The organism is Microbacterium schleiferi, assembly GCF_015565955.1.
GTDB classification, from domain to species: Bacteria; Actinomycetota; Actinomycetes; order Actinomycetales; family Microbacteriaceae; genus Microbacterium; species Microbacterium schleiferi_A.
In genome coordinates this window covers 2,404,316-2,459,593 of record NZ_CP064760.1, presented here as the reverse complement: position 1 = coordinate 2,459,593, position 55,278 = coordinate 2,404,316, and the positions used below count along the sequence as shown (strand labels likewise).

The following is a 55,278-nucleotide window of genomic DNA, read 5'->3' as shown; positions in this document are numbered from 1 at the left end:
GAGGGTCGTCGCCGCATCCGCCCGCAGCTCTGGCCCGACCCGAGCTTCGCCGATGTCGGCATCCGGGGTGATGCCAGCGAACTCGCGACGCTCGCCGTTCTGGACGCACCCGCAACGCGGGAGATCACGTTCGTGGATGCCGTCGCCGAGGTGATGGCGCGCCGGATGGAGACCGATGAGCGCATCGTGGTGCTCGGCGAGGACGTCCACCGGCTGAAGGGCGGCACGAACGGCGCGACCAAGGGTTTGGCCGATCGCTTCCCCGACCGGGTCGTGGGCACGCCCATCAGCGAGAACGGGTTCTTCGGGCTTGCCGGCGGGCTGGCTCTGGACGGGCGGTTCCGGCCGGTCGTCGAGTTCATGTATCCGGACTTCATGTGGGTAGCCGCCGACCAGGTGTTCAACCAGGTCGGGAAGGCCAGGCACATGTTCGGCGGCGACAATCCCGTGCCGCTCGTGCTGCGGACGAAGGTGGCCATGGGATCCGGCTACGGATCGCAGCACCTCATGGACCCCGCGGGTCTGTTCGCGACAGCCCCCGGATGGCGGATTGTCGCGCCATCGACGGCCGCCGACTACGTGGGGTTGATGAACGCAGCCCTCGCCCTGGACGACCCGGTGCTGGTCATCGAGCACGTCGACCTGTACAACACCACCTCGACCGTCCCCGAGGGCGAGCTCGACGGCATCCTTCCTCCGGGGCATGCGGCAGTGCGACGCGAGGGCTCGGAGGTCACGATCCTGAGCTACCTGTCGATGGTCGGACACACCCTGGATGCTGTCGAGCAGACCGGCATCGATGCGGAGGTCATCGATCTCCGCTGGCTCGATCGCGCATCCCTGGATTGGACGACCATCGAGGCGAGCGTGCGAAAGACCAATGCTGTCCTCATCGTCGAGCAGGGCGCACGCGGCACCTCATATGGCGGCTGGCTCGCCGATGAGATCCAGCGCCGCCTGTTCGACTGGCTCGATCAGCCCGTCGAACGCGTCACGGGAGGCGAAGCCAGCCCGAGTATCTCGAAGGTGCTCGAGCGCGCGGCGATCGCGCGGACCGAAGAGGTCGTCGCCGGCCTGGAACGGGTGCGCGCTGCCTGGGGAGGTCGATGATGGCCACGGTCATCCGCATGCCCGAGATCGCCGCAGGCACGGGCGTGGCAGCGATCCAGTCCTGGTTGGTTGCCGTCGGCGACGAGGTCGTCGCCGGGCAACCCATCGCCGAGATCGAGACCGAGAAGGCTGTCGTCGAGTACGAGGCCGAGGACTCGGGGGTGGTCGCTGCTCTCCTGGTCAGCGAGGGAGAAGCAACGGCCGTCGGGTCCACGATTGCCGTCCTGGGCGCGCCCGGCGAGTCCGCCGACGAAGCGATCGCTGCAGCAGGTGCCCCCGCTCCTGGCGCCGCGCCCGCTGACTCGCCCGCATCGGATGACCAGCCGCGGGAAGCAGCATCGAGCGCCGTTCCGACGGCGCAGGCATCCGGGGACCCCGAGGTTAGTGCGCCGACTGCCGCCGGAGATGACGACGAAACCCCGACGGCGAGGATCTTTGCGACACCGCTCGTCCGGCGGCTTGCGCGGGAGCGTGACCTTGACCTGACGAGCATCGTCGGCACCGGGCCCAACGGGCGGATCGTGCGGCGGGACATTGAGAACCTGCAGCCGACCCCGGCCGCGCCCGAACCGACCGCCGGTGCGACCGGCGGCGATCCGGCGTACACCGACATCCCGCACACCGGCATGCGTCGTGCGATCGCTCGCCGACTCACCGAGAGCAAGGCGACGGTGCCGCACTTCTACCTCGTCGCCCACTGCCGGGTCGATGCTCTGCTGGAGCTGCGGCGCCAGATCAACGCGAGCGACGCGGTGAAGGTGTCGGTCAACGACCTCGTCGTCAAAGCCGTCGGTGCCGCGCTGCGCGACGTTCCCGACGCGAACGCCATTTGGACCGATGACGCAACGCGGCGGTTCTCATCGGTGGACATCGCGGTGGCGGTCTCCGTCGACGGCGGACTGCTCACCCCCGTCGTCCGCGGTGTCGAGCGGATGGCGCTGGGTGACCTCAGTGCGACGATCCGTGACCTTGCCGAGCGGGCACGCGCGGGGCGGATCAAACAGCGGGAACTCGAGGGCGGGTCCTTCTCGGTGTCGAACCTCGGGATGTATGGAACCACCGAGTTCTCGGCGATCCTCAACCCGCCCCACGCGGGGATTCTCGCTGTCGGTGCCGCCCAGAAGCAGCCGGTTGTGGGTGCAGACGGGTCGATCGAGGTCGCGACCATGATGACGGTGACACTGTCGGCCGATCATCGCGTGCTCGATGGCGCGCTGGCCGCGCAGTGGCTGGCAGCGTTTCAGGGCAAGATCGAGAACCCGGTGACCATCCTGATCTAGGGTGCCGCTCACCCGGGCGGTCTCGCGGCGCACCAAGATAGAAGAGCGGTTGCCGCGCCTTGTTCGGCGCACGGCCCGCTCTGCACGCATCGAGGAAGGATCACCATGGCACGCATTGCCGTACTCGGAGGTACCGGCTACGCCGGCTCGCACATCGTGAAGGAGGCTGTCGAGCGCGGCCACACCGTGGTGTCCGTGGCCCGCTCGGTTCCGACGGAGCGCGTCCACGGCGCCACCTACATCGAGGGAAGCATCCTGGACGTTCCCGGCCTCGTCGCCGAGCTGGAGGGCGTCGATGTGATCGTCTCGACGATCCCTGGTCGCGGAGACATGCTCGGCAAGGTCCGCCCCGCGATCGACCAGCTCCTGTCGGTGCTTGCCGGCGATGTGCGCATCGGCATCATCGGGGGCGCGGGCGGGAGCCTCGTCGCGCCCGGCGGTCCGCGCGTGATCGACAGCGGATTCCCCGATGAGTTCAAGCCCGAAGCGCAGGAGGCGATCGGCGTTCTCGACGACCTGCAGGCTGACACCTCGGGACGCGACTGGTTCTTCGTCCACCCCGCCGGCGGGTTCGGTGCCTGGAACCCGGGTGAGCGTACCGGTACCTACCGCACGGGCGGTGACGTCATCGTGACGGATGCCGAGGGCGAGTCGTACATTTCGGGTGCCGACCTTGCCGTCGCTGTGCTCGACGAGATCGAGAACCCGCAGCACGTGCGGCAGCGCTTCACCGTCGGGTACTGATCCCCGCGCCGCTCAGACGAGGTCGCGCCAGTCCGTCGGTCCCGTCGAGGGGTTGCGCGGGAGCGGGACGGCATCGGTCACGATCGGGATCGCGAGTGTGTCGGTCGGCGGTCCCATGACCGTCGCCTCGTCGCGACGGAATCGCAGCACGTCGTCGATGTAGCTCGTGACGGCTTCGGCGACGGGAACCGACTGGCCCCGGGCCTGTGACATGTACCACCGGTGCTCGAGGAACTGGTGGTACACCTCGGCGGGTTCGAGCTTGGAGCGCAGGTCGAAGGGGATGGCGCGGATGACCGGCTCGAACACGCGGGTGAGCCACTCGTGCGCGCCCATTTCCTCGTCGTCTCCCGCGCGCGAGCCGCGCGCCTGAAATTCGTCGAGGTCGTTCAACAGCCGCCGCGCTTGGTTCTCTTCGACATCGAGCCCGGTCAGGCGGATGAGGCGCCGCTGGTGGTGCCCGGCATCCACGACCTTGGGCTGGATCGACACGCGCGTTCCGTCGCCGGTGGTCTGCATCGACATCTCCCCGATGTCGAAGCCGAGTTCATTGAGGCGTTCGACGCGCTCGGTGATGCGCCAGGCTTCTCGCGCCTCGAAGGTCTCGATCTCGGTGAGTTCACGCCACAGCGATCGGTAGGCGCTCATGATGCCGTCGGCGATCTCGACGGCATCCACACCCCCCTCCAGGCGGCCGCCGGCTTCGAGATCCATGATCTCTCCAGCGATGTTGGTGCGAGCCACGTCGAGGTCGTGCTCGCGCTGGCCCGGGGTCAGCCCGCTCTCGTGCAGCTCTCCGGTCTCGGCGTCCACGAGGTAGGCGGCGAACGCTCCCGCGTCCCGACGGAACAACGTGTTCGACAGCGAGACGTCGCCCCAGAAGAACCCGACGTTGTGCAGGCGGACCAGCAGCACCGCGAGAGCATCGACCAGGCGCGTCGCGGTCGTGGGGCGCAGTACCTGGGTGAACAGTGCCCGGTAGGGCAGCGAGAACTTCAGGTGCGCGGTGACGAGGGCGGCGGGAAGCGGCTCACCCTCGGCATCCCGGCGTCCGGCGATCACGGCCACCCGCTCGACACACGGCGCGTCCAGTCGATCGAGGTTGCCGAGCATGTCGTACTCGCGCCGCGCCATCTCTTCCGTCGTCTCTTTCACGGCGATGACCCGACCCGACAGACTCGCGAATCGCACCGTGTGGCGCGAGATGCCCTTGGGGAGGGAGACGATCGCCTCCGAGGGCCATTCGACCAGCGGCACCGACCACGGCAGGGTCAGCAGCCCAGGGTCGACGGTGCTCGCGGTGATCGAGAGTTGGGTGGACGACATCCGTTTCTCCGCATCCGGGGGCTTACGCGCGTGACGGCGCGGACGTCCAAGACATCCGCGCCGTCACGAACAGAGGATCAGGCAGCCGAGGCGACGGCCTTCTCCGAGAGACGCTCGCCCGACTCGACGTCGAACAGGTGCACGTGGTCCAGCAGCGGAGCCAGCACGACGGTCTCGCCCGCGTTCGGGTGGTTGCGGCCGTCGACGCGCGCAACGACATCCGTGCGCTTGCCCTTGATGTCGGCGTGACCGTACAGGTAACCGTCCGCGCCAAGCTCCTCGACGAGATCCACGACGACCGAGAGACCCTTTCCGTCGGCGGGGGCGACCTCGATGTCTTCGGGCCGCACACCGATGGTGACGTCGGTACCGCTGGCCTTGGACAGTTCGGCGCGCTCGACCGGAACGAGGTGCGTACCGAAGTTCACGCCGCCTTCAACGGTGTCGACGGTGAACAAGTTCATGGCGGGGGAGCCGATGAAGCCGGCGACGAAGATGTTCTTCGGGGACTCGTACAGGTCGCGGGGGGTGCCCACCTGCTGCAGGATGCCGTCCTTGAGCACCGCGATGCGGTCACCCATCGTCAGCGCCTCGGTCTGGTCGTGCGTGACGTAGACGGTCGTGACGCCCAGGCGCCGCTGAAGCGAAGCGATCTGGGTACGGGTCTGCACACGCAGCTTGGCGTCGAGGTTCGAGAGCGGCTCGTCCATGAGGAACACCTGCGGCTGACGCACGATGGCGCGACCCATCGCGACACGCTGACGCTGACCACCCGAGAGAGCCTTGGGCTTGCGGTCGAGGTAGGGCTCGAGGTCGAGAAGCTTGGCGGCCTCGAGAACGCGCGATGCGCGCTCATCCTTGTTGACACCGGCGATCTTCAGGGCGAAGCCCATGTTCTCGGCAACGGTCATGTGCGGGTACAGGGCGTAGTTCTGGAACACCATCGCGATGTCGCGATCCTTCGGCGGGACGTCGGTGACGTCGCGATCGCCGATACGGATGTGGCCCGAGTTGACCTCTTCGAGGCCGGCGAGCATACGCAGCGAGGTGGACTTTCCGCAGCCGGAGGGGCCGACCAGGACGAGGAACTCACCGTCGCCCACTTCGAGGTTCAGCTTGTCGACAGCGGGACGGGTTCCGCCCGGGTAGAGGCGGGTTGCGTTGTCAAAGGTGACGGACGCCATTTCTTCTTCTCCTTCACCGGCAGGTACGTGCCGGACGATCCGTTGTGAGGATGAGCGGGGGCTTGGCCCGCACGCCCGTCATCGGGCGCACCTTTCAGTATGCCACCCCCACCTGGGAGGATGCAGCGCGTCGGAGCGGCGCCGGGTTAGGCGTGATCGCGCCACGAGTGCTGGGGGGCATAGCCCAGCATCCGCGTGGCCTTCTCGATCGAGAGGAGAGTCTCGTTCGGCTCCACCTCGCGCGTGACCGCAACGTCGGGGAACACCTCCGCGAGCAGGTCGGCGCTGGGCCGGGACATCACCGTGTCGGCCGCGGCGATGATGTAAGGCTCGAAGCCGAGGGGAGCGACCTGCAGCGCGCGCTCCACGGCCTGAGCGCCGTCACGGGCGTCGATGTAGCCCCACAGATTCCACTTGCGGGCTCGCGCATCCTCGTCGAAGCCGGGGAAAGCTGCGTAGTCCTCGGGCACCATGACGTTCGAGAACCGCAGCGCCGTGATCGACAGATCGGGATGCCACCGCACGAGCTCGTGCGCCATCCTCTCCTCCATCGTCTTGACCAGGGAGTAGACGCTCTCGGGGCGCGGCGCGTATTCCTCGTCGACCGGGACGTAGGGCGGCGGAACGTCGAAGGGCAGACCCAGCACCGTCTCGCTGGAGGCGTAGACGAGGCGCCGGATGCCGAGCCTCACGCTCGCCCAGAACACGTTGAACGTCGCCGCCATGTTGTTGTGGAAGACGGCGACCTCGGAGCGGATGCCGGGAGCCGGGATCGCCGCCAGGTGGACGACGGCATCCAGCCCGCGGTCGTTTCGGTCGCCGAGGCCTGCCAGGGCGTCGATCACCTGCCCGTAGTCGGTGAGATCCACCTGTAGGAAGCCGGGCTGCGGACGGCCGGCGATGTCGAATCCGATCACCTCGTGCCCCGCTGCGCTCAGCTCACGAACGACGACACTGCCGAGCTTTCCGGTCGAGCCGGTCACCACAATTCTCATGGCTCCAGCCTCGCACGCTGCATCCGGGGGAGGGCAGACTCGATCGTCATCGGATGTTCATGCTGCCGTGGCGTCAGGTCTCGTGCGAAGAACGCCGGTAGGTGAGAATGCGAACACGGCGTACACGATCCAGACCGCGCCGGTGGAGGTTGTCATGCTCGAGAACGTGCCGAACGGAGACATGCGGACCTATATCGAGTACCTGCGCGAAAACGGCTACACCGTGCGCGATGGACACACGCCGGATCCTGATCTCATCGATCCCGAGGGCAACCCCGTCTACACCTGGCAAGAGGGGTACCCCTACGACGACCGGATGGGCCGCGATGAGTATGAGCTCGAGAAGTACCGGCTGCAGGTGGAGCTGCTGAAGTTCCAGTACTGGCTCGAAGACACCGGTGGCCGCGCCATCATCCTGTTCGAAGGTCGGGACGCCGCCGGTAAGGGCGGCACGATCAAGCGCTTCACCGAGCACCTCAACCCCCGGTCGGCGCGTGTCGTGGCGCTTGCCAAGCCCAGCGATCGCGAACAGGGCCAGTGGTACTACCAGCGCTACATCCAACACTTCCCGACCGCGGGTGAGATCGTCATGTTCGACCGCTCCTGGTACAACCGTGCCGGCGTCGAGCGGGTCATGGGGTTCTGCTCGGATGACGAATACGAAACCTTCATGGAGCAGACGCCGTCGTTCGAACGGATGCTGGTCGAGTCCGGCATCCATCTGACGAAGTTCTGGTTCTCGGTCTCGCGCACCGAACAGCGCACGCGGTTTGCGCTTCGTCAGCTCGACCCGGTGCGGCGCTGGAAGCTCTCGCCGATGGACATCGCGTCGCTGAACAAGTGGGCTGAGTACACGGTCGCGAAAGAAGAGATGTTCCGTCGCACCGACAAGAAGTACGCGCCGTGGACGATCGTCCGCTCCAACGACAAGAAGCGCGCTCGTGTCAACGCCATGAAGTTCTTCCTCGGGCAGTTCGACTACGACGGCAAAGACCTCGAGGTCGTGGGCACTCCCGACCCGCTGCTGGTGATGCGCGGCAAGCAGGAGGAAGCCGACGAGTAGCCGTGCGCGTCGAACGACGCCCGCTTCCGGCGAAAGTCACATCCGCGATAGCGCCATGTCTGGGCTTTTCCCAGGCTCTCTGGCTACCATCGTGGGCGGTGGCCGTTACCTGAGCGGTATGCCCGGCCGACGCTACGGCCCCCTGTCGGGTACAGCCCGACCCCCTGGTTTGTGAAGAGGTTTCATGTCGAGCGATCAGACGCCCAGCGGCGAGCAGCCCGCGGCGCCCGAGGCGCGCGACCGCCGCGAAGCGGTCCGCGAGAAGGCGCAGAAAGTTCACGCGAAGCAGACGCGCGCGCGTCGCATCCGTGCCGGGATCATCGGCGTGGGAATCGTCGCCGTCGTCGGTGTTGTCGCTGTGTGCGTCACGTGGGCGGTCATCTCGACGACCTCAACGCAGGCGCTGACCCCCGCCGCGGCCAAGGCCGACGGTTTTGCTGTGACAGATGTCGATGGTGTCGTCATCGCGCAGGAGGGTGTCAACGACAGCACCTCCACCGAGGCCGGAACCACGCCGACGGCGACCGCCGATCCGACGCCGGCGCCGACGGATGCTCCCGAGATCGAGATCCGGGTCTACGTCGACTACCTCTCCACCGGCTCCGCTGAGTTCCAGCTCGCCAACGCGCCGCAGCTGTCGACCTGGGTCGACGAGGGTGCGGTCAGCCTCACGTACTACCCGGTCGCGATGCTCACGGCCAAGTCCAACGGCACGAAGTACTCGCTGCGTGCTGCAGCGGCATCCGCCTGTGTCGCCACGCACGCCTCCGATGCGTTCTTCGCCTTCAACAACGCGCTGCTGAACCAGCAGCCGGATGTCGACGCCGACGGGTACTCCGACACCGAACTGGCCGATATCGCGCAGGCATCCGGGGTCTCGAACCCCAAGGTCGTGCGGGCCTGCATCGAAAACGGCGACTTCCTCTCGTGGGCCAAAAAGGCCACGGAGCGGGCGGTGGAAGATATCCCCGAGACTGACGGCGTGCAGCTCACCGGCACGCCCCTGGTCCTGGTCAACGGCTCCGTCTACGTGGGCGCACTCGACAACCCGAAGGAGTTCGCCCAGTTCGTGCTGACGATCGACTCCGACGCGTACTACCAGACCCCCAGCCCCACACCGACGCCCACTCCCTGACGCCGGGAGCACCTCGGCGCCCCGATAGACTGGGGGCTCTGCCGACGTGGCGCAATTGGTAGCGCACCCGACTTGTAATCGGGCGGTTACGGGTTCAAGTCCCGTCGTCGGCTCCAGAACACCCCATAGGTGCCGTAATTGGATGCCGACCTGACGTTGTCATCGGGCGGTTACGGGTTCACGTCCCGTCGTCGGCTCCAGAACACCCCATAGGTGCCGTAATTGGATGCCGACCTGACGTTGTCATCGGGCGGTTACGGGGTCACGTCCCGTCGTCGGCTCCATCTATCGGGCAGCTTCCCGACTACGGGCAGAATGAAACGGTGACCTCTGGCAGAGCAGCGACGGCCCTCGGGCTCATCGGTACTGCCACGGTGGGCGCGCTGACCGCACTGCAGGTGCGCGCCAACGGACAACTCGGTCACCGCATCGACGACAGCACTCTTGCCGCGGCGTTCTCTTTCGGGTCAGGCCTCGTGCTCATCGCCGTGATCGCCGCCCTCACCCCCGCTGGGCGGCGCGGACTCCGCGCACTCCGCCAGGGCCTCCGCGGTGGCGGCATCCGGTGGTGGATGCTGGCCGGTGGCCTCGCGGGAGCGTTCACGGTCTCGAGTCAGAGCATCACCGCCGGCATCATCGGTGTGTCGCTGTTCACCGTCGGATTCGTCGCGGGCCAGATTGTCTTCGGCATCGTGATCGATCGGATCGGCTACGGACCGTCAGGCGTGGTGCCGGTGACGATCCGACGCGTGGTCGGAGGCGCCGTCGCGCTGGTGGCCGTGGCCATCTCGGTGACAGGTGGGAATCTCACCGGCGTGCCGTGGTGGATGCTGCTCCTGCCGCTTCTCGCGGGGGTGGTGTTGCCTGGCAGCAGGCCACCAACGGCCGCCTCCGCGGCGCGACGGGCTCGGCGATCGCGGCAACCGCGGTCAACTTCCTCGGGGGGCGATCGCGCTTGTGCTGATCGCCGCCGTTCACGTCGCGATCGTGGGAATGCCCGAGAGCTGGCCGAGCGATCCGTGGCCCTACACCGGTGGCGTGCTCGGGGTCGGCTACATCCTGTTGTCGGCCGCCCTCGTGCGCCGGACCGGCGTACTCCTGCTGGTGCTCGGGTCTGTCGTCGGACAGCTCGCGACGGCCCTCGTTCTGGATGCGGTCTGGCCGGCCCCCGCCAGTCCTGGGCTCGCGCACGAAGTGCTGGTCGCGCTCATCGCTGTGGCATCCGTGGCCATCGTCGTCGTGCCGTGGCCCCGTACGCGCCCGGGAGCGCGCGCGTGAGGATGGGGCGGGTCAGGACTCTTCGGGTGTGAAGCTCAGCGCGATCGAGTTCATGCAGTAGCGGTCGCCCGTCGGTGTCCCGAACCCGTCGGGAAAGACGTGTCCGAGGTGGGAGCCGCACTGCGCGCACCGCACCTCGGTCCGCACCATGCCGTGGGTACGGTCCTCGATGAGCTCGACAGCCTCGGGGCGAACAGACTCGTAGAAGCTCGGCCATCCGCAGTGCGAATCGAACTTCGTGCCGCTCTTGAACAACTCGTTGCCGCAGGCGGCGCAGGTGTAGAAGCCGGCGCGGCTCTCGTCGAGCAACTCACCGGTCCACGGACGCTCCGTCGCTGCTTCGCGCAGCACGGCATACTGGTCGGCGCTGAGTTCTGCGCGCCACTCGGACTCGGACTTCTTGGTGGGATAGGACATTGTTCCTCCTCGCCACAAGTCAACACGAACCCGCCCCGGACTGTTCCATCACGCGACGCATATCGTCGTCACCGTCGGCGCGCCCGCCGCGGTTGCAACGGCGCAGCCTTCGCGCGACACCCCGGCCCGGGGCATCCGCAGCCGGCGTGTCGCTGGCGGCGTGCGCCGTTACGACCGGGGGTGAGCCGCACGACCGCGGTAGCACTGCTTCACAATGGGGTCATGGTGACCTCCCCGGATGCCGAGGCGAGCCGCGTCGCCGAGCGGTACGACCGCTTCGCGACGCAGGAAGCGCCGGGTCGCTCGGAGCTCTACGCCGCCTGGGCCGCGGGTGTTGCGGCCGATCCCGATACCCAGCGCCTCCTGGCCCGTATTCCCGCCGAGCGCCGGCAACCGCCGCTCGTGTTCGCGGTGACGAGGATGCTGGGCGCAGCCGAGGGGAGTTTCGCGGAGTGGTCGCAGTGGCTGGCCGAAAACAGCGACGAGGTCGTCGCCGAGTGCATGGCGCGGGGGTTGCAGACCAACGAACCGTTGCGGTGCGCAGCGCTCCTGCCCGCCCTGAGCCTCATCGACGGACCGATCGCGCTCCTGGAGATCGGCGTGAGCGCGGGGCTGTGCCTCTATCCCGACCGCTACTCCTACCGGTATGAGGGTGGTCCGGCCCTGGACCCTGCCCGCGGCCCCTCGCCGGTCATCCTTCACAGCCGCGCCCAGGGACTGCCCGACCTCCAGCTGCCCGAGGTCGTGTGGCGCCGAGGCATCGACCTCGCGCCGCTGGATGCGGCATCCGCCGCCGACAGGCGCTTCCTGACCGCGCTCGTCTGGCCGGGCGAGCAGGGGCGCCTCGAGCGGATCACCGCGGCCCTCGACATCGTGCGCGAGGATCCACCGACCCTCGTCGCCGGCGATGCGACCGACGACGGGCTTCTCGGGGCTGTCGCGGCCGAAGCGCCTCGCGGGGCGACACTGGTCGTGACCACGCCCGGCGTGCTGCCGCACATCGCTCGTGCCGGACGCACGCGGCTGTTCACCCAGATCGATGCGCTGCGCTCCGCACGACCCGGAACCCGGTGGGTCTCCATCGATCCGCCCGGACTCCACGATCGCTGGGGTGCGGATGCGGCGACCTGGCCCGGCTTCGCGCTGGGGATGGATGAGCAAGCGCTCGCGGTCGTCGATCCACTCGGGGCGTGGGTGGAGTGGCGTGCTCACGATGTCGCTGCTCGCCGATAATCTCGCAGCGTGCCCCTGAATGAGCGTGAGCGCGCGATCCTCGACTTCGAGTCGTCGTGTCGGCTGCGCGGATGGGCCAAAGAGGAAGAGATCCGCCAGACGCTGGGCATGTCACCGGCCCGCTACTACCAGCTGCTGGTGCGGATGCTGGACTCGGTCGACGCGCAAGCGTACGACCCGCTCCTGATGGGGCGACTACGGCGGCTGCGTGAGCGCGGTCGGGGCGTGGGCCGCGCGGGTTCGGCGAACGGAGACTCCGCCGCCCGTCCCCGCACGGTTTCCTTGGGCGGCATCGGTACGATCGTCTGATGCCGAAGTCCGAGTTCCCGCGCGATCGATTCGACGACCTGCCCGAGGACGTCGGGCGCGTCGGTGCCCACCGCGCCGAACAGCCCCACATGCGCGGCGGTGTCGTCTTCTTCTGGGCGGCGCTGGCCACCGTCATCCTCATCGCGGTCGGGATCTTCGCAACGTTCGTTGTCTCGGGCCGCATCGTGCTCTTTCCCGAACCGACTCCCGAGCCGACCCCGACCGTGACCGTCGACCCGGTCGTCGACACGTCGTACTCGGTTTTGATCCTCAACGCGACCCCCGAGACGGGGCTTGCCACGCAAATGAAGGACCAGCTCATCGCCGCCGGATGGGGCCCTGACTCGGTGCTGGCGGGGCAGGCTGGAACCGAAGACTTCCCCGAGACGACCGTCTACTACGCGACGGACGCGGACCTCGCCGCGGCGTTGGGACTTGCGAACGTGATCGGCGGGGCCGCCGTGCAGCAGAGCGACATCTACCAGCCGACCGACGACCCCGCGACCGAGATCGACGAAGGTGCTACGAAGCAGCTCACGATCGTCATCGGCCTCGACCGCACGGCTGCCGGCGCGCCCACCCCGGAGCCGACCAGCTGATCCGCGCGGCCCGCGTGTTTCCGGGCCGTAACAAGGTGAAGACGCGCGTGTCAATACTTCGTGCGGGGGCCATATTCGGTCGATCCTGATGAATACGATGACGGTGTCCCATCAGCATCAGGAGTACGCATGGCCCAAGGCACCGTGAAGTGGTTCAACGCCGAGAAGGGGTACGGCTTCATCACCGTCGATGACGGTCAAGACGTGTTCGTCCACTACTCGAACATCGACATGACCGGATTCCGTGTTCTCGAAGAGGGCCAGAAGGTCGAATTCACCGTCGGGTCGGGCCAGAAGGGTCCCCAGGCGGAGTCCGTGCGCGTGGTCTGACCGCCCCGCGGGACAGGTTTCGGAAGAGACGGATGCCTCGGCATCCGTCTCTTCGTCGTCTTCGCCGAGCGCGGCTTGCACTCCCCATGCACGAGTGCCAGAATGAGTTAGCACTCCAGATCGGTGAGTGCTAAGACCAGCTCCGTCCGGGAGGGACGACACACATGGCAAAGATGATCGCTTTCGACGAAGAGGCCCGTCGCGGCCTTGAGCGCGGCCTGAACACCCTCGCCGACGCCGTCAAGGTGACGCTCGGCCCCCGCGGCCGCAACGTCGTGCTCGAAAAGAAGTGGGGCGCCCCCACAATCACGAACGACGGCGTTTCGATCGCCAAGGAGATCGAGCTCGAGGACCCGTACGAGAAGATCGGCGCGGAACTCGTCAAGGAAGTCGCTAAGAAGACCGACGACGTCGCCGGTGACGGCACCACGACCGCGACCGTTCTCGCTCAGGCGCTCGTGCGCGAGGGCCTGCGCAACGTCGCGGCCGGCGCCGACCCGATCTCGCTCAAGAAGGGCATCGAGAAGGCCGTCAAGGCAGTCACCGACGAGCTGCTCGCCGGTGCGAAGGAAGTCGAGTCCAAGGAGCAGATCGCCGCTACCGCGTCGATCTCCGCCGCTGACCCCGAGATCGGCGCTCTGATCGCCGAGGCCATCGACAAGGTCGGCAAGGAGGGCGTCGTCACGGTCGAGGAGTCGAACACGTTCGGCACCGAGCTCGAGCTGACCGAGGGTATGCGCTTCGACAAGGGCTACCTCAACCCCTACTTCGTGACCGACCCGGAGCGCCAGGAAGCGGTCTTCGAAGACCCCTACATCCTGATCGCGAACCAGAAGATCTCGAACATCAAGGACCTGCTGCCGATCGTCGACAAGGTGATCCAGGACGGCAAGGAGCTCCTGATCATTGCTGAGGACGTCGAGGGCGAGGCGCTCGCGACTCTCGTGCTCAACAAGATCCGCGGCATCTTCAAGTCGGCTGCCGTCAAGGCTCCGGGCTTCGGTGACCGTCGCAAGGCTCAGCTGCAGGACATCGCGATCCTCACCGGCGGCCAGGTCATCACCGAAGAGGTGGGCCTCAAGCTCGAGAACGCGACGCTTGACCTGCTCGGCCGTGCTCGCAAGGTCATCATCACGAAGGACGAGACCACGATCGTCGAGGGAGCCGGCGACGCCGCGCTCATCGAGGGTCGCGTGACCCAGATCCGTCGCGAGATCGACAACACCGACAGCGACTATGACCGTGAGAAGCTGCAGGAGCGCCTCGCGAAGCTCGCCGGTGGCGTCGCTGTCATCAAGGCAGGCGCTGCGACCGAGGTCGAGCTCAAGGAGCGCAAGCACCGCATCGAGGACGCCGTTCGCAACGCGAAGGCTGCCGTCGAAGAGGGCATCGTCCCCGGTGGTGGTGTCGCACTCATCCAGGCTGGCACGAAGGCGTTCGCGTCGCTCGAGCTCACCGGTGACGAGGCAACCGGCGCGAACATCGTCAAGGTCGCCATCGAGGCTCCGCTCAAGCAGATCGCGCTGAACGCGGGTCTGGAGCCGGGCGTCGTCGCGAACAAGGTCTCCGAGCTTCCCGCGGGTCACGGCCTCAACGCCGCGACCGGCGAGTACGGCGACCTCTTCGCTCAGGGCATCATCGACCCGGCGAAGGTGACGCGCTCCGCGCTGCAGAACGCGGCATCGATCGCGGGTCTGTTCCTCACGACCGAAGCTGTCGTCGCGGAAAAGCCCGAGAAGACCCCGGCCATGCCCGCCGACCCGTCGGGTGGCATGGACTTCTAAGTCACGCCGAGTCATAACGAGAATGGCCCCCTCCTTCCGGGAGGGGGCCATTCTTGTTCGCGGGGGGCCGTCAGGCTAGCGGCAGGCACACATCAGTCACGAGGTCCGCCTCGGCGACCTCATCGGGCGTACTCAGGTAACGGTTGAACGCGTGCGCGGCGATCGTGCCGTCGGACCGGGGGCTCAGCCCGTCCGCCGCCAGCCGGGCGTTGATGAGGTCGTGAGCCTGGCTGATCTGATCGTAGGGGCCGTTCACCCGCGCGACGAGGCAGTCGCGAGCGGGCAGGTCGATGACCTCGACCGGCGAATCGATCTGGGTGCCGGGTACAACCGGGACGAAGATCGACAGGTCGACATCCGACTCGACGTACTGGTCGTCGTGTTCGATCACGCCGCAGGGACCGATCGGGTTGATCGAGCGCTCGGCCAGGATTGGCATCAATTGCGCCCAGAGGCGTCCCTCGTCGGAATAGGTCGGGACCGTGCCGCGGAGGGTTGCGACGGTCATGGCGGGCAGGGTGGTGTGCGTAACGGTGATGGTCATGAGGGTGTCTCCGTGTTCGAGAAGGCGGGTGATGAGCGACACTCGTTCCTGCGCCTGACGGACCTCGTGCTGCAACTCCGCGTGCTGCAACTGCAGAGCGCGGGTCCAGGCCGGGGTTCCGCGAGCGTCGAGGAGGGCGCCGATGGCGGAGACGCCGAAACCGACGTCGCGGAGGTTCCGGACAGCGGCGGCGTCCACCAACTGATGGGGGGCGTAGCGCCGGTATCCCGTTGCGGCATCGACCACGGCGGGAACGAGCACGCCGTGGGTGTCGTAGTGACGGAGCATCCGGACCGACAGTCGGGTCAGCGAGCTGAACCGACCGATCGTCATGAGTGTCGAGGTCTCGGCCATGCCTTCATCGTGACGGATGACACCGTGTGAGGGTCAAGCAACTCGCGCTCAGAGCATCCCCATGATTCGCTCCGACCGCTCAGCGGAACAGGCCGAGGGTCATCTGCTCGGCCTCGGCATACTGGTGGCCGGCCGTCTCGAGGGCGACGCCGATCGCACTGAGTGCCTCTTCGACCTGGACGTTGGCTGCGCGCCACTGGTCGATCACGCCGGAGAAGGCAACGGATGCCGCGCCGGTCCACTGCGATTGCAGACCCGTGAGCTGTGCGAGCATCGCGTGCGTCTCGGCGCGGACGCGGTCGGCGGTAGCCCGCACACCGGCAGTTGCGGCCAGAACTGCATCGCTGTCTACGGAATAGATGGCCAAGGAAACCTCCCGATGTCGTGACTGTCGCTGACACGCTACGGGGGCGACTCCCTCTCGCAATCGGGGATCGGCGCCCACTGCGCACGGGCGAGCGCCGATGCCGCCCTGGGGAGGAGAGACCGGGAGTTTCGGGCGACTCAGTCCTGCGGGTCGCTCCGCAGATCGGCGGGGAGCCGCTCCAGCGGCTGTGTCTCGAGGAAGGCGTGATCGGCCGGGTCGAGGTGGCAGGCCAGGGGGAAGCCGACGCGGAAGGTGGCACCCCCGCCCGGGGTGTCCATCACGCGAACAGAGCCGTGCAGGGATTCCACGATCGACGCGACGATCGACAGTCCGAGTCCCGATCCGCCGGTCTCTCGCGTGCGCGAGGTGTCTGCGCGCCAGAACCGCTGGAAGATCTTGTCTTTGATCTGATCAGGGATGCCTTCGCCGTGGTCCACGATCTCGATCCAGCCGGATTGGGCCGCCGCATCCACCCCGACACGCAGGTCGATGGGGGAGTCCTCGGCGGTGAAGCGGCGCGCGTTTCCGATGAGGTTCGTGATCACCTGGCGGATGCGGTTCTCTTCGCCCAGCACGATCGGCGGGAGCGCCACGGGGGCAGACGAGGAGGGGCCGAGATCCAGCGGCGCGATGACGATCTGTTCGGTGGTCGGCGCGATGCCGCGAGCGTCCCGGGGCCGGCGGCGCAGCAGGATGGAGCCCGCGAGACTGAACGCTGATCGTGGGCGCTTCGGCGTCTCGAGCGTGTCGGTCTCCGTCTGCGGCGCCGGTGGCTCCGTCGGTTCGACGATGGTCGTGTCGATGACAGCGACCGGTCGCTGCGGAGAGGCAGCTCGGACATCGAGCGCGGCATCCCGAGCGAGGGGGCGCAGATCGATCGGAGCGAACTCGATGTCGCGTTTCTCATCGAGCCGGGCAAGGGCGAGCAGATCCTCCACGAGCAGGCCCATCCGCATGGCTTCCTTCTCGATCCGCTCCATCGACTGGGCGACGTCCTCGTCGGTGCGGATGGCGCCCATCCGGTACAGCTCGGCGTAGCCGCGCACCGTGACCAGCGGTGTGCGCAGTTCGTGCGACGCGTCGCCGACGAACCGGCGCATCTGGCGCACCGTGGCGTCGCGCTGGGCCAGTGCGGCATCGATGCGACCGAGCATCGCGTTGATCGCCGTCTTGAGTCTGCCGACCTCCGTGGCGGGGGCGATGTCGGTCATACGCTGGCCGAAGTCGCCGGCAGCGATCTCCATGGCCGTGTTCTCGACCTGGGTGAGGCTGCGGAATGCGAGGGTGACCAGCAGTCGGATCGCGACAGCACCGAGCACGATCGTGATCACCGAGAGGATGCTGTAGATGCCGAGGTAGGTGGCGAGCGTTTGAGTCACCGTGGTCAGCGGAACAGCGATCATCTGGGTGTAGAACACGGTGGTGCCCTTCACCTCGATGAGGGCCGATGCCGCGCGGAACTCTGTTCCGGGGGTGGTCCCGGGGATCGTGAACGGTTCCTGTTGCTGGGTTACCGAGGTCTGGGTCGGCAGGTACTGGGCGGGGAAGTCGGGCTCGTTGTTGTGCCGCCCTCCACCGGCGCTCGCGACGAAGTCGCCATCCTGGTTGTAGATCGCGACGAAATAGTCCGTCGGGACGGTCTCGGTTTTCGGGACGAAGGCGGGATCGGCGAGAAGATCGATGTCGAACAGGGCGCTCACGCCCGCGCCGGCGAGCTGGGAGACCTGCGTATCAACGCTCGCCAGCAGCTGGCTGCGCAGGAAGACCGTCGTCCCGATACCCGTCGCCAGCAGCCCGAGGGCGAGGATGGACACCGCGACACCGGTCACCTTGGCGCGCAGGCTGAGACTGCGCCACCACCCGGTGACGGCGTCGGTCTTGTCGGGCGCGCTGCTCACGCCGACTCCGGCGGATGCCTCACGCCGACTTGCCGGCCTTCAGCATGTAGCCGAATCCGCGCTTGGTCTGGATCAGCGGCTCCGACGAGTACGGGTCGATCTTGCGCCGCAGGTACGAGATGTAGCTCTCGACGATGCCGGCGTCGCCGTTGAAGTCGTACTCCCAGACGTGGTCGAGGATCTGCGACTTCGAGAGCACGCGGTTCGGGTTCAGCATGAGGTAGCGCAGCAGCTTGAACTCGGTGGGGCTCAGGTCGATCGAGACATCCCCGACCGAGACATCGTGCGTGTCCTGGTCCATCGTCAGCTCGCCGGCGCGGATGACGGACTCTTCGTCGGTCTGCATTGTGCGGCGCAGAATCGCCTGGATGCGGGCGACGATCTCGTCGAGGCTGAACGGCTTGGTGACGTAGTCGTCACCGCCCGCGTTCAGGCCGGTGATCTTGTCTTCGGTCTCGTCCTTGGCTGTCAGGAACAGGATCGGAGCGGTGTACCCGGCGCCGCGGAGGCGCTTGGTGACGCTGAATCCGTTCATGTCGGGCAGCATGACATCGAGCAGGATGAGGTCGGGTTCCTCTTCGAGAACTGCCGAGATCGTCTGGGCGCCGTTGGCGACGGCCTTGACCTGGTAGCCGGCGAACTTGAGGCTCGTCATCAGCAGGTCTCGGATGTTCGGCTCGTCGTCGACGACGAGGATGCGGGGTGCGCTCATGCCCCCATTATCGTGATGTCGCTGGTGTGGATGCTGGATATTGCGCGGATCGGCGGTTCTCGCCCTCCCCAGCGTAGGAAGAATCCGCAGCGTAGGACGTTTCGGGGCGGCATCCGCCGACCTCGGCGAGATCCCCTACCTCCGGAAGGCGGACGGATGCGAAAGGCTGCAGTGGACCGCGCGAGGTGGCCTACGCGGCGAGTCTGTCGGCATCCAGGATCGTGTAGCTGTAGCCCTGTTCAGCGAGGAACCGCTGGCGGTTCTGGGCGAAGTCCTGATCGATCGTGTCGCGGGCGATGAGCGTGTAGAAGCTCGCCGTGTTGCCCGACTGCTTGGGGCGCAGCAGCCGGCCGAGGCGCTGTGCCTCCTCCTGCCGGGACCCGAAGGACCCCGACACCTGAATGGCGACGGATGCTTCGGGCAGATCCACCGAGAAGTTCGCGACCTTCGACACCACGAGCACCGGGATCTGACCTTCTCGGAAGCCCTGGTACAGCTCCTCGCGCTCATCGACCGGGGTGGCTCCCGTGATTTGTGGGGCATCGAGCGCCTGGGCGATCTCGTCGATCTGGTCGAGGTACTGGCCGATCACGAGGATCTGTTCGCCGGCGTGTCGGGCGACGAGGTCTTTCACGACGCCGATCTTCACGGGCGCCGTCGCGGCCAGCCGGTACCGTTCGTCATCGGCTGCTGCGGCGTACTCGAGCCGCTCGCCGGCCGGCAGGTCGACGCGCACTTCGTAGCAGGCGGCGGGGGAGATGAACCCCTGCGACTCGATCTCTTTCCACGGTGCGTCGAACCGCTTGGGGCCGATGAGGCTGAACACATCGCCCTCCCGGCCGTCTTCGCGCACGAGCGTCGCGGTCAGCCCCAGGCGGCGCCGGGCCTGCAGGTCGGCGGTGAGCTTGAAAACGGGAGCGGGCAGCAGGTGGACCTCGTCATAGACGATGAGCCCCCAGTCGAGGGCATCGAGCAGCGCGAGGTGCGCGTACTGACCCTTCCGCTTGGCGGTGAGGATCTGATAGGTCGCGATCGTGACCGGCTTGACCTCTTTGGCCTGCCCCGAGTATTCGCCGATCTCCTCGGGCGTGAGGCTCGTGCGCTTGAGCAGCTCATCGCGCCACTGCCGCGCACTGACGGTGTTGGTGACGAGGATCAGCGTCGTGGTCTTCGTATCGGCCATCGCCCCGGCCCCGACGAGGGTCTTTCCTGCGCCGCAGGGGAGCACGACAACGCCCGAGCCGCCGTCGGTGAACGCATCCACCGCCTGTCGTTGGTACGGGCGCAGGTGCCAGTCCTGCTCGGCGAGATCGATGGGATGCGGCGTGCCCGGCGTGTAGCCGGCGAAGTCCTCGGCGGGCCAGCCGATCTTCAGGAGCTCTTGCTTGATCTGTCCGCGCGCCCAGGCGTCGATGACGTAGGTGTCGGGGGACGGATGCCCCACCAGCAGCGGCTGGATGCGCTTGTTCTTCGTGACCTCGGCCAGCACCGCGGCATCCGTCGAGCGCAGCACAAGCGCAGGCTCCTCGACCCCGGTACGGTGTCGCGTTCGATCACGAGCCTGCCGTAGCGGCCGACAGTCTCGCGGATGTCGATCGACACCGACGGCGGCACCGGGAAGCGGGTCCACCGGTCGAGAGTGTCGAGCATGTCTTCAGCGGTATGCCCGGCTGCCCGCGCGTTCCACAGACCGAGCCGCGTGATGCGGTACGTGTGGATGTGCTCGGGGGCGCGCTCGAGTTCGGCGAAGATCGCGAGTTCGTGGCGCGCGGATTCGGCATCCGGATGCGCCACTTCCAGCAGCACAGTCCGGTCGCTCTGCACGATGAGGGGGCCGTCAGCCATAGCGATCCAGTCTACCCGCGGGGTGGCAGTGTGGACGGCTGTCAGGTCGTCGAGACGTTGACGATGGTGGAGATCGGGAGGGTGCGCTCCACGTCGGCTCCCCGGTCTCTGCCGCGCAGTCGTCCACCGCCGAGCCCTGTGGCCTCCAGCGTGAAGGTGCGCGTCTCGGCGGGATTGATCTGCGCCGTGACCATGATGATCGACTTCGTGCGGACGGCTTGTTCGAGTTCGCGCTCGAGCCACGCGGCGTCGCCCTCGCCCCCGAGGTGCGCAGCGAGCCGATGAGGCGGGCGTAGACGTCGCTTGCCGGTTGCGCGGATGCCGGTGCCGCGGCCGTGCGGCGCCGGAGCGACTCGGGAGCTCCGTGCTCGTCGAGCGCCACGACCGGATAGCGGGCGTCGGCGAGCGCCCAGAACAGATGATCGCGACCGACCCGGCTCACGAGAACGTCACCGTGCCTGACGAGTCCGACCGGGCGCAGGGCCTGATCGATAGCGACGAGATCGAGCAGGTGGGGATCGCTGCTCTCGACGACCGTGTTCGGGTTCCCGGCGTCGGAGCGCACCGTCACCGATCCATGCCGGGCAGCTGTCGTGTCGATCACGTAGTCGAGGGGCTGAGGAATGCCGGTGAGTGAGAGCTCGCGCAGAAAGTCGCGAATGGTCTCGGCGCTTTCCCCGTCGGTGAGTCCGGCTCCGATCGACTCCGCGGTGAAGCGGTAGGTCGATGCCTGTGCGCGGGACTCACGCCGGGCGATCCTGCGCAGACGCAGATCCAGCCGCGGGGCGAGGGGCCGGGGGCGACGGCGGTCAGATCCGCCTGCAGATAGATGCGGTCGATCTCGGCGGGAAGGGCGTCCCGCAGGGAATCCGTGTCGAGGGAGGTTCCTTCGACAAGCCCGCGTGACCACGGCGGAACGGTTCCGTCGGCGGTGAGGATGCCCCACCGCAGCGCGGTCCGTCGCAGGGATGCAGCCTGCGCGGGCCACTCGGTGTTCAGGGGATACGCACCCGCCCACCCCGCGGGATCGATCAATCCGCCCTGCGGCGTGCGCAGGCCTGCCGGCAGTCGACGGCGATAGCCCTCGGCGATCGTGACCCACCGCGCCACGGTGCCTCCGTCAAGCCACTGTTCGCCCGCTGTTGTGACGACGAGTTCCCGCCCGATCGGGGCGAGCAGCACTGCGGCTTCGCCGGCGGCGATCAGGTCGTCGAGGTCTTCGGGTGCCCCGATCGCGCCAGACTCCGTGAGGCGCTTGCGGTCGGCTGCGCTGACCGCTCCCGCGCCGGTGCGGGTCAGCGGAACGTGCAGGGCGGCCAGCAGCACATCGGCGAGCGAGGCGGATGCCGTGAAGATCCGCTCGGCGGCGCTGGCGGTCTCTGCCGCCGATGCGGGCGCGCCCCCGGCCGTGACTGTGGCTGTGGCTGCGGCAGGTACCGGGGCGGCGTCGGCAGGTGGATCGGCGGGGTCGGTGGTAATTCTCAGCGCTGCGATCCGCTCGGCTACCGGCGCGTAGACGGCGCCTCCCGGGCGCGCCAGCCCCTGGGCCACCACGGTGGGAGGGGTGAGACCGTCCGTGCCCGCGGCGGCGAGTGCAGCCAGTTCGCCACGGTCGAGTCGCGCCAGCGCCCGGTCGATCGAGGAGGGCTCGAGCAGAGCTTCGGCTGCGTCGAAGAAGTCGCGCCAGGATGCCGCGGGCGAAACGCCGCGGCGGCGAAGCAATTCGGCGAGGGCGTCATCGTCGAGCGATGCCAACCAGGTGGCGAGGGTGCGCTCGTCGCCCGCCATTACTCGCTCCGGTTCGCCCGGGCCCTTCGCACGAAGGTCATGATCAGCACCGTCAGCAACATCGCGAACGCGAGGATCGGGGCGACATAGACGATGATGCCGACGGCGGGCCACAGGCCCACGCTGAAGTCGGCGTGCGACGCGGAGCCGATGAGAATCGCGAAGAACGAGATGACCGAGAGCGCCAGCAGCCCGAGAGACATCGACGCGAGCACACGGTCGACTGTGCGAACCGGGAGGTCGCCGCCAGGGCTTCGCGTGCTCATCCGCCCCAGACTACTCTGTCGCGGTGCTCTAGGCTTAACCCGGGATCGATCGGTCCCTGCGTCACTCCTGCCGCCACGCGTGCGGCGCTGTTCAGAACGAGGTTTCCCATGCCCACCGGCAAGGTCAGGTTCTACGACGAGGAGAAGGGCTTCGGCTTCATCTCCTCCGACGAAGGACAGGATGTCTTCCTTCACGCCACCGCGTTGCCCGCTGGGGCCTCGGTGAAGGCTGGCACGCGCCTCGAGTTCGGCATCGCCGACGGAAAACGGGGTCCGCAGGCGTTGTCCGTTCGGGTGCTCGAGGCGCCGGCGAGTCTCGCCAAGCGCTCTCGTAAGCCCGCCGACGATATGGCGATCATCATCGAGGACCTCGTGAAGCTGCTCGACGGCGTCGGCGGAGATCTGCGACGCGGTCGCTACCCGAGCAGCGCACACGGTGCAAAGGTCGCCGCCGTGCTGCGCAAGGTAGCCGATGAACTCGACGCCTGATCCGGCACTGCTGGCCGCGCACGATCTTGCTCTGGCGGCGCTGCATGAGATCACTCCCGTAGCGACCGTCGGGTCGGCTGCCGGTTACACCGTCGAGGCGGATGGCGTCGTCTCGCTCCGTTTCGAGACCACGCTGCGCGGCTACCCCGGGTGGTTCTGGACCGTCAGCGTCGCGCGGGTCGGTGAAGACCAACCGACCGTGCTGGAAGTGGAGCTCCTGCCGGGGGAGGAAGCGCTGCTGGCGCCCGAGTGGGTGCCGTGGGCGGTGCGTCTGGCCGACTATCAGGCTGCGCAGGCCGCGCTGGCAGCGGAGGCGGCATCCGGTGATGAGGATGACGACTCCGACGCGGGTGTCGACGACGCGAGCGACGCCGGTGATGAGGACGACGACCTCGATGACGTGGACGATCTCGATGTCGACGATTTCGACGAGGACGGGTCGCGGCTCTTGCACAGCGGCGACGTCGACGGTGTCGACATCGATGAACTCGACGACGACGCGAACGACGACGATGACACCGACGCGGACGACGACGACACTGACGACGACGACACTGACGCCGAGGACCTAGACGGCGAAGAGGATGCTGACGACGCCGAGGATGTCGACGATGAGTCGGACGATCCCGAGTCGAACGATCCCGTCGAGGACTAGAGCCGCTCGGCGGTGTACTCGATCGCCCCGATGAGTCGGCGCACGTCGTCCTCGTCGATCGAGACGAACGTCGCGATGCGCAACTGGTTCCGCCCGAGCTTGCGATAGGGCTCGGTGTCGACGATGCCGTTGGCTCGCAGGCTCTTGGCGATGGCTGCGGCATCCACGCTGTCGTCGAAGTCGATCGTCACGACGACCGGCGAGCGGTCTGCGGGGTTCGCGACGAACGGGGTTGTGTAGGCCGTTGCTTCTGCCCAGGCGTACAGGGCCGCCGACGTGGCAGCGGTCTTGGCGCCTGCCCAGGAGAGTCCGCCGTTGTCGAGGATCCAACGCACCTGCTCATCGAGCATGAGGAGCGTCGCCACGGCCGGCGTGTTGAGGGTCTGGTTCAGTCGCGAGTTGTCGATCGCGTTCTTCAGGCTCAGGAACTCGGGGATGTACCGGTCGGATGCGGCGATCCGCTCGATCCGCTCGATCGCGGCGGGCGAGACGAGGGCGTACCAGAGCCCGCCGTCGGATCCGAGGTTCTTCTGGGGAGCGAAGTAGTAGACGTCGGCCTGGGCAGCGTCGAAGTCGATGCCGCCGGCGGCGCTCGTGGCATCGATCACCGTCAGCGCCCCGGCATCGCCTGCCACGCGCGTGACCGGAGCAGACACGCCCGTCGAGGTCTCGTTGTGCGGCCAGGCGTAGACATCCACGCCCTCGATCGGCTGCGGGACGCCGCCGGTACCGGGCGCGCTCGCGCGGACATCCGGCGCCTCGAGCCACGGAGCCTTCGCCGCCGCGGCAAACTTCGAACCGAACTCGCCGAAGGTCAGGTGCTGGCTGCGGCGCTCGATGAGGCCGAAAGCTGCGGCATCCCAGAACGCCGTCGAGCCGCCGTTACCGAGGATGACCTCGTAACCTTCCGGGGTGCGCAGCAGCTCGGCGAGACCTTCGCGGGTGCTGCCGACGAGGTTCTTGATCGGTGCCTGACGATGCGAGGTACCCAGCAGTGCGGCTCCGCGCGTGACGAGAGCCTCGAGCTGAGCGCCACGCACTTTCGAGGGTCCGCAGCCGAACCGGCCGTCGATGGGAAGAAGTTCTCGGGGCAACTCGACCATGTCCCGATTCTAGGGTTGCGCCGAGACGGGCCCGGACCGGGGGCCGGGGAAAAGGCTAGGCTCGTCTTATCCCCCACGAGGATGCCGACACGAGGATTCCGCATGACTGATCTCATCGATACGACGGAGATGTACCTTCGTACGATCCTCGAACTCGAAGAAGAGAACATCACTCCGCTTCGGGCCCGGATATCCGAGCGTCTCGGGCATTCCGGTCCCACGGTGTCGCAGACTGTCGGGCGCATGGAGCGCGACGGACTGGTCGTCGTCACCGAGGATCGCAGCCTTGAGCTCACCGACCTCGGCCGCCAGAAGGCGATCGATGTCATGCGCAAGCATCGCCTCGCGGAGCGGTTGCTCTCTGACGTGATCGGACTCGATTGGGCCTACGTCCACGATGAGGCGTGCCGGTGGGAGCACGTCATGAGCGAGCAGGTCGAGCGCCGACTCGTCGAGCTGCTGGATCACCCGACCGAATCGCCGTACGGAAACCCGATACCGGGGCTCGATCAGCTCGGCGACGTGCCGGCGCTGACGTTCGAGTCCGGCGTCGTGGGGCTCGTTCGCAAGCTGGATGCCGTCGGCGAGCCCATCACCGGCACGATCCGCCGGCTTGCCGAGCCCGCCCAGGTCGACCCCGAGTTGCTGCAGCAGCTCAAGGGCGCGGGGGTTCTGCCCGGGGCTCACGGCAGCTACCGCTACAACGAGGGGTATGTTCTCGTCGAGATGGACGGCGCCGAGGACGGCCTCGAGCTGCCGGTCGAGGTAGCCGGCCACATCTTCCTCGTTGACGACCGTCCCTGACTGCGCGGCGTGACGGCGGTCCATCCGCTCCTCCACAGCGTGAGGACCGGGGTTATCGCCGGCCGTCAACGTGACATGTTCGTTACCTTCCGGTAGCCTCGTACAGTCCGAGCGAGTCCAGCACGACCTCGGAACCCGATCGAATTGCCTCACGGCTCGTCATTCGAACGGTGCACCCCGTGATCGAGTGGAGCGCAGGCTCCGCACCGAAACGTGACGAGTCGGCGCTCCGGCGCAGAGGCGCCGGAGGACTTACTTGGCTGAAGACAACGACTCGACCGCGGTGGATGCCGAGGCCGCGGCGACCAGAAAGACCTCGCGTCTTGCTCGCATCCGTCGCGGTGCAGTGGATAAGGCCGCACGCGCGGCATCCGTCGCCCGACCCGCCGCTCGCACCCCCAAGGCGAGCCCCCGCGGTCCTGTGCGCAACATCGCAACCCTCGCGATCGTCGGCGGCCTCGTGGCTACGGTTGCCCTTCCGGCCTACGGTGCTTTCCAGCCGACCGAGGAATCGAAGACCCTGCAGCAGGTCGCCGAAGGCGATGCGCAGTCACTCGTCGTCGCATCCGATGCTGCGACGACCGAACTCAACCGTGACAGCTACTCGGCCACCACGCCCGAAGAGATCGAGAAGAAGAAGGCCGAAGAGGCTGCAGCGGCAGCCGCTCGTGCCGCGGCATCGCTCGCCTCCAGTGGCGGCGGGTCATCGTCGGTCAACATCAACATGGTGGCTCCGGGCTCCGGCGCTGTTCGTTGGCCGGTCGCCAGCTTCCACAGTGACTGGGCGATCAACGGATTCCGCACTCCCACGCGTCCGAACCACAACGGGCTCGACATGCTCAACTCGGGTGGCACGCCGATCTTCGCGGCAGCCGACGGTGTCGTGCGCGTCGCGCAGGATGGCCTCGGCGGCTACGGCAACGCCGTCGTGATCGACTCGGTCATCGGTGGCCAGGTCGTCACCACCCTCTATGCGCACATGATCTGGGGAAGCCGCACCGTCAGCGCGGGTCAAACCGTCTCGGCCGGCCAGATGATCGGCCTCATGGGCCAGACCGGATCGGCCACGACCACGCACCTGCACTTCGAGGTGCGCGTCGGCGGGGCGCTCGTCGACCCGATGGCCTGGCTGCAGGCCAACGCCGGCTGAGTTCCGGTCCGTTTCTCGACACGCCACGCTCCGTTCACCGTCGTTGGACGGAGCACACCGCGCAGTGCATTAGCCTGGTCGCGACGTGTAAGAGAACGGGAGAGAGTCCGATGGGCAGCACACCACGCAGCCGAACCACGGTTGCATTGGGGCGCCTCGTCCTTCGGCATCATGTTCTCGGACACCACGGGTTCACCGTGGCTCCAGGGCGCTGTCTGTAAAGACAGCGCCTTTTTTCATGCCTTGCGTCATCTGACCACGTCGAACGTCGAAGAATCCCGGGAAGCCGTCTCGGGCCGTTCGAGAGGACAGCAATGCGCACTCTGGTGTTGAACGCGGGCTACGAACCGCTGGCCGTCGTGTCGTTCAAGCGAGCCCTCGTGCTCGTGATGAACGAGAAGGCCACCGTCATCGAGCACATTCCCGAGGATCCGGTCTGGGGAACCGGCGGGTCCTACGATCGCCCCGCCGTGATCCTGCTCACGCGCTACGTACGCGTGCCGGGCGGTCGCACGATCCCGGTCACCCGCCGCGGCGTGCTGCGGCGGGATGCCCATCGCTGCGGGTACTGCGGCAGATCGGCATCCACGATCGACCACATCCTGCCCCGCTCGCGCGGCGGCGCCGACTCGTGGGAGAACCTCGTGGCGTGCTGCCTGAAGTGCAACAACCTCAAGAGTGACCGCACGCCGCAAGAGATGGGGTGGGAGCTGCGCCTCACGCCGGGAGCGCCCCGGGGAGCGCAGTGGACCGTGCGCGGGACCGACCGGACGGATCCGTCCTGGGAGCCCTACCTGGCGCTGGCGGCCTGACGCTCCGGGAGTGGTGACTCGAGGATGTCGAGCCACCGGCGCAGGAGCGGCTCGAGCATCTCGGCATCCGGCCCGAGCTCGTCGATAATGCGATGCTCGCCGGCCATGTGCGCTGTGAAGGCCTCGTCGATGACGGCGAGCCCGGCATCCGTGAGCCCGATGAGTCTGCCGCGGGCATCGGAGGCCTCGGGGCGCCGCTCCACGAGCCCGCGCGAGATCAGCCGATCGACGCGCTTGGTGAGGCCGCCGCTGGTGACCATGGTGTGGCCGGCGAGCTCGCCCGCGCGGCGCTGATAGGGGGCTCCGGCTCTACGCAGGGATGCCAGGATGTCGAACTCCGCGGAACTGAGGTCGAAGCGGGCATAGACCTCGTCGAGGCGCTGGTCCAGGAGTCGTCCGATGCGGTGGAGGCGGCCGATGACGCCCTGCGGGGAGGGGTCGATGTCGGGGCGTTCGCGCCGCCACTCGGTCTGGATCTGTGCGACGCGGTCGGATGCGGCATCCATGGTTTCACGGTAGCGGAATAAATCTTCCGCGGAAGCTATTGTTTCCTTCCATGGAAGATAAAAGGCTGCGGTGGATCCTGCTGACTGCGATCGCCCCGATCGCATGGGGAAGCACGTACTTCGTCACGCGTCAGTTCCTGCCCGCCGACGCACCGCTGTGGGGAGCGCTGTTTCGCGCGCTCCCGGCGGGACTCATCCTGCTGCTGATCTCGCGCCGTCTTCCCCACGGGGTGTGGTGGTGGCGCGCGGCGGTGCTCGGAGTGCTCAACGTCGGCGGGTTCTTCGTGCTCGTCTATGTCGCCGGCCAGCGGCTCCCCTCGAGCGTCGCGGCGACCGTGATGTCGGCATCCGCCGCCGCCATGATGCTGCTCGCGTGGATGCTGCGCCGTCAGCGACCGCGCGTGCTCGCCGTTGTCGGAGCGGGTATCGGATTGGTGGGCGTCGCGCTGTTGGTCGGCGTCGGCGGAGAACCGGTCGACGGATGGGGACTTGCTGCGGCTTTCGCCGGCATGATCTCGTCATCGCTCGGCTTCGTGCTCACGGGACGGTGGGGCAACGAGATCCCGGGGCTCACGATGGCGTCGTGGCAGCTGACGGCGGGTGGGCTGATGCTGTTGCCGGTCGCGCTTTTCGTGGACGGCCCGCCGCCCGCGTTGACGCCGACGTCGGTGCTGGGTTTCGCGTACCTCTCGCTCGTCTCGACGGCGCTCGCGTTCACTGTCTGGTTCGCCGGGCTTCGGCGCTTGCCTGCCGCCACCGTGGGGCTCGTGGGGCTGCTCAATCCCGTCACAGGTGTCGCGCTCGGGGTCTTTCTCGCGGGGGAGCCCTTCGGAATCGCGCAGACCGCGGGGCTTCTGCTCGTGCTCACCGGGATCGTGCTGGGCGTGGTGACGCCGCGGCGGGCACCGGTGGCCACGCCACCTGCTCCGGGCCCGACGGCTGCGCTCCTGACTGCGGCGCCGGCGGCGGCTCTTGCAGGGCCTCCCGCAGCAGACCCTTCGCCCGGGCATAGCGGCTCCGCGCCGTCGAGGCCGGGATCCGAAGCAGCCGGGCCGCGTCCTCGAGTGTGAGGTCGTCCCAGTGCACGAGCCGGATGAGCTCTGCCTGGGCAGCCGGAAGGGAGTCGACTGCACGCCGCACCTCGAGCCCGGCATCCGCCCCGGCGGTTGGCGACTGATCGAGTGTGTCGATGAGGCGCCGGGTCAGTTCGTCGCGGCGACGGATGCTGCGCCAATGGTGTCTCTGCACGTTGCGGGCGACACCGAACAGCCACAGGCGAGCCTCGTCGCCGTCGCCAGGCATCCGCCGACGGGAACGCCACGCCTGTAGGAGTGTCTCGCTGGCTAGATCCGCGGCATCCTCTCGGGAAGCCACGCGGTGGAGGAAGTACGCGAGGATCCGCGGAGCATTCGCCGTGAGTGCGGACCGGGCGTCGTCGTCGGTCACGGTGCGGGAGTCTCGGTCGCATCGGTCGAGCACTGGGTTTGCCATTCGCCTCCGACCCCGCTGACGAAGAGGGACTCGTCATCGGGAAAGGAGGCGAAGACAGACTTGGCCATGCCGTTGAACACCACCACGGCGAGAGCCTCCTGGAGGACATGCGCGTCGCTGACAGTAGGGTCAGGCTGGGGTCCGCCAACCAACGTGAAGTCGAAGTCCGCCATGTCGGCACCCGGGATCAGGTGAGAGAGCCGGTCGGCGCGGTCGAGGTGGGCGAGTCTTACCGCGACGCTCGCAGAGTCCGGCGCCATGTTTGCGATGTCCAGGTCGGAAAGGTAGGCGCGGGCTGCATCCTGCACCTCCTGAGTCGGGAGGACGTCTGCCTTCATTCGCGTCTCGCAGAAGCCAACGAAGTTCCCGTCGACATCCGTCCACGAACGGGTGAACGCCAGATCCGGGTCGGTGATGTTCCATGGTGCCCATCCGCCGGCAGCCATGGCGCCGCCGCCGACGAGCACGAGTGCCGCGCCGAAACCGATCGCCGGTGCCAGGATGCGGCGGCGTTGTGGTGTGCGTCGTGTGCGTGCCGCCGCGAGCACGTGCACCGCCGTGACCACGGCAGGATCATCGGTCTTCGCACGTGCGTTCCGCAGCGTCTCGTCGAGATCGTCCATGTGCACTCTCCTATGGTCGGGGATCCCGGATGGTGGGTTCACAGAGCACATGCCACGGTGATGGTGTTTCGTCCACGTCGGGCGAGAATCCGCGGATTAGTGCCAAAACCTGATGTTCTCGCGGGGGTGTCGGCGTGGCGTGGTGGGATGGGGGCATGACGCGCGCACTCGTGGTGATCGATATGCAGCAGGGGTTTGATGACCTCGACTTCTGGGGGCCGACGGCCAACCTCGACTGCGAGGCCAATGTCGCGCGGCTCATTGCGGCGTTCGCGGGGAGCCGGTGGTGGTCGTGCGGCACGACTCTCGGCATCCGGATTCGCCGCTGCATCCCTCCCACCCAGGCAACGCGCTCGTCGATGCTGTCGCGAAGACGGATGCCGCGGTGCTGGTGACCAAGAACGTCAATTCGGCTTTCTATGGTGAGCCGGACCTCCACGCCTGGCTGCAGGAGCGGGGGATCGACGAGCTGGTGGTGTGCGGCATCCAGACCAACATGTGCGTCGAGACCACCGCTCGGATGGCCGGGAACCTCGGGTATGACGTGACAGTCGTGCTGGATGCGACGCGGACGTTCGACCTCGAGCAGGTCATCCCTGGGGTGGGGGTTGTGCGGCGAACCGCGGCTGAGCTCATGGCGAGTACGGCGCTTGTTCTCCAGGGCGGCGACTTTGCGCGCATCGCCACCACTGCCGATTTCGCCACAGCCTGAGGGGCGCAACCTTCAACGCTGACTCGAACAAAGTATCTATTCGCGCACATCGGTCGGATTGATCGGGTTCTGTCGGATCGTTCCGGTCGGTTGCTCCGGCTAAAGGCGTGAGATCCTATAAAAGCTGAACTTCCGATGTCGGATGCCCCGCGTAGCGTGCTCTCATCGCATTGACGCATTAGAACATGCGTTCTAACCTGTGGGAGTGAGGGCGATCATGGGAGCACAGCGCGCGGAGGCTGCCGCTGACGTCCGTGACCGGCTGGCTGAGGTGCATCGCCTCCGAGCCCAGGTCGAGCAGGTGCAGGGGCGGACCCTCGACGTTCCGGTCTTGCCGTCGTATCCGGCGCTGTCGCGGCTGCTCCCCGGCGGCGGGCTGCGGCCCGGGTCGGTGTACACGGTAGCGCCGGGGGCGGCATCCGTCTCGCTGCTGCTCGCGCTGCTGGCTTCGCCCTCGCAGGCGGGGTCGTGGTGCGGAGTCGTCGGGATGCCGAACCTGGGCGCCGAGGCTGCGGAACGCTTGGGAGTCGACCTGACTCGGCTCGTGATGGTTCCGGACCCGGGATCGCGATGGCTCGCGGTGACGGCCACGATCACCGAGGTGCTGCCCCTAGTGGTGGTGCGTCCACCGGGACGGGTCTCGGATGCCGACGCTGCCCGGTTCGCGGCTCGCCTGCGCGATCGTGACGGTGTGCTGCTCGTGCAGGGGCCGTGGCCGCAGGCCGAGGCATCCCTGTCAGTGAGCGATCCCGGCTGGAGTGGTCTTGGTCGCGGGCACGGGTATCTCGACGCACGAGAGGTCACCGTCACGGTGTCCAGTCGGCGCCTGGCGACTCCGAGGCGGGGACCTGTGCTGCTGCCGGCGCCGGGGGAGTCGTCGACGCCGTCCGGGGGCCTTCTCCCGTGGTGCGAGATGCGCGTGAGCAGGAGATCGAGACGGTGCCGATTCGGGAGGCGCTGCCCGTCCGGGAAGCAGGGTGACATGCCTGCCGACTCACCCCCACGAACGCTGACGCGAAGCCTCGCACGAACGCTGACGCGAACGGCGACGCGAAGCCTTGTGGTGTGGATGCCGGATTGGCCGGTCACCGCGCTGACGCGGGACGGGCCGCACCCGCTCGACCCCACCGACCCGATCGCGGTCGTCGACAAGAACCTCGTCGTCGCGTGCTCAGCCACAGCGCGCCGGGACGGAGTGCGGCGAGGGCAGCGTCGGCGCGACGCGCAGGCACGGTGCCCGGCCCTCGCGATCGTTCCGGCTGACCCGGTGCGCGATCACCGCGCGTTCTCGCCTGTCGTCACCCAGCTCGAAGAGCGTGCTCCCGGTGTGCAGATCGTGCGTCCGGGGCTCTGCGCACTGCGCGCTCGGGGCCCTGCTCGCTACTACGGGGGTGAATCTGCAGCCGCGCGGGTGCTCCTCGACCGGATGCGGGAACTCGGCCTCGTCGATGTCCGCATCGGGGTCGCCGACGGACCGTTCACCGCCGAACAGGCAGCGCGCAGTGCGACCACGGCGGCTGATCCCGTCCGCATCGTGCCGGAGGGAGCGGCATCCGCGTTCCTTGCCCCCCTATCGGTCGCGGCACTCGACGATGCGGACCCCGCCTCGAACGTCGGATCCGGCATCGTCGATCTGCTCGCGAAGCTCGGCGTCCAGACGCTGGGAGCTTTTGCCGCGATGCCCGAAGAGCGCGTGCGCGAGCGGCTGGGGGAGCGCGGAGTGCGGTTGCAGAACCTTGCCGCCGGCAGCGACTCACGCCCGATCGAGCCGCGGGTACCGCCGCCCGAGCTTGTCCGTGAGATCGCCTTCGAACCCCGCTGGAACTTGCCGAGCAGGTCGCTTTCGGGGTGCGGCAGACCGCGGATGCTTTCCTGGCCAGCCTCGGGGCGATCGACCTGGTCTGCACCGAGGTGCGCATCGAGCTGGTCGGTGACCGGGGGAGCGCAGCGAGCGGGTGTGGCTGCATCCCGGGTCGTTCGATGCCGCCGCAATCGTCGACCGGGTGCGCTGGCAGCTTGCCGAAGACGCCGCCGATCTTCTTACCGGCGTCGGGCTCGTTCGTATCTCACCCGAGGCGGTGGATGCCGCATCTCACCACGCCCCGGCGATCTTCGGCTCGGGACCCGAAGAACGCGTGCACCATGCGCTCTCTCGCGTGCAGGCGATGCTCGGGCACCGCGGTGTCGTGACCCCCGCGATCGGGGGTGGGCGCTGGCTGGACGAACGGCAGGTGTGGGTGCCGTGGGGTGACCGGCTTCCTCGCGACCATCGCACGCTCGCCGCCGAACGCGCCCGCCCGTGGCCGGGGAGCCTGCCCGACCCGCTGCCGGCCACGGTGTTCACCGCTCCCGTGGCCGTCGAGGTGGTGTCGGCATCCGGGGTCACCGTCTCGGTCGACGACCGCGGGCAGCTCACCGGCACGCCGACGCTCTTAATCGAGACCGGGCGTCGCCGGGCCGTGGCGGCGTGGGCGGGGCCGTGGCCGGTCATCGAACGCGCCTGGGATGCCGCCCGCGCGCGCCGCGCGCATCGGTTCCAGGTCGTGGACGCCGATCAGACCGCGTGGCTGCTGGTGTGCGAACAGGGAGCCTGGCATGCCGAGGGACGGTACGACTGATGGGGTTCAACAATCCATCGGTGCCGTGGTCGGAGATGGAACGGTTGCTCAGCGACCGCCGGCGTCCGAAGCCGCCACCCGGGGACGGCGGCGACAGCCCGGCGTGGTCGCACAAGCGCGGGCCGTACGTCGCCCCGGCGATCGAGCGCCCTGCCGAGACGGTTCCGTATGCCGAACTGCACGCGCACTCCTCGTTCTCGTTCCTCGACGGGGCGTCTTCCCCCGAGGATCTCGCCGAAGAGGCCGAGCGGCTCGGCTTGCACGCGCTCGCGATCACCGACCACGACGGGTTCTACGGCATCGTCCGGTTCGCCGAGGCCGCCGAGCAACTGAGCCTGCAGACGGTGTTCGGCGCGGAGATGTCCCTCGAACTCCCCAAGCCGCAAAACGGCGAACCCGATCCCGTCGGTGCGCACCTGCTCGTGCTGGCCCGCCACGAGGAGGGGTACCACCGTCTCGCGTCGGCCCTCACCCGGGCTCAGCTCCAGGGAGCGGAGAAGGGCCGCCCGCACTACGACCTCGAACAGCTCGCCGCGTTCGCCCGAGGAGACGAGCGTCTCGACGGGTTCTCGGGCAGCCGGGGCCGTTCGGAGTGGGCGGTGCTCACCGGATGCCGCAAGGGTGCCGTTCGTCGTGCGTTGGCAGGCGGTGGCGCGGATGCTGCGGCCGCCGCCCTCGACGAGCTGGTCGCCCTCTTCGGGCGAGAGTCGGTGCACGTCGAACTGATCGACCACGGCAACCCGTCGGACACGCGGGACAACGACATCCTCGCCGCGCTCGCCGCCAACCGCGGCCTGCCGCTGCTCGCAACCAACAACGTCCACTACGCCGCCCCGCAGCGGGCGCAGCTGGCGGCGGCCGTTGCCGCGGTGCGCGCGAACCGGGGCCTCGACGAGCTCGATGGATGGCTCCCCGCCCATGCCGGCGCGCACCTGCGTTCGGGCGCCGAGATGGCCGAACGCTTCGCCCGGTACCCGGGCGCCGTCGCGAAGACGGTGGCGCTCGCCGATGACCTCGCCTTTCCGCTGCGGAGCGCAAAGCCGGCCCTCCCGAAACTCCCCGTCCCCGAGGGGCACACCCCGATGAGCTGGCTCCGGCACCTGGTCTGGGAGGCGGTTCCCCGCAAGTACCCCGACCTGGCGTCGAAAGATCGTGACCGCATCGAACGGGAACTCGGCGTCATCGAGATGAAGGACTTCCCCGGCTACTTCCTCATTGTTCACGGCATCGTGCAGGAGGCGCGGCGTCGCGGCATCCTGTGCCAGGGGCGAGGGTCGGCGGCCAACAGTGCCATCTGCTACCTGCTGGACATCACCGCCGTCGACGCGATCGCCTACGACCTGCCGTTCGAGCGGTTCCTCTCGAGCCTGCGCGACGAAGAACCCGACATCGATGTCGACTTCGATTCCGACCGGCGCGAAGAGATCATCCAGTGGGTCTACGCGACCTATGGCCGGGACCGGGCGGCGCAGGTCGCGAACGTCATCCAGTACCGCCCCAAGAACGCCGTGCGCGATATGGCCAAGGCGCTCGGGTACTCGCCGGGGCAGCAGGATGCCTGGTCCAAGCAGGTCGAGCGTTGGGGGGCGTCGTTGGAGAGTGGCCCCGACCACGACATTCCGGATCAGGTCATCGCGTACGCGGGGGAGCTGCTCAAGGCGCCGCGGCATCTCGGCATCCATTCGGGCGGCATGGTTCTCACGGAGCGACCCGTCGGCGAGGTCGTGCCGATCGAGCACGCGCGCATGGACAATCGCACCGTCATCCAGTGGGACAAAGACGACGCCGCCTGGATGGGCCTGGTGAAATTCGATCTGCTGGGCCTCGGGATGCTCGCGGCGCTGCAGTACTGCTTCGACATGATCCATGCCGCCACGGGGGAGAGGTGGGAGCTGGCGACGCTGCCCAAGGAGGAGGCCGCGGTCTACGACATGCTGTGCCGGGCCGATTCGATCGGGGTGTTCCAGGTGGAGTCGCGCGCACAGATGGGGTTGCTCCCGCGCCTGCAGCCGCGCCGGTTCTATGACCTCGTGATCGAGATTGCCCTCATCCGCCCCGGCCCGATCCAGGGCGGCGCGGTGCATCCGTTCGTGCGTCGCAAGCTCGGGGACGAGAAGGTCACCTACCCGCATCCGAAGCTCGAGCCGGTGCTCGAACGCACGCTCGGGGTGCCGGTGTTCCAGGAGCAGCTCATGCAGATGGCCGTCGCGATCGGCGACTGCACGCCCGAGGATGCCGACCTGCTGCGCCGCGCGATGGGCTCCAAACGCGGGCTGGAACGGATCGAGTCGCTGCGCGAGAAGCTCTATGAGGGGATGGCCCGCAACGGCCTCGTCGGAGAGGATGCCGACGCGATCTACGCGAAGATCCAGGCGTTCGCGAACTTCGGGTTCGCCGAGTCGCACTCCCTCTCGTTCGGCCTCCTCGTCTATGCCAGCTCGTGGATCAAGCTGCACTACCCGGCGGCGTTTTTGGCGGGACTGCTGCGCGCCCAGCCGATGGGGTTCTACTCGCCGGCGACCCTCGTCTCGGATGCCCGCCGCCACGGTGTCGAGGTGCGCCGCCCCGACCTTCATGCTTCGGGCGTGTGGGCCGGGGTCGAGCCGGTCACACCGGGCGAGGCATCCGTCGAACGCCAACCCACGGGAATGGATGCCTGCACGCACCGCATCCAGCCGCCGGTCGGCCGGTTCGACAGGAATGCGCCGGACGAATCCGCCGCGCACCGGCGTGATGGCGGCTTCGCGGTGCGGCTGGGGCTGGCGGGCGTCAAGGGAGTGGGGCAGCCCACCGCCGAACGGATTGTCGCCGAGCGTGAGGCCCACGGTCCGTTCCGGGATCTGCGAGATCTCGTGCGCCGGACGGGGGTGACCGAGGCGCAGCTGGAGGCGCTCTCTACGGCGGGGGCTTTCGAGTGTCTCGGGATCTCACGCCGGGAGGGCGTGTGGCTGGCGGGCGCTGCCGCGCAGGACCGCGCCGAGTACCTGCCCGACTCTCTCGTATCGGTACAGCCTCCCCTGTTCACCGATCCGACGAGCTACGACATCCTCGCCGCAGATCTCTGGGCCACCGGGATCTCGACCGACGACCATCCGCTGACGCACTACCGCGCTCCCTTGGATGCCCGGGGCGTGCTTACCTCGCGCGAGCTCCGCGCTCACGAAACGGGGCGGCGCATCGAGGTCGCGGGTCTCGTGACCCACCGGCAGCGCCCGGCGACGGCATCCGGGATCACCTTCCTCAACCTCGAAGACGAGCACGGTGTCGTCAACATCATCTGCTCGGTCGGTGTCTGGAATCGCTATCGACGCGTCGCCCGGGACGCTCCCGCACTCATCGTGCGCGGGATGCTGGAACGCTCACCCGAGGGGGTCACGAACGTGCTCGCCGACCGTTTCGAAGACCTGCGCGTCGGCGTGCAGCATCGCTCACGCGACTTCCACTGACCGGGCAGCGCTCAGGGGGCGGGCTGGCGAGAGTTGTAGTCGCTCAGCGAGGGGCGACGACCGTGTCCGTCGCGAGCGATCTCGCGGGCGACGGCGAATGCGCTGACGATGATGACGGCGAGCAGGATGAGGATGAGGATGGCGAGAGACACGGGCGGGCTCCTTTCACCCTCCACTCGACCGTGTTCGGCTCTGGCGACAAAGAGCCACCTCCGCTGGGGTGGTCTGGCGACCGTGTCGCGGCCCGGAATCTCAGGCATGCGAACTGACCGGGCAGTCCAGCATCCATCGATTGGCCTCCCCGCTGCATGCCAAACGGCCCCCGACGACCGAAGTCATCGGGGGCCGTTGTTGACTGGGGGATCAGCCCTGAGCGGCGAGCGCGAAGCGGACGGTGCCGTCCTGCTCGAGCTGCGCGTCGAGGACGCGATCGTTGAGCGCGAGCGAGGCAGCCGTGTCGAGGAAGACGCGAGCTCCCTCGGTCACAACAACCGTGTCGTCGGGCTCGGGGGCGGGTGCCACGCTGAGCTCGAAGCCGGTCTCTGCGCCAGCGTCTCGAATGCGAAGACCGCCGTCAGCTGCCTGCGGCACGCGGGCGACGATTGTCTTAACGGCCTCAGCCGCGGTGTCGGTCATGGTGAGCATTTGTGCTCTCCTTCCGTTGCGGTCTCTGGGCCAGCCACGATTCCGAGAGTTGGCGGACGTCGCAACCTGAGAAGGGTCATACCCAGGGGATTCCCATGTTCGGCTCGCGGCATGTGTCTCGGCGAGACGGGCCTCATCTGCCCACTAGCGTGAGAGCGTGGAGCGCTTCTCAGGTCATGCACCGGGGGACGCAGCCTACCGACGCCTGGTGATCGGTCTCTTCTTCGCCGGCATCGCAACGTTTGCTCAGCTCTACTCGCCGCAAGCGGTCTTGCCGCTCATCGCGGAAGAGTTTGCCGTCACGCCGGCAACCGCCGCGCTCGCAGTCTCGCTGTGCACGCTCGGGCTCGCGCTCGCCGTGATCCCGTGGTCGCGCGCCGCCGATCGCATCGGACGCCTGCCGGCCATGACGATCGGCATCCTGGCGGCGACCAGCGTCGGCATCCTCGCGACCTTCGCCCCGACCCTCGAGGTCTTTCTGATCGCGCGCTTCATCGAAGGCGCGGCGCTGGGAGCGATGCCCGCGATCGCCCTCGCCTACCTGAGCGAGGAAGTGGATGCGACCCACGCCGTGCGCGTGGCCGGCAGCTACATCGCGGGAACGACCGTCGGCGGCCTGGCGGGCCGGATCATCGCGGGGCCCGTGTCGGATGCCGCTTCCTGGCGGATCGGGGTGCTCGCCGTCGCGCTCCTGTGCCTCATCAGCGCGGCGCTGTTCGCGCGGATCGCACCGCCCGCCCGAGGTTTCACGCACGGGCGCGGGCAGACCGACGGACTTCTGAGGAAGGTGCTCGCGAGCCTCCGTTCGCCGATCCAGCTCGCTCTCTATGCGCAGGCATTCCTTCTCATGGGTGGATTCGTCGCGATCTATAACTACCTCGGGTTCGTGTTGATCGCGCCGCCCTTCTCGCTGCCGCCCTGGGAGATGAGCCTGCTGTTTCTCGCCTATCTCGCCGGCTCGGTGTCGTCTCCACAGGCTGGCGCGCTCGCCTCCCGATGGGGGAGGCTTCCGGTGCTCATCGGATCGACGGCGGCGATGGTGGCAGGCGTCCTTCTCACTCTCTCGAGCTGGCTGCCGCTCGTGCTGGTTGGACTTCTCGTGCTCACCGCGGGGTTCTTTGCGGCGCACGCAATCGCCTCGGGGTGGACGCCGGCGAGCGCTCCGCGGGGAGCCACGGCGCAGGCATCCTCGCTGTACTACCTCGCCTACTACGGAGGGTCGAGTCTGCTGGGATGGCTGCTGGGCTTCGCCCTGGTCGGCCTGGGCTGGCCTGGCGTCGCGGGCAGCGTCGTCGCGATGTGTCTGCTCGCCGCAGGCATCGCCGTTCTCTTCCTGCGGCGCGCCGAGGGCTTACCCCGAACGTCCTAGACTGGATGCCGCCAGCCTCTGTAGCTCAATGGAAGAGCAGTTCCGTCCTAAGGAAACGGTTGGGGGTTCGAGTCCCTCCAGGGGCACTGACCCGACACGTTGCGCGGCGTACTCCTTCCGACCGTCTGTCAATGTCGGCTGCCCCGGTCGGTGGCGATCCTACGACCACTTGCACCCCGAATGTCGACGATGAAGATGTGATCCTCCGCCGGAAAAGATCCACACGTGAGGAATAAAGCGGTGAACAGTGGCTCGCGGCGGGATGCTCTCATGCTGGTCTCATTTAGGGCTTTGTATGGTCGCTCTACTTGAGGGCGCGGCGGTGTGTGATTGACGGCCCCGTGGTGAGAGGAGATGGAAAGTGATTCTCATCATTGAAGACGACAGGTTCGTCGCGCAGAGGGTGGGTCAGATTCTGTCCGAGGCGGGCTACGTATGTGTTGACGCAATCGAGGCGGACGCGGGGTTCGAAGCATTCAGGAGCACCGCGGTGCTCGACCTCGTCGTGCTGGAATTGGCCGACTCCGACTCGGCGGATGCGGACATCGCGCTATGCCGCTGGATCAAGGAGGTCAGCGACGTGCCGGTAGTCATGTTGACGGCGAATGATTCGGCGAGAGCGAGGGTTGAGCGACTGAATGCCGGTGCCGACGACTGTCTTGCTCGGCCATTCCACCCCAGCGAGCTTCTCGCTCGGGTGCGTGCGCAGCTTCGCCGCAGCGCGCACGACTCTGCGCCGCTCGCCGCGACAATGGATGCATGGCGCACCTGACTGCCGCAGTTGACGTGCTTGTCGTTGAGGACGATCCGCAGATGGGCGTCATGCTCAAGCGCGGACTGCTTGCCGAAGGGTATGCGGTGACGTTGCTCGCTGACGGGGTACGGGCGCTGATTCACGCGGATGACCAACGACCACAGATCGCGGTGTTGGACGTGATGCTTCCAGGCATGTCCGGATTTGAGCTCTGCCGTCGCCTGCGCGAGATGGATCCGGCTATCCGGGTGCTCATGCTGACCGCAAGAGACGATGTCGACGATAGGGTTCACGGGTTGGATGCCGGTGCAGACGACTATCTGGTCAAGCCGTTCGAGTTTCGCGAACTCGCTGCGCGGCTCCGAGCGTTGCAGCGGCGTGACGCGGGCTCTGTTCCGGTTCGCCTCACGGTGGGTGGTGTCACGCTGGATTCTGTGAAGCGGGACACAGAGGTCGACGGACAAGCCTTGCACCTGAGCCCGAAGGAGTTCGCGCTGCTGCTGGCCCTGATGGCTCGGGCGGGCGCCACCGTCACACGGGACGAGATCCTGGGCGACGTGTGGGGGACCACTTCGCATGCCGATCCGAACCTCGTCGATCAGTACGTCAGCTATCTGCGTCGCAAACTCAATCACGCTCACGCGCGCATCGCGATCCGAAACGAACGTGGCATCGGGTTCCGACTCGTGGCAATGACGTGAAGCATCTCCGTCGCTTGTCGATCCGCGCGCGAATCGGCATCGGCACTGTGCTGATGGCGCTGGCGGTGTTCACTGTCGTCGGGCTGTTGGTGCACGCTTTCGTCGAGCGCCTAGTCGATGACGCGGCGTCGAGCCTGCTGGCGTCGGATCTTGCGTCGTTCGCGACCGCGATCCGCGACGAGCCCGGCGATGTGGTGGACGTTCCCGCCGAGGGGCAGCTGGTGGCCGTCGTCGACCCGACAGGGACGGTGCAGGTGTCCACGCTCCCTGTGGCCCTGCAGAACGAGCTCGGCGACATGACCCGCCTCCCAAAGACTCCGATGACGACTGTGGTCGAGGGGTCGCAGTGGCAGGTGCTGGGCGAACGGGTTACCGGGGTCGGGGGGACCTGGACCGTGGTCGCGGCACGAAGCGAAGGGGCGTCCGAGGTCGTGATGGCACGTCTGGATGCCGGGCTGCTCGTGGGCATCGGGCTGATCGTGCTGGTGTTCGCCGGTGCGTCCTGGTTGGTTACCGGTGCGTCGTTGCGTCCAGTGACACGACTACGGCACAGCGCGGAAGGCATCGTCGCTTCCGGTTCGCAGGATCTCCTTCCCGTCGGTCCGGCGCGCGACGAGATCAGCGCGCTGGCAGAGACGCTGAACGGTCTGATCTCGGACTTGCGGAGCTCGGCCGCGCGCGAGCGTCAGATGGTGTCGGATGCTAGCCACGAGCTGCGCACGCCCTTGGCGGTGTTGCAGGCCCAACTTGAACTCATCCGAGCAGAAGACCCGGACCACCTGAGGAAAGACTTGGACGACGCCAGGGCGGCGACTGGCCGCCTGGCGCATTTGGTCGCTGAGCTTCTTGAGCTGTCTCGATTGGAAGCCGGTGAGGTCTCTCGCCACACCTCGTCCGTCGTTCAGCTTGTCGAAGAAGTCGGCCTCGCCGTGGACCGCGCACGCCTCGCGGCCGGTGTGCGTGTTGTCCGCGTGGAGCTCGATGTTGGCATGGCGCCGGATGCCGGCGGACAGGTCGCGGTGCGCCGCGAAGCGTTCGGCCGCATAGCGGAAAACCTCGTGAGCAACGCTCTCGCGATAGTTGAGTCGGGCGGGTATGTCGGGGTGACGGTGCTCGCCACCCGAGCAGAATTCGCGCTCGTCGTCGACGACGATGGACCGGGAATCGACCCCGACTTCCTGCCGCGGGCATTCGACCGCTTCTCCCGGCCGGATTCCTCGGCCCGCCGCAGCGAAGGCGCCGGTCTCGGGCTCGCAATCGTCGCCGCAACGACCGAGGCCGCAGGAGGATCAGTCACGCTCGAGAACAAGCCCGATGGTGGTGTGCGCGCTCGGGTGACTCTTCCCTTTGTGCGCGCGGCTCTCTGAGCCTCACACCCATGGCGGTGTTCCTGTAAGAAGTTTCAGAATGTCGGCTCGTTCTTTGAGGTGATGCCACAGGTCCGCCTTGGAGGGTCAGACTATGACCGCTTCCGCGCTGACATCCCGGGGCACTGCCCGGCACCTGCTGAACAAAGTTCCTGAAGTCACGATCTGGTTCTGGATCATCAAGATCTTGTGCACGACTGTCGGAGAGAGTTTCGCGGACTGGATCAACAGCACGTTGGGCGTGGGTCTGATGAACACCGCGCTCATGTTCACGCTCCTCATGGCAGCTGTCCTTGCTGGCCAGATGATGCTCACTCGATACGTTCCCGGCGTGTACTGGCTCACCGTGGTTGTGCTCAGCATCACGGGCACGCTCTACACCGACATCCTCACCGACCAGCTCGGGGTGCCTCTCGGACTCAGCACTCTCCTGTTTGCGGCACTGCTCACCGTCGTCTTCGTGATCTGGTACAGGCGGGAGAAGACCCTCTCGATCCACAGCATCAACACCCGTGGCAGGGAAGCGTTCTACTGGTTGGCCGTGCTGGTGACATTCGCGCTGGGAACCGCGACCGGCGACTGGACGCTCGAACTCACCGGATGGGGTCCCGGACTGTCCATCCTGCTGCCGCTCACCCTCATCGGCATCGTGACCGCACTGTGGCGATACGGCGCCAACCCCGTACTGAGCTTCTGGATCGCCTACATCCTTACCCGCCCGCTGGGCGCGAATATCGGCGATTTCCTCGCCCTCCCCGCCGACGAGCAGGGGCTGGGCCTGGGAACCATGCTCACCAGCGTGATCTTCCTCGTCGCGATTCTCGCCGTCGTCGTCTATCTCTCGTTCAGCCACTCCGACGTCACCGAGCGCCACACTGAGCGGGCAGCTTCGCGCACTCCGGCGCGGGCTCGCGCCGCCCACAGCACACTCGGAGTCATAGCGATCGCGACGATTGCGCTGTTGGCGTTCACCAACGCGCAACCGCACCAGAGCGCACTCGCTGACGAGGGCCCCGCGCCCTCCTGCGAAGCGAACGCCGCTCCACTCGACCAGTCGGAGGCCAGCGCGGCTGTGATGCAGAACTTCCCCAGCGATGCGACCGCGGCCTTCCGAACGATCGTCTCTGATGTCGTGAACAGTGTGCAGCAGGGTGACCAGGCCGCGGCGACGTCGCGTATCACCGACCTGGAGACAGCGTGGGATGACGATCAGGACACGCTCAACGCTGCGGACTGCCAGGCATGGAGCTACCTCGACCACCAGATCGATCAAGCACTCACCGCGGTGCGGTCCTCGTCTCCGGACCAGTCAGCGGAACTGGCCGCGCTCCAGTCGCTTCTGACCACCCTTCCGGCATGATGGCCCTGATCGCCGGCCGCACACGCGGCGCCCGAGCCATGGCCGACAAGGTTCCGCACGTCACCGCACTGTTCTGGGTCGTGAAGGTGCTCACCACCGCCATGGGCGAGACCGGGAGCGACTTCCTGGTCACCACGATCGAGCCCGTCATCGCGGTCGGGGCTGCTTTCATCCTCCTCGCGGGGACCCTGGCGCTGCAGTTCCGCACGCGCCGCTATGTCCCGGCGATCTATTGGGCCGCAGCCGGGATGGTCAGCGTCTTCGGAACCATGGCCGCAGACATCGTGCATGTCCAGTTCGGCATCCCCTACGCGATTTCCACCGCGGTGTTCGCTGTTGCCCTTGCTGGAACATTCGCGCTGTGGTGGCGCAGCGAGCACACGTTGTCCATCCACTCGATCCGAACCACGCGGCGTGAAGCGTTCTACTGGACCACAGTTCTGCTTACCTTCGCCCTGGGGACGGCGGCGGGCGATTGGACCGCGAACGCGCTCGGTCTGGGGTACCTGATGTCGGGAGTGCTCTTCGCGGCGCTGATCGCCATCCCCGCGGTCGGCTACGGCTTTTTCCGGTTGAATGCCATCGTCGCGTTCTGGATCGCGTACATCCTCACCCGCCCACTTGGCGCATCGTTCGCTGACTGGCTCGCCGTCTCACCAGGGCGCGGCGGTGCAGGGTTTGGCACGGGAACCATCACCGTCGTGTTGCTGATCGCGATCGTCGGATGCGTCGTCGTGTTGAGCACCACCAGCATCGGCGAGAAGGCTGCGGCGTACTCTCAAGGCTGACGCTGCCAGCGGCCCGAAGATGCCGCGTGCGCGCGGTCCGCACCCTTACGTGTGAACAGCGAAATCCGGCCCGTCCACCGCACCAACGCCCACACGAGGAACGGGACCAGAAACATCGAAGCGAGCGTGTCTGTGGGGTAGTGCACGCCGAGATAAACCCGCGACCACGCCGTTGCAGCGACGAGAATGATCGCTGCCGCAAGCGTGATGTACCGCGCCCGGGCCAGCGTGAGGAGCGCGAACACGCTCACGCCGAGGGCAACGGCGAACGCGGTGTGACCGCTCGGGTAGCTGAACGTGGTCGGCTCGACGGCGGGCGGGAAGGGAAGGAGGGCAGGATCGGGGCGGGGGCGCTGCACGAGCGCCTTGACCAAGTCTGCGGTGCCCCACGAGAACCCGATGAGGATGCCGAGCCGCAATCCGAGGACCCACGATCGTGCAAGGAGCGCAGCCAGTGCCATTGCCCCGAGGGTGATGACTGCCGCCCCCGTGGGGCCGAGGAGTACTGCGATCGTGTGGGCGATGGCGTCCAGCGCCGCGGTCGACGTGCCGTTGACCGCGATGACGATCCGTATCTCTTGGGCGGACCATCCCGGGTTCGAGGTGATGAGAACGCCGATGAGCGCGATCGCAGCGAAGGCCGCGGCCGCGACGGTGGCGACGACCCATCCAGGAACGCGCCGGTGGCGTGCGGTGCCGATCATGACCGTATTCTTCCGTGCGCGGGCAGTCGGGTCCTGCCCGCGCACGGACGCGGCTCAGTCCGCTGTGCCATCTTCCACGTCGACGCCGTTGACGTCGTCGCTGGTGTCCTCGGTCTCGGACTCGTTTCCGGGGCCTTCCTGCACGTTGTCGGTGTCGGCACCCGCCTCGTCAGCTGTCTCGTTGTCGTCGGCGGTCTCGGCGTCCTGCGTCGTCGATGTGGTCGCGGGTTCGGTGACGGCGACAGTGGGAGTGCTGGTCGGCGCGGCTGCGCCGGCTGTGAGTGTTGCTCCGCCGGCGAGCATCAGCGCGACGGCCAGGGCGGGACCGCCGATCCATGCGGCTTTCTTGTTCACGATTGTTCCTTTCATCGGGTGGAGCCGGGGGAGCTCCATGTTTCGACGTTAGGAAAGGGCGCGTGAGATCACCGTGAGAGACCGCGACTGGTCGTCAGCGGCAATCTGATGGTTGCCGTCGTGCCCTGTCCTGGCTGCGACCGCAGCTCCAGGGAGCCGTGGTGGGCGGCGAGTATCGAGTCGACGAGCGCTAGTCCGAGCCCGTGGCCGGTGCGAGAGCGTGCGGTGTCTGCCCGCCAGAACCGCACTCGGGCGTGGCGGAGTTCGTCGGGTGTCATCCCGACACCCGTATCCGCGACTGTGATGAAGACGGCGTCGGCCGTCGCCTGCGTCGTCACGGCGATCTGCCCCTCGGGCGGAGTGAATTTGGACGCGTTGTCGACGAGGTTCGAGACCGCGCGCGCGAGCAATGTGGGGCTCGCGATCACGTGGGCGCCGGAACGGCAGTCGACGCTTACGTGCGGAACGGTTGCGCCTGCGCCTGCAGCGCGTGCGACGAGGTCGTCGACATCGACGGTGGTGAAGGACTCGCTGAGTTCATCGCTGTCACCGCGCGCCAGAAGGAGCAGGTCGTTTGTCAGCGCGACCACAACGTGCGTCGCTTCGGCAGCGGTCTCGATCGCAGCGCGGTACTCAGCGGGTGAGCGTGAACGAGACAGCGCCAGCTCCAGCTCGCCTTGGATGAGCGCCAGCGGCGATCGCAGCTCATGCGAGGCGCCGTCGATGAATCGTTGCTGCAACTCGTAGCTGCGTTGGATCGGGACCAACGCGGATCGCGCCATGATCCAGCTCGCGAGCGGAATGACGACGACCAGGACGGCGAACGCGACCAGGAGAGCTTCACGGAGGGTGGCGAAGCCCTGCTCGGCGGACATGACGCCCGGCTCGGTGCTCTCTGGGTCGAAGTCGAAGGTGCTCACGACGTACAGATAGACCGCGAGGGCGAACACACCGTACACCGCGAGCTGCGCGAGGGCGTAGGTGAGAGTGAGGCGGATCAACGCCCGGCGGAAGATCATGCGTCAGGGTTGATCGTGTAGCCCGAGCCGCGTCGGGTGACGATGATGTCAGGTTCACCATCGGCGGTCAGCTTCTGGCGGAGGTAGCGGACATAGGTCTGCACGACGTTGCTGAAGCCGTCGTAGTTGCTGTCCCAAGCGTGGTCGATCAGCTCACTGCTGCTGACGATGCGTCCGGTGTTGCGCATGAGGTATTCCAGCACAGCGAACTCCTTCGCCGTCAGCTCGATTCGCCTCGAGCCCCGGATCGCCGTCCGTGTCGCCGGGTCCAGGCTCACACCCTGCGCGCTGAGCACCGGTGCATGAGCCGTGGGAGAGCGTCGCAGCAACGCCCGCACCCGGGCGAGGAGCTCGGCGACATGGAAAGGCTTCACGACGTAGTCGTCGGCACCGGCATCCAGCCCCTGGACCTTCGTGCGCATCGAATCCAGCGCCGTGAGCATCAGGACCGGCACCCCGCTGCTGAGTTCCCGGATCCGTTCGCAGACGGCCATGCCACCTCGCTCGAGTCCGGGCAGCATCAGATCCAGGATTACGAGGTCGTACGTCGGGTCGATTTCGAACGCTTCGATTCCCGAGGGCGCGTCGAAGGCGACATCTGCCGCGTAGCCGGCCTCGGTGAGAGTGCGTCTGACCATGTCGGCGAGACCGGAGTCGTCCTCGACGAGGAGAATCTTCATGCGCCTGTTCCTTGCGTTGTCGGGTTAGTCTGCCACTTCGCCGGTGCCGACGCCCTTGGTCGCGATGGCCGTCGCGGGGGCGAGTCCGGGCGTGCTGACTTCGATCGTGAAATCGACCTGGTTGCTGGAGCTGCGGTAGAGGCTGAACGTGTTCTCCGGGTAGTGTCCGGCTCCGGTGCCGGTGCCGGTGCCGTTGTCGAAGTAGACGGTGACGTCGGATCCTGCGGGTACGGTGAGTGCACCGAGGTCCTGGTAGTACGACTCTGACTGCCCGGTCGTTGCGTCCGTCATCGTGTAGAACACTTCCAGTCCACTCACATCGGTCGAGGTGGCATTGGCGATCGTGAGCTCCAGCTGATCACTGATGGCCTGACCGGTGGCCTGGTCGACGTTGTCCTCGACCGCGGCGTAGGTCACGGACAAGCCGGGGGTGCTGCTGTCGTTCACGATCGGGTTGGCATCCACCGGGAGCACCGTGTCGGACGATCCCGAGGTCGACGCGGATGGCGATGAGGTGAGCGAGCCGGCAGTTGCCGTCGCAGTGCATCCGGTGAGTGCAGCGAGTGCGACGGCTCCGGCGAGGAGGGTGGCGGTGAATCGACGGTTGTTCATGATGTCTTCCTTTGCAGTGTTCCGCGGGTGGTGGTCACCGCTGCCAAGGAGACGGCGGCGATGGTCGCGGAGAAGAGGGTCAACGCATAGGGCCACATGTCAGCCCAGACAGCGCCGAGCGGCTGCTGGTTGTACTGGTCCTTGATGCCGAGGAACGCGAACGACAGGCGTTCGGTGTGCTTGGTGATCGAGGAGACCTCGATGCCGTTGCGGATGCCGTCGAAGCCGGCGAAGTGCGCCATCACCGTCAGCTCGTCAGGACGTTGAATCTGAAGTGCCGCGAACAGTCCGCCGGGGACCTGATTGTCGGGGTCCATGGTGTCGCCGATCTGCGGGAGGATCAGCACCACCACCAGCCAGAGGGCGACGGCGATGATCAGGCCCGTGCTCGGCCGGGCTGTCAGCGACGTGACGGCAATTGCGACTGCTGTCCAAAACACCAAGTACAGCCAGAGCACGACCGTGGCGAGCAGGATGTTGCGCAGCTCGTATCCGCCCAGGGACGCGCCGCCGATCGTGAGGAGCGCAATCGCTTCGATGATCGCGAGCGCGACCAGAACCACCGCCCACACCGCGGACAGCCCGGCGACCTTTCCGAGGCCCAGCGAAAAGAGGCCGACCGGACGGCTGAGCACAAGGTCGAGTGTGCCGCGGCGCTTTTCGGCCGCGATCGAGCCGTAGCCCACGACGATAGCGAACAGCGCTCCGAGCAGCTCGACGTACTCGACCGCGCCGCGCAGCAGCTGCATCGGGAACAGCCGAGGTGCGGCAGCGGCGGTCTGGCTGCCGGACGCCGTCAACTGCTCGACGTAGGCGTTGTAGGCGTCGAGTTCCACGCGAAAAGCACCGGATGCGACGGTCACGGAGACCACGCAGGCGATTCCGAGGAAGGCGATCAGCCCGATCAGGAGCGGGTCGCGGCGGCGCTCGCGGAACTCTTTGGCGGCGATGATGGCGATATCAGTCATCGAGAGGCCTCCTCAGGCGCGGGCGGGGGAGAACACGACGATGGCGATCATCGCGACCAGGGCGATCGACACAGAGGCGATCGCGATGCCGACCGAGCCGCTGGCCGACGGGTCGTGCAGCAGATAGGACCCGATTCGCTTGAACTCCTCGGTGATCGACAGCGGCCCCGTGATCGCGGCGAGCAGGTCGAACCCGCCACCGGTCGCGGCGATAGAGGGGACGGGGTTCAGCAGCGCGATCGGTCGCGCCGCTGTTCCGATTTGGGGAAGGACGAAAGCGATCCCCGACCAGACGAGGATGGGCACCAGGAGTGCTGCGGTTTCCTGCTTGGCGACCAGCCCTGCCAGCATTCCCGCGCCGACGAATATCATCATCAGCGCCCAGGACGCGGCGCCGAAAAGCGCAAGTCGTCCCGTCTCCCCCATCGTCAGCGGTGCGCTGGTGATCGCGCCGATCACCAGCCACGACAGGGTGAGACTCGACACGAGCGCAACCGCGATCACGGCGCCGATTCCCACCATCTGCCCGAGTAGCCGGGCTGGAACGCTGACAGGGCGGGTCAGGACGAGGTCGGCGGTGCGTAGCTGGCGGTCGCGGAGCGTTGCTGCCGCCCCCAGGATGATCGCCATCAGGCATCCGATGAGTACGACGTAGATCGCCGAATTCCGAGCGAAGTAGAGCGGCGACGCTCCCGTGAACGGGTTCGGGGCGTTCGTCATGCCGTCGGCGCGAATCTGCTCGTAGACGTCCGTGACGGTGCGGGTGGTGATCCAACCGATCACGGCTGATGCCAGCACCATCGTCACGAAGACGACCACCAGGATCAGCGCGATCCGGGATCGTCGCGTGTAGAGGATCTCGTGACGTGCACTCGCCAGAAACGTCCTCATCGCGCTACCGCCGGATCGAGCTGGAAGTAGATCTCCTCCAGTGAGGACTCTTCGGGGAACATCCCGAGGGTGTTCTGGAGCGTGTCGTGGTGGACGAGCTTCCCTTCGCGGAGGATCCCGATGCTCGTGCAGGTTCGGGTCACCTCAGACAGGAGGTGGGTGTTCATGAAGACCGTGATCCCGAGCTCGGCGTTCAGCTGCACGATCAGCTCGCGCAGCGATCTCACACCGGCAGGGTCCAGGCCAGAGGTCGGCTCGTCCAAGAACAGCACCTGCGGCTCGTGCAGGATGGCCTGTGCTATTCCGACGCGCTGGCGCATGCCCTTGCTGAACGTTCCTACGCGCTCTCGATCGTGGCCGGTGAACCCGATCAGTTCGAGGACCTCCGAGATCCGGCGATCCGGCCGCCGCACCCCGGACAGCTCACCAAAGAACCGCAGGTTCTCACGCAGAGTCAGATGATCGTAGAACCGGACGTTCTCGGGCAGATAGCCGATCGCGCGCCGCACACCCGCGGGGTGATGTCTGATCGAGTTGCCGCCGATCTCGGCCTCACCCGAGGTCGGTTCCATCAGCGTCGTCAAGAGGTTAACCGTCGTCGTCTTCCCTGCGCCATTGTGTCCCAGGAGTCCGAAAACCTCGCCAGCCGGGACCTCGAGGGTCAGACCGTCCAGCGCAGCGTGCGGACCGTACGACTTCGTGAGGGCGTGGAGCCGAATCGGCGAATCATTCATGTCTCGACGCTATGAAGGCGAACGTGAGACGAGGATGAGAAACGGCTTGTGCCCATCTCGACGCGGAATTTGCGCGAACGTCGGCGCACGCGGAAGAGGTCACGCGTGAAGTGCCGATCGAAGCGGTGACCAGATTTTCGGCGGTGAACCCGAAGATCGATTCGCGGCGTTTGTCGCGTGCGTTTCTCGCTGCCTTCGCTGATCATGAGGCGTTCACGAAGGAAAAGCGCAAGCGCCGCTAGCGTTTCTGTCGCCGAGCTTGCACGTCGACGCCTGCGTTGATCGATGCCTTCTTGACGGTCTTGTCGTTGAACCCGATCTTGAACCCGATCTGCCGGAGCGACTCCCCGGACTCATAGAGCCGCTGGGCCTCGAGGATCTGGCTAGGGAGAGACCAACGGCTGGTGACGAGTAAGTTCTTTCCACCCGTTCCCCCGCCGCACGGTTGCAGAGGTCACGCAGCTTCGCCACCTCTGGGGAAGAATTCAAGTAGCGTCCCTCCAGGGGCACCGATCCACTCGCGATTCTGCTCCGGGCAGAATCCATCGTCCGACCGGACGCGGTCGCTTTAGCATGAGGCATGACCCAACCAGGCGCTCGTCTCCATCTGGTCCCTCAAGCGTCGCCGCAGAAGGCGGCGCGCCGCGAGTCGCTGTGGCGGCACGTCCTCGGCGGTCGACTCCGCTCGCTCCGTCACGAGCGCGGCGAGACGCTCACCGAGACTGCTCGCCGTGCAGGCGTTTCGGTCCAGTACCTCTCTGAGGTGGAGCGCGGGGTTAAGGAGCCGTCGAGTGAAGTGATCGCCGCGGTGGCTGACGCGCTCGAGGTCACCCTGCTGGACCTGACTCTCGGGGTTGCCGCTGACCTTCGGACCGCGAAAGTCAGCGCCCCGCCGTCTGCGACGTGCTCGGCGGCCCTTGCGCTCGCAGCCTGACGTTGCCGCTCACCGCTGTGCGATGACGCTGTCCACCAGCCCGTACTCCCGTGCGCCCTCGGCGGTGAAGATGCGGTCGTGATCCGTGTCGCTGCGGAGGGTTTCGAGTGTTTGCCCCGTGTGCTGCGACAGGATCGACTCCAGATCCGAGCGGATGCGCACGACTTCCTCTGCCTGAAGGATGAGGTCGGGGATCGTCCCTCGTCCCTGGGCTGCCGGCTGATGCAGGATGACGCGTGTGTGCGGGAGGGCCGCCCTCTTTCCCCGCGTTCCCGCCGCCAGGAGAACCGCGCCCACGGCGACGGCCTGGCCGACGCAGGTCGTCGCGATCGGCGAACGGATGTAGCGCATGGTGTCGTAGATCGCGAGCATCGCGCTCGGGTCCCCGCCCTCGCAGTTGATGTAGAGCTGGATGTCGTGCTCCGGGCCCTCGGACTCGAGGTACAGAAGCTGCGCGATCAGTGCGTTCGCGACGCCCGCGTCGATCGCGGTTCCGAGATAGATGATCCGCTCGGTGAGCAGATGCGAGTAGACATCCATGATCCGCTCGCCGCGGGCATCCCGCGCGATGACGTTCGGAATCGTGTAGGTACTCATCGCGACATCCCCTCGAGTTCCCTGTGGAAGCCGGCGCGAACGGGAGGTCGTGGAACGAGATCCTCGAACCGTTCCACGATCGTGTCGATAAGCCCGTACTCTCGTGCCTGCTCCGCCGTGAACCAGCGATCGTGGAGGGAGTCCGTGAAGACGCGCTCGATCGGCTGACCCGAGTCTTCGGCAATGAGCCCGAGCACCGTGTCCCGTGTGTGGCGAAGGTCGTCGGCCTGCAGCTCGATGTCGACGGCAGTCCCTCCGATCCCGGCCGAGCCCTGGTGCATGAGCACGCGGGCGTGCGGGAGTGCGCGTCGCTTGCCGGGTGTGCCCGAGGAGAGCAGAAATTGCCCCGCGCTGGCGGCCATGCCCAGGGCGAGGGTCGAGACGTCGCACGGGACCAAGCGCATGACGTCCCTGATCGCGAGCATGGCCGGTACCGAGCCCCCGGGGGAGTGGATCCAGAGGGCGATATCGGTGGACGGGTCTTCGGCCGCGAGGCCGAGAACGGATGTCGCCAACAGCGTTCCGTTGTCGTCATCGAGGGCGCCATCGAGGACCAGAACCCGCTGCTCGTAGAGCTCTCGACGGGTGCGTTCGGTGAACTGCGGTGGGGTGGGGGATTCGCTCATGACTCAACGATGTCGTGAGCGCCCCCCGCCGTCGCTACTCTCTGCCAGCGGCAGAACTGCCCTCAGCAGAACGAGCCGCTTGTCGCCACCCGCGAGAGGTCACCGGGTCTCGGCAACCATCGACCTCAGGAGCTCGGCGAGGTCGACCGAGCATACGCCGATGCGTGAGTCCGTGATCCCGATCGGAATCCACAGCACGCCTTCGTGGATGATGCCGCCGCAGGAATACACCACGTTGGGCACGTACCCGTCGCGTCCGTCAGAACGCGGCTCGAGGATCGGCGTCGCGGTTCGCCCGATCACGATGCTCGGGTCCTGCAGATCGAGGAGCAGCGCGGCGAGGACGTACGTGCGCATCGGGCCGACGCCATGGGTGAGGACGAGCCAGCCGTCGTCCGTCTCTATTGGCGGCCCACAGTTGCCGGTCTGGACGATCTCCCAGGACTGTCGCGGACTGTGAACTGTCGGGCCCTGGCTCCAGATCACGCCGTCGGTGGACTCAGCCAGCGAGATATTCTCGCCACCGGTACGGCACAACGCGAGGTGCCTGCCGCCGACGACGCGAGGAAACAACGCCATCCCCTTGTTCTGGGCGGCCGCGCCCGCCAGCCGATGGACGGTGAAGTCCCGAAGGTCGGGCGTGATGATCAGCCGGGGCGCGATGTTTCGCCCGTCATAGGCGGTGTAGGTGGCGCGGTATTCAACGGCTCCCTCGGCGTCGGTGAAGCGGACGAATCGGGCATCCTCCATGCCATGGTTCTCCTCTGCCGCGACGGGAGTGAGGACGCGCTGGCTCAGCCCTGTCTGTGGCGAGAAGGTCGTCCGATACGCCGAGGCGGCCAGCGTCCGGAGCGCATCGATCTGTCGACGGCTGTCGGCGCGCGTGGACAGCTCAGCGGGGAGTGCGGCGACAGCGATGTCGATGTCGGGAGGTGAGAACCGCGCCGGCAATTCGCGCAGAACCGCGTGCGACGTTTCGTTGAGGATCCCCTCGTGCTCGGCGGCCGCACGGAAATGCGTGATGCTCCAGCTGCCGTCGCTCAGGTGCGGGCGCCACGGTGGTGCCTCGCGGTCGTGGAAGCTCCAGGTGGCGCCGGGACCGATGGTGGCCTCGGCAAACCCGATGGATGAGAGGTGACCCTCTCCGATCGCGCGGAGGGCGATCGCCACACGCAGGTGACCCGGTGCCATGCCGTCTTGGTCGGGATGCTCGATGGCGCTCGGGTTGCAGATTCCGGCGCCTTCGAGGGCGAACTCCGCGGTGAAGCTTGCGCCCAACACGATCTTGCGTGACTCGGTGATCTCCTCCAGGTCAGAGACCCGCGAGCTCACCGCATCCGCGTTCGCGACGAACAACGCACGGATGTCGGGATGGCGCCCATCGAAGTCTCGGATCAATCGCGCGGCGATCTCTTCGGTGGCGGGGCCAGAGAGGGCGAGGACCCGCTGCACGATCTGCGCTGCGCGTGAGTGGGTGTTCGCTGACTCCTCGCCGGGGAGAAAGAGCTGCCCGATGACCCGACTCGGTTCCGCACGAAGGGTGGCCGTCTCCATCCGTCCGAGCGTCATACGTGCGGCTCCGGTTCGAGGCGGCGCATCTGTTGATAGGTGCTCAGGGCCGCCAAGGTCGACTCCGCACCCCTGTTCTCGTTGCGTCCGTGACGCTCGAGTCCGTCAAAACCTGCTCCCGTGGCGACGTCGACCATGACGGTTCGACTGTCGTTGTGCCCCAGGAACCACTGCCAGCAGAGCTCGATGCCACGCCGCCAGTCTTCGCCGCCGGTCAGCTCGTAGGCCCGTGCGCAGGCATCGGCGATAGCCGCCACCTCGATGGGTTGTTGGTCGAACTGCGGTCCGGTCTGCTCGGGACCACGTCCGCCGCTGCCTGTCACCGATAGGCGGTCACTCGGGCTCTCCACCTGCAGCAGGAAGGCGAGTAACTCCCACCCTCGATCGCTTGCCGACTGGTTGTCGAGTCGTTCGCCGGCCACGATGAGCGCTTCGACAATGGAGCCGTTGGCGTACGTCAGACGTGGCTCTGGCCAGAGCCAGGTCTCGCCATTCGAGGCCGGAACAGCATCCACGAGCGCGCCCAGGAGACGGCGAGCCGCCGCGTCCGTGGGATCGATGACGGCGACCTCGCTGGCGCCGAGGGCAGCGAACGCGATCGTCCGCAGGTCCGGCGACTGCTGCTGCGCGACCCGCTGGAACGCGCGCATCGCGCGGGCTCGGATTGACGGGTCCGGTGCCCGGGCCGCGGCGGTGCCTACCGCCCACACGAGGCGTCCCCACCAGTCGCCCATCGAGTGGTTGTCGGTCCAGTCACCGTGCACGTTCATGCGGTTATGAACGAGCCCGTCCGTTCCGATGGCCGATTCAAGGAATCCCAGGTAGATCTCGCTGAGCCTCACGAGGTCAGGGTCCGGGTCTGGATCGCGGACAACCACGATCAGTGCGCGGGCGACGTCGTCGACGCAGTACCCGTGGTCAGGTCGGGGCGCGTCCAGGAGCGCGTGCTCGAAGACGCCGCGGCCGTCGGTGAGCGCGTGCAGGTGGTGGTACCGATCATGCTCGCGCATTACGCTGCCGCTGCCGTGGTGTGAACAGCGGCGGCCAGAATCCGATAGCGGTCGGCGACCGCGGACCACGTCATGTCGCTCGCGTCGTGTAACGCCGCCTCTCGCATCTGCCTCGCGACCTCGTCGCCGCGAAGGATCGTTCGCACCGCTGCCGCGATAGCTTCCGGATCCTGATGAGTGACGACGGTTCCTGCGCCGCTTGCGAGCAGTTCGACAGCGTGGGGAAACCGCGTCGCAACAACGGGGATACCCGCCGCGACGGCCTCCGCCAGCACACCCGAGGTTGCTTGGTCGAGCGAGTCGTAGGGGAGGAGGACGACATCTGCCGATGCCAGGAGAGCCGCGAGCTCGTCGCCGTCGAGGTATCGCCCATCCAAACGCACGGATGCGCCGAGGTCGAGCTCGTCGACCAGTGTCGTGAGCGCGGTCCGGTAGCTCTCGCCGGCGAGCGCAAGAACCTTCGGGTGGGTCTGCCCCGCGACGACATACTCGATGTCGGGCGCCAGATCGCCGAGCTGTGCCATGGCGCGGATACCCCACTCGATGCCCTTTCCCGGTGAGATCAACCCCCACGTGAGGACACGCTTGCGGCGGTGAGGAGTCGTGGGACGCAGGGCGAGATTCGT

58 protein-coding genes, 2 tRNA genes and 4 pseudogenes (2 of these 64 only partly in view) are annotated in these 55,278 nt (G+C 67.2%); 33 read left to right on the top strand and 31 right to left on the bottom strand.

Annotation, left to right across the window (positions count from 1 at the left end):
- The 3 genes from IT882_RS11915 to IT882_RS11905 all read left to right on the top strand — a co-directional run.
- Window positions 1–1,110, top strand: the 3' portion of a protein-coding gene (locus tag IT882_RS11915; RefSeq protein ID WP_195692034.1) for an alpha-ketoacid dehydrogenase subunit alpha/beta. 1,065 nt of this gene lie to the left of the window's left edge; 1,110 of the gene's 2,175 nt are visible here — the last part of the coding sequence; its start codon lies beyond the left edge, outside the window; it ends in the stop codon at window positions 1,108–1,110.
- Window positions 1,107–2,390 (top strand): dihydrolipoamide acetyltransferase family protein, encoded by a 1,284-nt coding sequence (locus IT882_RS11910; RefSeq protein WP_229382097.1) that lies wholly within the window; start codon window positions 1,107–1,109, stop codon window positions 2,388–2,390. Before IT882_RS11915 ends, IT882_RS11910 begins: the two co-directional genes overlap by 4 nt.
- A gap of 105 nt (window positions 2,391–2,495) precedes the next feature.
- Window positions 2,496–3,134: an NAD(P)-dependent oxidoreductase gene (locus tag IT882_RS11905; RefSeq protein ID WP_195692033.1), complete on the top strand. Its 639-nt coding sequence runs from the start codon at window positions 2,496–2,498 to the stop codon at window positions 3,132–3,134.
- Between the two features lie 12 nt (window positions 3,135–3,146).
- Here IT882_RS11905 and IT882_RS11900 read toward each other — a convergent pair whose 3' ends face one another.
- The 3 genes from IT882_RS11900 to IT882_RS11890 all read right to left on the bottom strand — a co-directional run bounded on the left by IT882_RS11900 (window position 3,147) and on the right by IT882_RS11890 (window position 6,639).
- Window positions 3,147–4,460 carry a DUF4032 domain-containing protein gene (locus tag IT882_RS11900; protein WP_195692032.1) on the bottom strand — a complete coding sequence of 438 codons (1,314 nt, stop codon included), beginning with the start codon at window positions 4,458–4,460 and terminating at the stop codon, window positions 3,147–3,149.
- A gap of 77 nt (window positions 4,461–4,537) precedes the next feature.
- On the bottom strand, window positions 4,538–5,644 hold the full coding sequence (locus IT882_RS11895; protein ID WP_195692031.1) for an ABC transporter ATP-binding protein: 1,107 nt from the start codon (window positions 5,642–5,644) through the stop codon (window positions 4,538–4,540).
- A gap of 146 nt (window positions 5,645–5,790) precedes the next feature.
- Complete coding sequence (locus IT882_RS11890) at window positions 5,791–6,639, bottom strand: NAD-dependent epimerase/dehydratase family protein (RefSeq protein ID WP_195692030.1); 849 nt, start codon at window positions 6,637–6,639, stop codon at window positions 5,791–5,793.
- A gap of 154 nt (window positions 6,640–6,793) precedes the next feature.
- On the opposite strand from IT882_RS11890, the gene ppk2 reads away from it, so the two are divergent.
- The 5 genes and pseudogenes from ppk2 (at window position 6,794) to IT882_RS16615 (ending at window position 10,115) form a co-directional block, all read left to right on the top strand.
- Entirely contained in the window at window positions 6,794–7,702 is a 909-nt protein-coding gene (ppk2, locus tag IT882_RS11885; protein WP_195692029.1) for a polyphosphate kinase 2, read from the top strand.
- Between the two features lie 184 nt (window positions 7,703–7,886).
- On the top strand, window positions 7,887–8,837 hold the full coding sequence (locus IT882_RS11880) for a DsbA family protein (protein WP_195692028.1): 951 nt from the start codon (window positions 7,887–7,889) through the stop codon (window positions 8,835–8,837).
- Between the two features lie 40 nt (window positions 8,838–8,877).
- Window positions 8,878–8,953 (top strand) — tRNA-Thr (locus tag IT882_RS11875).
- Window positions 8,954–9,160: 207 nt separating this feature from the next.
- A pseudogene (locus IT882_RS16620) lies at window positions 9,161–9,562 on the top strand (DMT family transporter); the annotation flags it as partial.
- A 232-nt stretch (window positions 9,563–9,794) separates the two neighbouring features.
- A complete protein-coding gene (locus tag IT882_RS16615) occupies window positions 9,795–10,115 on the top strand; it encodes a DMT family transporter (protein WP_229382096.1) in 321 nt (106 codons plus the stop codon).
- Between the two features lie 12 nt (window positions 10,116–10,127).
- Here IT882_RS16615 and msrB read toward each other — a convergent pair whose 3' ends face one another.
- Window positions 10,128–10,532, bottom strand: a complete 405-nt coding sequence (gene msrB, locus IT882_RS11865; RefSeq protein ID WP_195692027.1) for a peptide-methionine (R)-S-oxide reductase MsrB — start codon at window positions 10,530–10,532, stop codon at window positions 10,128–10,130.
- A 222-nt stretch (window positions 10,533–10,754) separates the two neighbouring features.
- Between msrB and IT882_RS11860 the strand changes: the two genes are divergently transcribed.
- From IT882_RS11860 to groL, 5 genes are all read left to right on the top strand, one after another.
- Window positions 10,755–11,765, top strand: coding sequence for a DUF2332 domain-containing protein (locus IT882_RS11860; protein WP_195692026.1), 1,011 nt, complete (start codon window positions 10,755–10,757; stop codon window positions 11,763–11,765).
- A gap of 9 nt (window positions 11,766–11,774) precedes the next feature.
- Window positions 11,775–12,074: a DUF3263 domain-containing protein gene (locus IT882_RS11855; RefSeq protein WP_195692025.1), complete on the top strand. Its 300-nt coding sequence runs from the start codon at window positions 11,775–11,777 to the stop codon at window positions 12,072–12,074.
- Window positions 12,074–12,673 (top strand): LytR C-terminal domain-containing protein, encoded by a 600-nt coding sequence (locus IT882_RS11850; RefSeq protein ID WP_195692024.1) that lies wholly within the window; start codon window positions 12,074–12,076, stop codon window positions 12,671–12,673. The genes IT882_RS11855 and IT882_RS11850 overlap by 1 nt, the downstream gene beginning before the upstream one ends.
- Before the next feature lie 129 nt (window positions 12,674–12,802).
- Entirely contained in the window at window positions 12,803–13,003 is a 201-nt protein-coding gene (locus IT882_RS11845; protein ID WP_195692023.1) for a cold-shock protein, read from the top strand.
- 164 nt (window positions 13,004–13,167) lie between these two features.
- The gene (gene groL / locus IT882_RS11840) at window positions 13,168–14,787 is read left to right on the top strand and encodes a chaperonin GroEL (RefSeq protein WP_195692022.1); all 1,620 of its coding nucleotides are present in this window, start codon (window positions 13,168–13,170) and stop codon (window positions 14,785–14,787) included.
- A 70-nt stretch (window positions 14,788–14,857) separates the two neighbouring features.
- Here the strand turns inward: groL and IT882_RS11835 are convergent, their stop codons facing one another.
- From IT882_RS11835 to IT882_RS16610, 6 genes and pseudogenes are all read right to left on the bottom strand, one after another.
- On the bottom strand, window positions 14,858–15,685 hold the full coding sequence (locus tag IT882_RS11835; RefSeq protein WP_195692021.1) for a MerR family transcriptional regulator: 828 nt from the start codon (window positions 15,683–15,685) through the stop codon (window positions 14,858–14,860).
- A gap of 79 nt (window positions 15,686–15,764) precedes the next feature.
- Complete coding sequence (locus tag IT882_RS11830; protein ID WP_195692020.1) at window positions 15,765–16,052, bottom strand: WXG100 family type VII secretion target; 288 nt, start codon at window positions 16,050–16,052, stop codon at window positions 15,765–15,767.
- Window positions 16,053–16,189: 137 nt separating this feature from the next.
- The gene (locus IT882_RS11825) at window positions 16,190–17,950 is read right to left on the bottom strand and encodes a sensor histidine kinase (RefSeq protein ID WP_229382095.1); all 1,761 of its coding nucleotides are present in this window, start codon (window positions 17,948–17,950) and stop codon (window positions 16,190–16,192) included.
- Between the two features lie 19 nt (window positions 17,951–17,969).
- On the bottom strand, window positions 17,970–18,662 hold the full coding sequence (locus IT882_RS11820; RefSeq protein WP_195692019.1) for a response regulator transcription factor: 693 nt from the start codon (window positions 18,660–18,662) through the stop codon (window positions 17,970–17,972).
- A gap of 190 nt (window positions 18,663–18,852) precedes the next feature.
- Window positions 18,853–20,507 (bottom strand): annotated as a pseudogene (locus IT882_RS11815) (DNA repair helicase XPB).
- 41 nt (window positions 20,508–20,548) lie between these two features.
- Window positions 20,549–20,701, bottom strand: coding sequence for a hypothetical protein (locus IT882_RS16610; RefSeq protein WP_229382450.1), 153 nt, complete (start codon window positions 20,699–20,701; stop codon window positions 20,549–20,551).
- A gap of 170 nt (window positions 20,702–20,871) precedes the next feature.
- Between IT882_RS16610 and IT882_RS16605 the strand changes: the two genes are divergently transcribed.
- Complete coding sequence (locus tag IT882_RS16605) at window positions 20,872–21,144, top strand: hypothetical protein (protein WP_229382449.1); 273 nt, start codon at window positions 20,872–20,874, stop codon at window positions 21,142–21,144.
- On the opposite strand, the pseudogene IT882_RS16600 reads toward IT882_RS16605, so the two are convergent.
- Together IT882_RS16600 and IT882_RS11805 are read right to left on the bottom strand one after the other, a co-directional pair.
- Window positions 21,025–21,417: pseudogene (locus IT882_RS16600) on the bottom strand (helicase-associated domain-containing protein); the annotation flags it as partial. The gene IT882_RS16605 and the pseudogene IT882_RS16600 sit on opposite strands and share 120 nt — an antisense overlap.
- 877 nt (window positions 21,418–22,294) lie before the next feature.
- A complete protein-coding gene (locus tag IT882_RS11805) occupies window positions 22,295–22,561 on the bottom strand; it encodes a multidrug ABC transporter ATPase (protein WP_195692018.1) in 267 nt (88 codons plus the stop codon).
- Window positions 22,562–22,669: 108 nt separating this feature from the next.
- On the opposite strand from IT882_RS11805, the gene IT882_RS11800 reads away from it, so the two are divergent.
- Together IT882_RS11800 and IT882_RS11795 are read left to right on the top strand one after the other, a co-directional pair.
- Window positions 22,670–23,050, top strand: coding sequence for a cold-shock protein (locus IT882_RS11800; protein ID WP_195692017.1), 381 nt, complete (start codon window positions 22,670–22,672; stop codon window positions 23,048–23,050).
- On the top strand, window positions 23,034–23,705 hold the full coding sequence (locus IT882_RS11795; protein ID WP_195692016.1) for a DUF3027 domain-containing protein: 672 nt from the start codon (window positions 23,034–23,036) through the stop codon (window positions 23,703–23,705). The genes IT882_RS11800 and IT882_RS11795 overlap by 17 nt, the downstream gene beginning before the upstream one ends.
- On the opposite strand, the gene serC is transcribed toward IT882_RS11795, so the two are convergent.
- On the bottom strand, window positions 23,702–24,808 hold the full coding sequence (gene serC / locus IT882_RS11790; protein ID WP_195692015.1) for a phosphoserine transaminase: 1,107 nt from the start codon (window positions 24,806–24,808) through the stop codon (window positions 23,702–23,704). The genes IT882_RS11795 and serC overlap by 4 nt on opposite strands.
- 102 nt (window positions 24,809–24,910) lie before the next feature.
- Between serC and IT882_RS11785 the strand changes: the two genes are divergently transcribed.
- From IT882_RS11785 to IT882_RS11775, 3 genes are all read left to right on the top strand, one after another.
- Window positions 24,911–25,612: a metal-dependent transcriptional regulator gene (locus tag IT882_RS11785; RefSeq protein WP_195692014.1), complete on the top strand. Its 702-nt coding sequence runs from the start codon at window positions 24,911–24,913 to the stop codon at window positions 25,610–25,612.
- A gap of 256 nt (window positions 25,613–25,868) precedes the next feature.
- Window positions 25,869–26,762: a M23 family metallopeptidase gene (locus tag IT882_RS11780; protein WP_195692013.1), complete on the top strand. Its 894-nt coding sequence runs from the start codon at window positions 25,869–25,871 to the stop codon at window positions 26,760–26,762.
- A gap of 314 nt (window positions 26,763–27,076) precedes the next feature.
- Window positions 27,077–27,574, top strand: a complete 498-nt coding sequence (locus IT882_RS11775; RefSeq protein ID WP_195692012.1) for an HNH endonuclease — start codon at window positions 27,077–27,079, stop codon at window positions 27,572–27,574.
- Here IT882_RS11775 and IT882_RS11770 read toward each other — a convergent pair.
- Window positions 27,553–28,080 carry a MarR family winged helix-turn-helix transcriptional regulator gene (locus tag IT882_RS11770; RefSeq protein WP_195692011.1) on the bottom strand — a complete coding sequence of 176 codons (528 nt, stop codon included), beginning with the start codon at window positions 28,078–28,080 and terminating at the stop codon, window positions 27,553–27,555. The two genes, IT882_RS11775 and IT882_RS11770, sit on opposite strands and share 22 nt — an antisense overlap.
- Before the next feature lie 50 nt (window positions 28,081–28,130).
- Here IT882_RS11770 and IT882_RS11765 point away from each other — a divergent pair, with 50 nt between their 5' ends.
- Window positions 28,131–29,150 (top strand): EamA family transporter, encoded by a 1,020-nt coding sequence (locus IT882_RS11765; RefSeq protein WP_229382094.1) that lies wholly within the window; start codon window positions 28,131–28,133, stop codon window positions 29,148–29,150.
- Here the strand turns inward: IT882_RS11765 and IT882_RS11760 are convergent.
- Both IT882_RS11760 and IT882_RS11755 read right to left on the bottom strand, forming a co-directional pair.
- Window positions 29,116–29,571: pseudogene (locus IT882_RS11760) on the bottom strand (RNA polymerase sigma factor); the annotation flags it as partial. The gene IT882_RS11765 and the pseudogene IT882_RS11760 sit on opposite strands and share 35 nt — an antisense overlap.
- On the bottom strand, window positions 29,523–30,194 hold the full coding sequence (locus IT882_RS11755) for a hypothetical protein (protein ID WP_195692009.1): 672 nt from the start codon (window positions 30,192–30,194) through the stop codon (window positions 29,523–29,525). The gene IT882_RS11755 and the pseudogene IT882_RS11760, both read right to left, overlap by 49 nt.
- A 155-nt stretch (window positions 30,195–30,349) precedes the next feature.
- On the opposite strand from IT882_RS11755, the gene IT882_RS16595 reads away from it, so the two are divergent.
- The 5 genes from IT882_RS16595 to IT882_RS11740 all read left to right on the top strand — a co-directional run bounded on the left by IT882_RS16595 (window position 30,350) and on the right by IT882_RS11740 (window position 36,970).
- Entirely contained in the window at window positions 30,350–30,589 is a 240-nt protein-coding gene (locus IT882_RS16595; protein WP_229382448.1) for a hypothetical protein, read from the top strand.
- Window positions 30,478–30,906, top strand: coding sequence for an isochorismatase family protein (locus IT882_RS11750; protein ID WP_324253885.1), 429 nt, complete (start codon window positions 30,478–30,480; stop codon window positions 30,904–30,906). The genes IT882_RS16595 and IT882_RS11750 overlap by 112 nt, the downstream gene beginning before the upstream one ends.
- Before the next feature lie 205 nt (window positions 30,907–31,111).
- On the top strand, window positions 31,112–33,157 hold the full coding sequence (locus tag IT882_RS17145) for a DNA polymerase Y family protein (RefSeq protein ID WP_324253884.1): 2,046 nt from the start codon (window positions 31,112–31,114) through the stop codon (window positions 33,155–33,157).
- Window positions 33,093–33,524, top strand: a complete 432-nt coding sequence (locus tag IT882_RS17140; protein ID WP_324253883.1) for a hypothetical protein — start codon at window positions 33,093–33,095, stop codon at window positions 33,522–33,524. The genes IT882_RS17145 and IT882_RS17140 overlap by 65 nt, the downstream gene beginning before the upstream one ends.
- Entirely contained in the window at window positions 33,524–36,970 is a 3,447-nt protein-coding gene (locus tag IT882_RS11740; protein WP_195692008.1) for an error-prone DNA polymerase, read from the top strand. Before IT882_RS17140 ends, IT882_RS11740 begins: the two co-directional genes overlap by 1 nt.
- Before the next feature lie 11 nt (window positions 36,971–36,981).
- Here the strand turns inward: IT882_RS11740 and IT882_RS11735 are convergent, their stop codons facing one another.
- Together IT882_RS11735 and IT882_RS11730 are read right to left on the bottom strand one after the other, a co-directional pair.
- Window positions 36,982–37,122, bottom strand: coding sequence for a hypothetical protein (locus IT882_RS11735; protein WP_195692007.1), 141 nt, complete (start codon window positions 37,120–37,122; stop codon window positions 36,982–36,984).
- A 211-nt stretch (window positions 37,123–37,333) separates the two neighbouring features.
- Window positions 37,334–37,615 carry a Fe-S cluster assembly protein HesB gene (locus tag IT882_RS11730; RefSeq protein WP_195692006.1) on the bottom strand — a complete coding sequence of 94 codons (282 nt, stop codon included), beginning with the start codon at window positions 37,613–37,615 and terminating at the stop codon, window positions 37,334–37,336.
- A 157-nt stretch (window positions 37,616–37,772) separates the two neighbouring features.
- On the opposite strand from IT882_RS11730, the gene IT882_RS11725 reads away from it, so the two are divergent.
- From IT882_RS11725 to IT882_RS11695, 7 genes are all read left to right on the top strand, one after another.
- Complete coding sequence (locus IT882_RS11725) at window positions 37,773–38,984, top strand: MFS transporter (RefSeq protein WP_229382093.1); 1,212 nt, start codon at window positions 37,773–37,775, stop codon at window positions 38,982–38,984.
- Window positions 38,985–38,998: 14 nt separating this feature from the next.
- Window positions 38,999–39,070: transfer RNA gene (locus tag IT882_RS11720), tRNA-Arg, on the top strand.
- A 275-nt stretch (window positions 39,071–39,345) separates the two neighbouring features.
- Entirely contained in the window at window positions 39,346–39,756 is a 411-nt protein-coding gene (locus IT882_RS11715; protein WP_195692005.1) for a response regulator transcription factor, read from the top strand.
- The gene (locus IT882_RS11710) at window positions 39,744–40,439 is read left to right on the top strand and encodes a response regulator transcription factor (RefSeq protein WP_195692004.1); all 696 of its coding nucleotides are present in this window, start codon (window positions 39,744–39,746) and stop codon (window positions 40,437–40,439) included. Before IT882_RS11715 ends, IT882_RS11710 begins: the two co-directional genes overlap by 13 nt.
- The gene (locus IT882_RS11705; protein ID WP_195692003.1) at window positions 40,436–41,806 is read left to right on the top strand and encodes a sensor histidine kinase; all 1,371 of its coding nucleotides are present in this window, start codon (window positions 40,436–40,438) and stop codon (window positions 41,804–41,806) included. The genes IT882_RS11710 and IT882_RS11705 overlap by 4 nt, the downstream gene beginning before the upstream one ends.
- 94 nt (window positions 41,807–41,900) lie before the next feature.
- Complete coding sequence (locus IT882_RS11700) at window positions 41,901–43,166, top strand: hypothetical protein (RefSeq protein WP_195692002.1); 1,266 nt, start codon at window positions 41,901–41,903, stop codon at window positions 43,164–43,166.
- Window positions 43,163–43,954, top strand: coding sequence for a hypothetical protein (locus tag IT882_RS11695; protein WP_229382092.1), 792 nt, complete (start codon window positions 43,163–43,165; stop codon window positions 43,952–43,954). Before IT882_RS11700 ends, IT882_RS11695 begins: the two co-directional genes overlap by 4 nt.
- Here the strand turns inward: IT882_RS11695 and IT882_RS11690 are convergent.
- The 8 genes from IT882_RS11690 to IT882_RS11655 form a co-directional block, all read right to left on the bottom strand.
- The gene (locus IT882_RS11690; RefSeq protein WP_195692001.1) at window positions 43,945–44,658 is read right to left on the bottom strand and encodes a phosphatase PAP2 family protein; all 714 of its coding nucleotides are present in this window, start codon (window positions 44,656–44,658) and stop codon (window positions 43,945–43,947) included. The genes IT882_RS11695 and IT882_RS11690 overlap by 10 nt on opposite strands.
- A 54-nt stretch (window positions 44,659–44,712) precedes the next feature.
- The gene (locus IT882_RS11685; protein WP_195692000.1) at window positions 44,713–45,012 is read right to left on the bottom strand and encodes a hypothetical protein; all 300 of its coding nucleotides are present in this window, start codon (window positions 45,010–45,012) and stop codon (window positions 44,713–44,715) included.
- A gap of 68 nt (window positions 45,013–45,080) precedes the next feature.
- Complete coding sequence (locus IT882_RS11680) at window positions 45,081–46,031, bottom strand: sensor histidine kinase (RefSeq protein ID WP_195691999.1); 951 nt, start codon at window positions 46,029–46,031, stop codon at window positions 45,081–45,083.
- Window positions 46,028–46,711 (bottom strand): response regulator transcription factor, encoded by a 684-nt coding sequence (locus IT882_RS11675; RefSeq protein WP_195691998.1) that lies wholly within the window; start codon window positions 46,709–46,711, stop codon window positions 46,028–46,030. Before IT882_RS11675 ends, IT882_RS11680 begins: the two co-directional genes overlap by 4 nt.
- Before the next feature lie 24 nt (window positions 46,712–46,735).
- Window positions 46,736–47,323, bottom strand: coding sequence for a hypothetical protein (locus IT882_RS11670; protein WP_195691997.1), 588 nt, complete (start codon window positions 47,321–47,323; stop codon window positions 46,736–46,738).
- Complete coding sequence (locus tag IT882_RS11665) at window positions 47,320–48,291, bottom strand: ABC transporter permease (RefSeq protein WP_195691996.1); 972 nt, start codon at window positions 48,289–48,291, stop codon at window positions 47,320–47,322. The genes IT882_RS11670 and IT882_RS11665 overlap by 4 nt, the downstream gene beginning before the upstream one ends.
- A 12-nt stretch (window positions 48,292–48,303) precedes the next feature.
- Entirely contained in the window at window positions 48,304–49,182 is an 879-nt protein-coding gene (locus IT882_RS11660) for an ABC transporter permease (protein ID WP_195691995.1), read from the bottom strand.
- On the bottom strand, window positions 49,179–49,916 hold the full coding sequence (locus IT882_RS11655; RefSeq protein ID WP_195691994.1) for an ABC transporter ATP-binding protein: 738 nt from the start codon (window positions 49,914–49,916) through the stop codon (window positions 49,179–49,181). Before IT882_RS11655 ends, IT882_RS11660 begins: the two co-directional genes overlap by 4 nt.
- Before the next feature lie 580 nt (window positions 49,917–50,496).
- Between IT882_RS11655 and IT882_RS11650 the strand changes: the two genes are divergently transcribed.
- Window positions 50,497–50,850: a helix-turn-helix domain-containing protein gene (locus IT882_RS11650; RefSeq protein ID WP_195691993.1), complete on the top strand. Its 354-nt coding sequence runs from the start codon at window positions 50,497–50,499 to the stop codon at window positions 50,848–50,850.
- Between the two features lie 9 nt (window positions 50,851–50,859).
- Here the strand turns inward: IT882_RS11650 and IT882_RS11645 are convergent, their stop codons facing one another.
- From IT882_RS11645 to IT882_RS11625, 5 genes are all read right to left on the bottom strand, one after another.
- On the bottom strand, window positions 50,860–51,447 hold the full coding sequence (locus IT882_RS11645; RefSeq protein WP_195691992.1) for a ClpP family protease: 588 nt from the start codon (window positions 51,445–51,447) through the stop codon (window positions 50,860–50,862).
- Entirely contained in the window at window positions 51,444–52,073 is a 630-nt protein-coding gene (locus tag IT882_RS11640) for a ClpP family protease (protein ID WP_195691991.1), read from the bottom strand. The genes IT882_RS11645 and IT882_RS11640 overlap by 4 nt, the downstream gene beginning before the upstream one ends.
- A gap of 99 nt (window positions 52,074–52,172) precedes the next feature.
- Window positions 52,173–53,627 carry a glycosylase gene (locus IT882_RS11635; RefSeq protein WP_195691990.1) on the bottom strand — a complete coding sequence of 485 codons (1,455 nt, stop codon included), beginning with the start codon at window positions 53,625–53,627 and terminating at the stop codon, window positions 52,173–52,175.
- An 11-nt stretch (window positions 53,628–53,638) separates the two neighbouring features.
- Window positions 53,639–54,652 (bottom strand): glycosyltransferase, encoded by a 1,014-nt coding sequence (locus tag IT882_RS11630; RefSeq protein WP_195691989.1) that lies wholly within the window; start codon window positions 54,650–54,652, stop codon window positions 53,639–53,641.
- On the bottom strand, window positions 54,652–55,278 hold the 3' portion of the coding sequence (locus tag IT882_RS11625; RefSeq protein ID WP_195691988.1) for a glycosyltransferase. 579 nt of this gene lie beyond the right edge of the window; only the last 627 of its 1,206 coding nucleotides appear in the window; its start codon lies off the right edge, out of view; the stop codon is at window positions 54,652–54,654. Before IT882_RS11625 ends, IT882_RS11630 begins: the two co-directional genes overlap by 1 nt.

Coding starts and splice junctions, on each gene's coding strand:
- IT882_RS11770 (WP_195692011.1), bottom strand. CDS start 28,080: ATGGATGCCGCATCCGACCGCGTCGCACAGATCCAGACCGAGTGGCGG.
- IT882_RS11890 (WP_195692030.1), bottom strand. CDS start 6,639: ATGAGAATTGTGGTGACCGGCTCGACCGGAAAGCTCGGCAGTGTCGTC.
- IT882_RS11680 (WP_195691999.1), bottom strand. CDS start 46,031: ATGATCTTCCGCCGGGCGTTGATCCGCCTCACTCTCACCTACGCCCTC.
- serC (WP_195692015.1), bottom strand. CDS start 24,808: ATGGTCGAGTTGCCCCGAGAACTTCTTCCCATCGACGGCCGGTTCGGC.
- IT882_RS11755 (WP_195692009.1), bottom strand. CDS start 30,194: ATGGACGATCTCGACGAGACGCTGCGGAACGCACGTGCGAAGACCGAT.
- IT882_RS11795 (WP_195692016.1), top strand. CDS start 23,034: ATGAACTCGACGCCTGATCCGGCACTGCTGGCCGCGCACGATCTTGCT.
- IT882_RS11645 (WP_195691992.1), bottom strand. CDS start 51,447: ATGAGTACCTACACGATTCCGAACGTCATCGCGCGGGATGCCCGCGGC.
- IT882_RS11850 (WP_195692024.1), top strand. CDS start 12,074: ATGCCGAAGTCCGAGTTCCCGCGCGATCGATTCGACGACCTGCCCGAG.
- IT882_RS11690 (WP_195692001.1), bottom strand. CDS start 44,658: ATGATCGGCACCGCACGCCACCGGCGCGTTCCTGGATGGGTCGTCGCC.
- IT882_RS11835 (WP_195692021.1), bottom strand. CDS start 15,685: ATGGCCGAGACCTCGACACTCATGACGATCGGTCGGTTCAGCTCGCTG.
- IT882_RS11785 (WP_195692014.1), top strand. CDS start 24,911: ATGACTGATCTCATCGATACGACGGAGATGTACCTTCGTACGATCCTC.
- IT882_RS11905 (WP_195692033.1), top strand. CDS start 2,496: ATGGCACGCATTGCCGTACTCGGAGGTACCGGCTACGCCGGCTCGCAC.
- IT882_RS11710 (WP_195692004.1), top strand. CDS start 39,744: ATGGCGCACCTGACTGCCGCAGTTGACGTGCTTGTCGTTGAGGACGAT.
- IT882_RS11765 (WP_229382094.1), top strand. CDS start 28,131: ATGGAAGATAAAAGGCTGCGGTGGATCCTGCTGACTGCGATCGCCCCG.
- ppk2 (WP_195692029.1), top strand. CDS start 6,794: ATGCTCGAGAACGTGCCGAACGGAGACATGCGGACCTATATCGAGTAC.
- IT882_RS11900 (WP_195692032.1), bottom strand. CDS start 4,460: ATGTCGTCCACCCAACTCTCGATCACCGCGAGCACCGTCGACCCTGGG.
- IT882_RS16610 (WP_229382450.1), bottom strand. CDS start 20,701: ATGGTCACGGCGCAGATCAATCCCGCCGAGACGCGCACCTTCACGCTG.
- IT882_RS11635 (WP_195691990.1), bottom strand. CDS start 53,627: ATGGAGACGGCCACCCTTCGTGCGGAACCGAGTCGGGTCATCGGGCAG.
- groL (WP_195692022.1), top strand. CDS start 13,168: ATGGCAAAGATGATCGCTTTCGACGAAGAGGCCCGTCGCGGCCTTGAG.
- msrB (WP_195692027.1), bottom strand. CDS start 10,532: ATGTCCTATCCCACCAAGAAGTCCGAGTCCGAGTGGCGCGCAGAACTC.
- IT882_RS11660 (WP_195691995.1), bottom strand. CDS start 49,182: ATGAGGACGTTTCTGGCGAGTGCACGTCACGAGATCCTCTACACGCGA.
- IT882_RS11670 (WP_195691997.1), bottom strand. CDS start 47,323: ATGAACAACCGTCGATTCACCGCCACCCTCCTCGCCGGAGCCGTCGCA.
- IT882_RS11775 (WP_195692012.1), top strand. CDS start 27,077: ATGCGCACTCTGGTGTTGAACGCGGGCTACGAACCGCTGGCCGTCGTG.
- IT882_RS11880 (WP_195692028.1), top strand. CDS start 7,887: ATGTCGAGCGATCAGACGCCCAGCGGCGAGCAGCCCGCGGCGCCCGAG.
- IT882_RS11895 (WP_195692031.1), bottom strand. CDS start 5,644: ATGGCGTCCGTCACCTTTGACAACGCAACCCGCCTCTACCCGGGCGGA.
- IT882_RS11665 (WP_195691996.1), bottom strand. CDS start 48,291: ATGACTGATATCGCCATCATCGCCGCCAAAGAGTTCCGCGAGCGCCGC.
- IT882_RS11675 (WP_195691998.1), bottom strand. CDS start 46,711: ATGAAGATTCTCCTCGTCGAGGACGACTCCGGTCTCGCCGACATGGTC.
- IT882_RS11650 (WP_195691993.1), top strand. CDS start 50,497: ATGACCCAACCAGGCGCTCGTCTCCATCTGGTCCCTCAAGCGTCGCCG.
- IT882_RS11910 (WP_229382097.1), top strand. CDS start 1,107: ATGATGGCCACGGTCATCCGCATGCCCGAGATCGCCGCAGGCACGGGC.
- IT882_RS11630 (WP_195691989.1), bottom strand. CDS start 54,652: ATGCGCGAGCATGATCGGTACCACCACCTGCACGCGCTCACCGACGGC.
- IT882_RS11730 (WP_195692006.1), bottom strand. CDS start 37,615: ATGCTCACCATGACCGACACCGCGGCTGAGGCCGTTAAGACAATCGTC.
- IT882_RS11805 (WP_195692018.1), bottom strand. CDS start 22,561: ATGAGCACGCGAAGCCCTGGCGGCGACCTCCCGGTTCGCACAGTCGAC.
- IT882_RS16595 (WP_229382448.1), top strand. CDS start 30,350: ATGACGCGCGCACTCGTGGTGATCGATATGCAGCAGGGGTTTGATGAC.
- IT882_RS11820 (WP_195692019.1), bottom strand. CDS start 18,662: ATGAGCGCACCCCGCATCCTCGTCGTCGACGACGAGCCGAACATCCGA.
- IT882_RS11740 (WP_195692008.1), top strand. CDS start 33,524: ATGGGGTTCAACAATCCATCGGTGCCGTGGTCGGAGATGGAACGGTTG.
- IT882_RS11800 (WP_195692017.1), top strand. CDS start 22,670: ATGCCCACCGGCAAGGTCAGGTTCTACGACGAGGAGAAGGGCTTCGGC.
- IT882_RS11860 (WP_195692026.1), top strand. CDS start 10,755: ATGGTGACCTCCCCGGATGCCGAGGCGAGCCGCGTCGCCGAGCGGTAC.
- IT882_RS11700 (WP_195692002.1), top strand. CDS start 41,901: ATGACCGCTTCCGCGCTGACATCCCGGGGCACTGCCCGGCACCTGCTG.
- IT882_RS11655 (WP_195691994.1), bottom strand. CDS start 49,916: ATGAATGATTCGCCGATTCGGCTCCACGCCCTCACGAAGTCGTACGGT.
- IT882_RS11640 (WP_195691991.1), bottom strand. CDS start 52,073: ATGAGCGAATCCCCCACCCCACCGCAGTTCACCGAACGCACCCGTCGA.
- IT882_RS11695 (WP_229382092.1), top strand. CDS start 43,163: ATGATGGCCCTGATCGCCGGCCGCACACGCGGCGCCCGAGCCATGGCC.
- IT882_RS11845 (WP_195692023.1), top strand. CDS start 12,803: ATGGCCCAAGGCACCGTGAAGTGGTTCAACGCCGAGAAGGGGTACGGC.